This window comes from Nostoc sp., from assembly GCF_036918015.1.
Taxonomy (GTDB): domain Bacteria; phylum Cyanobacteriota; class Cyanobacteriia; order Cyanobacteriales; family Nostocaceae; genus Nostoc.
Genome location: NZ_JBALEO010000063.1, coordinates 57,672 through 115,342 on the forward strand (window position 1 = coordinate 57,672; position 57,671 = coordinate 115,342).

Annotated in this window: 53 protein-coding genes and 2 pseudogenes (2 of these 55 cut by a window edge); 14 read left to right on the forward strand and 41 right to left on the reverse strand. The window is 44.5% G+C overall.

All coding sequences use genetic code 11. From position 1 onward, the window contains the following. The 5 genes from V7K61_RS15275 to V7K61_RS15295 all read right to left on the reverse strand — a co-directional run. Nucleotides 1-1,006: the 5' portion of an FAD-binding oxidoreductase gene (locus V7K61_RS15275; protein WP_335054289.1), read on the reverse strand. 542 nt of this gene lie to the left of the window's left edge; the window shows 1,006 of its 1,548 coding nt (coding positions 1-1,006); it begins with the start codon at nucleotides 1,004-1,006; the stop codon falls past the left edge of the window. A 332-nt stretch (nucleotides 1,007-1,338) separates the two neighbouring features. Beyond that, entirely contained in the window at nucleotides 1,339-1,767 is a 429-nt protein-coding gene (locus tag V7K61_RS15280; protein ID WP_335054291.1) for a hypothetical protein, read from the reverse strand. A 264-nt stretch (nucleotides 1,768-2,031) separates the two neighbouring features. Continuing rightward, the gene (locus tag V7K61_RS15285) at nucleotides 2,032-4,050 is read right to left on the reverse strand and encodes a pentapeptide repeat-containing protein (RefSeq protein ID WP_335054293.1); all 2,019 of its coding nucleotides are present in this window, start codon (nucleotides 4,048-4,050) and stop codon (nucleotides 2,032-2,034) included. A gap of 75 nt (nucleotides 4,051-4,125) precedes the next feature. Next, the gene (locus V7K61_RS15290; RefSeq protein WP_335054295.1) at nucleotides 4,126-4,392 is read right to left on the reverse strand and encodes a hypothetical protein; all 267 of its coding nucleotides are present in this window, start codon (nucleotides 4,390-4,392) and stop codon (nucleotides 4,126-4,128) included. Nucleotides 4,393-4,470: 78 nt separating this feature from the next. Then, nucleotides 4,471-4,731: a hypothetical protein gene (locus tag V7K61_RS15295; protein WP_335054297.1), complete on the reverse strand. Its 261-nt coding sequence runs from the start codon at nucleotides 4,729-4,731 to the stop codon at nucleotides 4,471-4,473. A 137-nt stretch (nucleotides 4,732-4,868) separates the two neighbouring features. Here V7K61_RS15295 and V7K61_RS15300 point away from each other — a divergent pair, with 137 nt between their 5' ends. The 5 genes from V7K61_RS15300 to V7K61_RS15320 all read left to right on the forward strand — a co-directional run bounded on the left by V7K61_RS15300 (nucleotide 4,869) and on the right by V7K61_RS15320 (nucleotide 11,281). Further along, nucleotides 4,869-5,054 carry a hypothetical protein gene (locus tag V7K61_RS15300; protein ID WP_094347746.1) on the forward strand — a complete coding sequence of 62 codons (186 nt, stop codon included), beginning with the start codon at nucleotides 4,869-4,871 and terminating at the stop codon, nucleotides 5,052-5,054. Nucleotides 5,055-5,421: 367 nt separating this feature from the next. Further along, entirely contained in the window at nucleotides 5,422-7,299 is a 1,878-nt protein-coding gene (locus V7K61_RS15305) for an NAD(P)H-quinone oxidoreductase subunit F (protein ID WP_335054299.1), read from the forward strand. A gap of 94 nt (nucleotides 7,300-7,393) precedes the next feature. Beyond that, nucleotides 7,394-8,107: a carbonic anhydrase gene (locus V7K61_RS15310; RefSeq protein WP_335054301.1), complete on the forward strand. Its 714-nt coding sequence runs from the start codon at nucleotides 7,394-7,396 to the stop codon at nucleotides 8,105-8,107. A gap of 199 nt (nucleotides 8,108-8,306) precedes the next feature. Beyond that, nucleotides 8,307-9,803: an NADH-quinone oxidoreductase subunit M gene (locus V7K61_RS15315; RefSeq protein WP_335054303.1), complete on the forward strand. Its 1,497-nt coding sequence runs from the start codon at nucleotides 8,307-8,309 to the stop codon at nucleotides 9,801-9,803. 170 nt (nucleotides 9,804-9,973) lie between these two features. After that, nucleotides 9,974-11,281: a CO2 hydration protein gene (locus V7K61_RS15320; protein WP_335054305.1), complete on the forward strand. Its 1,308-nt coding sequence runs from the start codon at nucleotides 9,974-9,976 to the stop codon at nucleotides 11,279-11,281. Nucleotides 11,282-11,664: 383 nt separating this feature from the next. On the opposite strand, the gene V7K61_RS15325 is transcribed toward V7K61_RS15320, so the two are convergent. The 9 genes from V7K61_RS15325 to V7K61_RS15365 all read right to left on the reverse strand — a co-directional run bounded on the left by V7K61_RS15325 (nucleotide 11,665) and on the right by V7K61_RS15365 (nucleotide 20,700). Beyond that, the gene (locus V7K61_RS15325) at nucleotides 11,665-12,882 is read right to left on the reverse strand and encodes a glutathione S-transferase family protein (protein WP_335054307.1); all 1,218 of its coding nucleotides are present in this window, start codon (nucleotides 12,880-12,882) and stop codon (nucleotides 11,665-11,667) included. Nucleotides 12,883-12,949: 67 nt separating this feature from the next. Next, nucleotides 12,950-14,035 carry an ABC transporter substrate-binding protein gene (locus V7K61_RS15330; RefSeq protein WP_335054309.1) on the reverse strand — a complete coding sequence of 362 codons (1,086 nt, stop codon included), beginning with the start codon at nucleotides 14,033-14,035 and terminating at the stop codon, nucleotides 12,950-12,952. Between the two features lie 468 nt (nucleotides 14,036-14,503). Beyond that, entirely contained in the window at nucleotides 14,504-15,724 is a 1,221-nt protein-coding gene (gene chrA, locus V7K61_RS15335) for a chromate efflux transporter (RefSeq protein WP_335054311.1), read from the reverse strand. Next, complete coding sequence (locus tag V7K61_RS15340) at nucleotides 15,721-16,161, reverse strand: beta-lactamase hydrolase domain-containing protein (protein ID WP_335054313.1); 441 nt, start codon at nucleotides 16,159-16,161, stop codon at nucleotides 15,721-15,723. Before V7K61_RS15340 ends, chrA begins: the two co-directional genes overlap by 4 nt. A 159-nt stretch (nucleotides 16,162-16,320) precedes the next feature. Then, nucleotides 16,321-17,535, reverse strand: coding sequence for an RNA-guided endonuclease InsQ/TnpB family protein (locus tag V7K61_RS15345; RefSeq protein ID WP_335054315.1), 1,215 nt, complete (start codon nucleotides 17,533-17,535; stop codon nucleotides 16,321-16,323). Nucleotides 17,536-17,784: 249 nt separating this feature from the next. Next, entirely contained in the window at nucleotides 17,785-18,225 is a 441-nt protein-coding gene (locus V7K61_RS15350; RefSeq protein ID WP_335054317.1) for a hypothetical protein, read from the reverse strand. Between the two features lie 84 nt (nucleotides 18,226-18,309). Beyond that, nucleotides 18,310-19,164, reverse strand: a complete 855-nt coding sequence (locus tag V7K61_RS15355) for a DUF72 domain-containing protein (RefSeq protein WP_335054319.1) — start codon at nucleotides 19,162-19,164, stop codon at nucleotides 18,310-18,312. 244 nt (nucleotides 19,165-19,408) lie between these two features. Further along, a complete protein-coding gene (locus V7K61_RS15360) occupies nucleotides 19,409-20,056 on the reverse strand; it encodes a pentapeptide repeat-containing protein (RefSeq protein ID WP_292819947.1) in 648 nt (215 codons plus the stop codon). Between the two features lie 149 nt (nucleotides 20,057-20,205). Beyond that, a complete protein-coding gene (locus V7K61_RS15365) occupies nucleotides 20,206-20,700 on the reverse strand; it encodes a hypothetical protein (protein ID WP_094347731.1) in 495 nt (164 codons plus the stop codon). Nucleotides 20,701-21,295: 595 nt separating this feature from the next. Here V7K61_RS15365 and aroF point away from each other — a divergent pair. Further along, nucleotides 21,296-22,165 carry a 3-deoxy-7-phosphoheptulonate synthase gene (gene aroF, locus V7K61_RS15370; protein WP_335054320.1) on the forward strand — a complete coding sequence of 290 codons (870 nt, stop codon included), beginning with the start codon at nucleotides 21,296-21,298 and terminating at the stop codon, nucleotides 22,163-22,165. A 312-nt stretch (nucleotides 22,166-22,477) separates the two neighbouring features. Then, nucleotides 22,478-22,834, forward strand: a complete 357-nt coding sequence (locus V7K61_RS15375; RefSeq protein ID WP_335054322.1) for a hypothetical protein — start codon at nucleotides 22,478-22,480, stop codon at nucleotides 22,832-22,834. A gap of 93 nt (nucleotides 22,835-22,927) precedes the next feature. Here V7K61_RS15375 and V7K61_RS15380 read toward each other — a convergent pair whose 3' ends face one another. From V7K61_RS15380 to V7K61_RS15400, 4 genes and pseudogenes are all read right to left on the reverse strand, one after another. Next, nucleotides 22,928-23,536 carry a sterol desaturase family protein gene (locus tag V7K61_RS15380; RefSeq protein ID WP_335054324.1) on the reverse strand — a complete coding sequence of 203 codons (609 nt, stop codon included), beginning with the start codon at nucleotides 23,534-23,536 and terminating at the stop codon, nucleotides 22,928-22,930. A gap of 586 nt (nucleotides 23,537-24,122) precedes the next feature. Further along, nucleotides 24,123-24,509 carry a response regulator gene (locus V7K61_RS15385; RefSeq protein ID WP_335054326.1) on the reverse strand — a complete coding sequence of 129 codons (387 nt, stop codon included), beginning with the start codon at nucleotides 24,507-24,509 and terminating at the stop codon, nucleotides 24,123-24,125. After that, nucleotides 24,481-24,789, reverse strand: a complete 309-nt coding sequence (locus tag V7K61_RS15390; RefSeq protein ID WP_335054328.1) for a hypothetical protein — start codon at nucleotides 24,787-24,789, stop codon at nucleotides 24,481-24,483. Before V7K61_RS15390 ends, V7K61_RS15385 begins: the two co-directional genes overlap by 29 nt. Nucleotides 24,790-24,982: 193 nt before the next feature. After that, nucleotides 24,983-26,551: pseudogene (locus V7K61_RS15400) on the reverse strand (response regulator); the annotation flags it as partial. A 559-nt stretch (nucleotides 26,552-27,110) separates the two neighbouring features. On the opposite strand from V7K61_RS15400, the gene V7K61_RS15405 reads away from it, so the two are divergent. After that, nucleotides 27,111-27,515 (forward strand): NIL domain-containing protein, encoded by a 405-nt coding sequence (locus V7K61_RS15405; RefSeq protein WP_322731914.1) that lies wholly within the window; start codon nucleotides 27,111-27,113, stop codon nucleotides 27,513-27,515. A 30-nt stretch (nucleotides 27,516-27,545) separates the two neighbouring features. Here V7K61_RS15405 and V7K61_RS15410 read toward each other — a convergent pair whose 3' ends face one another. Then, entirely contained in the window at nucleotides 27,546-28,613 is a 1,068-nt protein-coding gene (locus V7K61_RS15410) for a DUF3616 domain-containing protein (protein ID WP_335054331.1), read from the reverse strand. 273 nt (nucleotides 28,614-28,886) lie between these two features. On the opposite strand from V7K61_RS15410, the gene V7K61_RS15415 reads away from it, so the two are divergent. Further along, the gene (locus V7K61_RS15415; RefSeq protein WP_335054333.1) at nucleotides 28,887-29,870 is read left to right on the forward strand and encodes a CHAD domain-containing protein; all 984 of its coding nucleotides are present in this window, start codon (nucleotides 28,887-28,889) and stop codon (nucleotides 29,868-29,870) included. Between the two features lie 94 nt (nucleotides 29,871-29,964). Next, nucleotides 29,965-30,183 (forward strand): hypothetical protein, encoded by a 219-nt coding sequence (locus tag V7K61_RS15420; RefSeq protein ID WP_335054335.1) that lies wholly within the window; start codon nucleotides 29,965-29,967, stop codon nucleotides 30,181-30,183. Between the two features lie 123 nt (nucleotides 30,184-30,306). Here the strand turns inward: V7K61_RS15420 and V7K61_RS15425 are convergent. Continuing rightward, nucleotides 30,307-30,420: pseudogene (locus V7K61_RS15425) on the reverse strand (AI-2E family transporter); the annotation flags it as partial. Between V7K61_RS15425 and V7K61_RS15430 the strand changes: the two are divergent. Both V7K61_RS15430 and V7K61_RS15435 read left to right on the forward strand, forming a co-directional pair. After that, on the forward strand, nucleotides 30,419-31,435 hold the full coding sequence (locus V7K61_RS15430; protein ID WP_094347720.1) for a FecCD family ABC transporter permease: 1,017 nt from the start codon (nucleotides 30,419-30,421) through the stop codon (nucleotides 31,433-31,435). The pseudogene V7K61_RS15425 and the gene V7K61_RS15430 overlap by 2 nt on opposite strands. Before the next feature lie 193 nt (nucleotides 31,436-31,628). Beyond that, the gene (locus tag V7K61_RS15435; protein ID WP_335054337.1) at nucleotides 31,629-33,026 is read left to right on the forward strand and encodes an ATP-binding protein; all 1,398 of its coding nucleotides are present in this window, start codon (nucleotides 31,629-31,631) and stop codon (nucleotides 33,024-33,026) included. A 673-nt stretch (nucleotides 33,027-33,699) separates the two neighbouring features. On the opposite strand, the gene V7K61_RS15440 is transcribed toward V7K61_RS15435, so the two are convergent. Together V7K61_RS15440 and V7K61_RS15445 are read right to left on the reverse strand one after the other, a co-directional pair. Then, nucleotides 33,700-35,157, reverse strand: coding sequence for an alpha-amylase (locus V7K61_RS15440; RefSeq protein WP_335054339.1), 1,458 nt, complete (start codon nucleotides 35,155-35,157; stop codon nucleotides 33,700-33,702). A gap of 136 nt (nucleotides 35,158-35,293) precedes the next feature. After that, on the reverse strand, nucleotides 35,294-36,142 hold the full coding sequence (locus V7K61_RS15445; protein ID WP_335054341.1) for an alpha/beta hydrolase: 849 nt from the start codon (nucleotides 36,140-36,142) through the stop codon (nucleotides 35,294-35,296). A 537-nt stretch (nucleotides 36,143-36,679) separates the two neighbouring features. On the opposite strand from V7K61_RS15445, the gene V7K61_RS15450 reads away from it, so the two are divergent. Continuing rightward, on the forward strand, nucleotides 36,680-38,749 hold the full coding sequence (locus V7K61_RS15450; RefSeq protein ID WP_335054343.1) for a vWA domain-containing protein: 2,070 nt from the start codon (nucleotides 36,680-36,682) through the stop codon (nucleotides 38,747-38,749). A 289-nt stretch (nucleotides 38,750-39,038) separates the two neighbouring features. Here V7K61_RS15450 and V7K61_RS15455 read toward each other — a convergent pair whose 3' ends face one another. The 8 genes from V7K61_RS15455 to V7K61_RS15485 form a co-directional block, all read right to left on the reverse strand. Next, on the reverse strand, nucleotides 39,039-39,860 hold the full coding sequence (locus tag V7K61_RS15455; RefSeq protein ID WP_335054345.1) for an ABC transporter ATP-binding protein: 822 nt from the start codon (nucleotides 39,858-39,860) through the stop codon (nucleotides 39,039-39,041). 294 nt (nucleotides 39,861-40,154) lie between these two features. Continuing rightward, on the reverse strand, nucleotides 40,155-40,286 hold the full coding sequence (locus V7K61_RS34130) for a PEP-CTERM sorting domain-containing protein (RefSeq protein ID WP_442936317.1): 132 nt from the start codon (nucleotides 40,284-40,286) through the stop codon (nucleotides 40,155-40,157). A gap of 390 nt (nucleotides 40,287-40,676) precedes the next feature. After that, nucleotides 40,677-41,720, reverse strand: a complete 1,044-nt coding sequence (locus tag V7K61_RS15460; RefSeq protein WP_335054347.1) for an alpha/beta fold hydrolase — start codon at nucleotides 41,718-41,720, stop codon at nucleotides 40,677-40,679. Nucleotides 41,721-41,776: 56 nt separating this feature from the next. Continuing rightward, nucleotides 41,777-42,196: an NAD(P)H-dependent flavin oxidoreductase gene (locus V7K61_RS15465; protein WP_335054349.1), complete on the reverse strand. Its 420-nt coding sequence runs from the start codon at nucleotides 42,194-42,196 to the stop codon at nucleotides 41,777-41,779. Further along, nucleotides 42,114-42,548 (reverse strand): VOC family protein, encoded by a 435-nt coding sequence (locus tag V7K61_RS15470; protein WP_335054351.1) that lies wholly within the window; start codon nucleotides 42,546-42,548, stop codon nucleotides 42,114-42,116. The genes V7K61_RS15465 and V7K61_RS15470 overlap by 83 nt, the downstream gene beginning before the upstream one ends. Before the next feature lie 219 nt (nucleotides 42,549-42,767). Beyond that, the gene (locus V7K61_RS15475) at nucleotides 42,768-44,462 is read right to left on the reverse strand and encodes a GMC family oxidoreductase (protein ID WP_335054353.1); all 1,695 of its coding nucleotides are present in this window, start codon (nucleotides 44,460-44,462) and stop codon (nucleotides 42,768-42,770) included. Nucleotides 44,463-44,715: 253 nt separating this feature from the next. Further along, nucleotides 44,716-46,062: an epoxide hydrolase family protein gene (locus V7K61_RS15480; protein ID WP_335054355.1), complete on the reverse strand. Its 1,347-nt coding sequence runs from the start codon at nucleotides 46,060-46,062 to the stop codon at nucleotides 44,716-44,718. A 264-nt stretch (nucleotides 46,063-46,326) separates the two neighbouring features. Further along, nucleotides 46,327-47,268: an aldo/keto reductase gene (locus V7K61_RS15485; RefSeq protein ID WP_335054357.1), complete on the reverse strand. Its 942-nt coding sequence runs from the start codon at nucleotides 47,266-47,268 to the stop codon at nucleotides 46,327-46,329. Between the two features lie 72 nt (nucleotides 47,269-47,340). Here V7K61_RS15485 and V7K61_RS15490 point away from each other — a divergent pair, with 72 nt between their 5' ends. Further along, on the forward strand, nucleotides 47,341-47,586 hold the full coding sequence (locus tag V7K61_RS15490; protein ID WP_335054359.1) for a hypothetical protein: 246 nt from the start codon (nucleotides 47,341-47,343) through the stop codon (nucleotides 47,584-47,586). 127 nt (nucleotides 47,587-47,713) lie between these two features. Here the strand turns inward: V7K61_RS15490 and V7K61_RS15495 are convergent, their stop codons facing one another. From V7K61_RS15495 to V7K61_RS15545, 11 genes are all read right to left on the reverse strand, one after another. Further along, the gene (locus tag V7K61_RS15495) at nucleotides 47,714-48,061 is read right to left on the reverse strand and encodes an NIPSNAP family protein (protein WP_335054361.1); all 348 of its coding nucleotides are present in this window, start codon (nucleotides 48,059-48,061) and stop codon (nucleotides 47,714-47,716) included. Nucleotides 48,062-48,143: 82 nt separating this feature from the next. After that, the gene (locus V7K61_RS15500) at nucleotides 48,144-48,854 is read right to left on the reverse strand and encodes an SDR family NAD(P)-dependent oxidoreductase (RefSeq protein WP_335054363.1); all 711 of its coding nucleotides are present in this window, start codon (nucleotides 48,852-48,854) and stop codon (nucleotides 48,144-48,146) included. A 55-nt stretch (nucleotides 48,855-48,909) separates the two neighbouring features. Beyond that, the gene (locus V7K61_RS15505) at nucleotides 48,910-49,686 is read right to left on the reverse strand and encodes an SDR family NAD(P)-dependent oxidoreductase (protein ID WP_190959282.1); all 777 of its coding nucleotides are present in this window, start codon (nucleotides 49,684-49,686) and stop codon (nucleotides 48,910-48,912) included. A gap of 179 nt (nucleotides 49,687-49,865) precedes the next feature. Continuing rightward, nucleotides 49,866-50,378 carry a YybH family protein gene (locus tag V7K61_RS15510; protein ID WP_335054369.1) on the reverse strand — a complete coding sequence of 171 codons (513 nt, stop codon included), beginning with the start codon at nucleotides 50,376-50,378 and terminating at the stop codon, nucleotides 49,866-49,868. Nucleotides 50,379-50,505: 127 nt separating this feature from the next. Continuing rightward, nucleotides 50,506-51,357 (reverse strand): alpha/beta fold hydrolase, encoded by an 852-nt coding sequence (locus V7K61_RS15515; protein WP_335054371.1) that lies wholly within the window; start codon nucleotides 51,355-51,357, stop codon nucleotides 50,506-50,508. 88 nt (nucleotides 51,358-51,445) lie between these two features. Continuing rightward, nucleotides 51,446-52,225 carry a hypothetical protein gene (locus V7K61_RS15520; RefSeq protein ID WP_335054373.1) on the reverse strand — a complete coding sequence of 260 codons (780 nt, stop codon included), beginning with the start codon at nucleotides 52,223-52,225 and terminating at the stop codon, nucleotides 51,446-51,448. Beyond that, a complete protein-coding gene (locus V7K61_RS15525) occupies nucleotides 52,218-52,370 on the reverse strand; it encodes a hypothetical protein (protein WP_335054375.1) in 153 nt (50 codons plus the stop codon). The genes V7K61_RS15520 and V7K61_RS15525 overlap by 8 nt, the downstream gene beginning before the upstream one ends. Further along, the gene (locus tag V7K61_RS15530) at nucleotides 52,339-53,196 is read right to left on the reverse strand and encodes an SDR family NAD(P)-dependent oxidoreductase (protein ID WP_335054377.1); all 858 of its coding nucleotides are present in this window, start codon (nucleotides 53,194-53,196) and stop codon (nucleotides 52,339-52,341) included. The genes V7K61_RS15525 and V7K61_RS15530 overlap by 32 nt, the downstream gene beginning before the upstream one ends. A 154-nt stretch (nucleotides 53,197-53,350) precedes the next feature. Continuing rightward, nucleotides 53,351-53,920 carry a DsbA family protein gene (locus V7K61_RS15535; RefSeq protein WP_335054379.1) on the reverse strand — a complete coding sequence of 190 codons (570 nt, stop codon included), beginning with the start codon at nucleotides 53,918-53,920 and terminating at the stop codon, nucleotides 53,351-53,353. Between the two features lie 218 nt (nucleotides 53,921-54,138). Then, the gene (locus V7K61_RS15540) at nucleotides 54,139-54,768 is read right to left on the reverse strand and encodes a response regulator transcription factor (RefSeq protein ID WP_335054381.1); all 630 of its coding nucleotides are present in this window, start codon (nucleotides 54,766-54,768) and stop codon (nucleotides 54,139-54,141) included. After that, nucleotides 54,765-57,671 carry the end of an AAA family ATPase gene (locus V7K61_RS15545; RefSeq protein ID WP_335054383.1) on the reverse strand. 3,102 nt of this gene lie beyond the right edge of the window, so 2,907 of the gene's 6,009 nt are visible here — the last part of the coding sequence; its start codon lies off the right edge, out of view — the gene reads right to left on this strand; it ends in the stop codon at nucleotides 54,765-54,767. The genes V7K61_RS15540 and V7K61_RS15545 overlap by 4 nt, the downstream gene beginning before the upstream one ends.

Below are 57,671 nucleotides of genomic sequence, written 5' to 3' on the forward strand. Positions count from 1 at the left end.
CAAAACTCAAGGGAGATTGATTACCACTGCTATCTCCAGCTGGTAGAATGCGATTCCAAGGGGTTTTTAAGGGACTTTGGCGATAGGTGGGAAAGAAACCAAATAGTGCCCGTTGAAATTTCAGGTTGCTCAACTCCACTCCTTGATATTCTGGTAAAAGACGCAGATATTCCTCAAATAGAGCTTCTAAGCTCAAACGTTGGGGTTCTGCATCCATGTAGGTAAATAAGTAAGTCGTTCTGCCATCTCTGGCTGGAAAAGCTTCCCAGAAGTATTGACATTGATTCTGCAATGATGTGAATGATAATAATAAATCGCCTGAGTTATTTTCTGGAAAACCTTGGGCGCAACTTCCCACAACTAAGCACAGCGCATCTGGTTTTTTGCCTTGGCGTGCTTGTTGGGTGATTGGTGAAAAATGTCCCATCGCGTCGATTAATAACCGAGTTTTGAATTGGTTATTTACTATCACCCCGTCGGGATGAACTACTGCTTCGCTAAAAGGTGTGTTTTCTAACAACTTTCCTTCTGCGGCGAGAAATCGGGTTTTCAAGGTAGCTAGTAGATAAACTGGATCTACGCCGATATTCAAGACATCCTCTACCCAAACTTCTGTACCGCCAGCAAAACTAACTCGCGCTGGGTTATATTGAGTGGCGATCGCACTCTCTAATTCTTCCTCAGTCAGCAAGTTTAATTCCACAAATACATCTAATTCTTTGCGAGAAATATTCCACTCTTGTTCCCTCCCCCGCAAAATACCCCGTTCCAGCAATGCTACCCGCAATCCCTTCACCGCTAAGGCGCAACCAATTAAAATGCCCAATGTGCCACCGCAGATAATTACATCGAAGTCAGTATCGCCTAAAGGCTGTTGACTTTCTTTAACTAACGTTGGTATAGGTGCGGTGTTTTCTCGCCCAGATGTGAGAATGCGATCGCTTTGGCGCAATCCTCCTAAAACATCGCCGGGTAATTGGGAAAGAATTTCTTCAGTTAAAGACATTTTGGAAAAATTTAACTCTACATTCCAAAACTACCTGAGAATGAAGAAAGTAGATACGATATTATTTATGGAGAGCTACGAGCGCCTTGCACTCTTTCTTCTATTCTTTAATGTCTGGTTTCTCGGAATCCGGTGAATCAGGTAATATCATGTCCGCATAATTAGTTATGCTAACCGCAGTCATTGCACCCCACCCCTTAATCCCCTCCCCGCTTGCGGGGAGGGGAGACAAAGCGTAGCTTTGGCGGGGGTGGGGTTCTTCGGGTTTAATAAGCAATCAAGCGGACATGATATAACTGATTTATTTCAAGGGTTGGGACAGATGGAGTAAATCAGTTTACTTTTTTCAAAGTACCAGTAATTACTGAACCTGGATCAGTTTGGATAAGAAAGATTTCTTTGCCTCCATCAACAATAATACCGCTTAAAGAACCATCACCATATATCAACACCGTACAATCTTGTTTAACACTATAGAGTCCTGATACTGCCTTGTTTGTAGATATAGTACCGTCAGTGCTCTGAGCAACTGTTCCTTGAAAACTTCCCGTTCCATTAAACTTGTAGAAACCAACTTCAGCTAAAGGCGTTGCTGCAAACGTCCCATTGAAATTAATTCCATACCTACCTTTTATAGTTGCATTATTACAAGAAGGCGCAGCTTGGGCGTTCACCTTTTGAGAGATAGCGTCTGAAATGGTCAATGCTGACACAGTACCAATTATTAACGTCGTAAAAAAGCCTTGGATTTGAAAGTTCATTAGATTCATGTAATCAAGACACCTTTGCATAAATATTGACATAAGACTTATGCACTGTACAAATTAATCACGTCTGTATACTTTTGAGGAATATCTCATCTCATGTCCGCATAATTAGTTATGATTTCCACAGTCATTGCACCCCACCCCCAGCCCCTCCCCGCTTGCGGGGAGGGGAGACAAAGCGTAGCTTTGGCGGGGGTGGGGTTCTTCGGGTTTAGTAAGTAATCAAGCGGACATGATATCACCTACGATCGCGTTAAATTATCCCAAACCGAATAGTTTAGAAATGGCAGGCAATAATTTATTAGTCGCTTCAACTAGAGAAGCAACAGCAGGTAAGCCGGTAAATATCCCTTTCAACATGGTAATGGCTGTTTTTGCCGTCTTTTGCTTGGTGGATTCTTGAGGATTTTTACCCGCTTCTGCCAAACTGTTCACCTGTTCTAGGGCTTCGGTTTTGTCTTCTTCTGACAAATATGTGGATTGTACGATCGCATCTTGCAACTGCGACAATAATTCTTTAATTCCTGGTTTCTCGGCATCGGTTGCATCAGGTAACTGATTGAGGGCAATACTCACGTTACCGCTAATGGTTCCTAGATTAGCAATAGAATTATTGCCAGCGATACCGCTAACATTACTGCTGCCTTGAATATTGATGCCGCTGATATCTGACATATTTGTATCTCCTTGAGTATAAAATTTCGGCTGCTTGAGAGCAGTATCTACCATATTTTCTAAACTAATAATGCGTTTATCTTTTTCTACCAGCAATAATTGCTGACTCTGCGATAAGGCTTTGAGTTGATTATAATCATCAAAATATTCTGCACTGAGTTGAGATTTATCGCTACCTGCGGCGGTTTTGGCTCTGAGCAAGATTTTATCATTGCCGCGCTTCTCCATTGCCACGATTTCTAACTCGGCTTTGGGATGGTTTTCGGCAAGGTTTTTGAAGGCGATCGCAACAGCGCGGGGGTCAACGCCTTGATTATGGTAAAGGTCGAGGGTGTCAAAAATTGGCTTGATAAAGTTGGCAAAATCCCCGTCTGCAAATACCTCTTGTTTATTATCAGGTTTGCGGAGCGGGTCGGGGTCTTCTTTGGTGGGTAAGCGCATGAAGACATATTCACACTTCACCCCATGCAATTTAGTCGTATTTGTAATCCCCCAATCTTCAATATAAGCTCCGGTGAGTGTTGCACCTGTTAAATCTGTGCCGTCTAGTTGCGTTTGCTTTAGCTTTGTTCTTGACAAATCGGCATCTTGCAAATTGGCTTCACTGAGATCAGCGCCAATAAAACTGGTATCAGCTAGATTTGCTGATTGTAAGTTGATACCTCGCAAGTTTTCACGGTAAAAATTCTTATCCTGTCCCTGTCCTGTAATCAGCAGTTGACGTACTTGTAAGTTTTGAAGATAAGTTGAGCCAGGACGAACACGGTCAAGCATTTTGGCTTGATACCAACGGCTACAGATAAGAATAGTGTTTCGCAAATCTGTACTTTTGAGTGTGGCTTGGGTGAAATCAGCATTGGTTAAGTTAGCGCCACGAAAACTTGTACCTCCTGTTGCAGCAAAGGCAACAGCAATATTGCGAATTAAGGAGTGTTTTTGATCTCCTTTCATGGCTCGCCAGCTGATGTAGATACTAAATAACGTTCCGGCTCCGGCTATGACTCCGACTATGGCTCTGGCTCTAACTATGGCTCCGGCTATGGCTGCGGCTGCGGCTGCGGCTAAGGCTCCGGCTCCGGCTCCGGCTATGGCTCCGATTATGACTCCGGCTGCGGCTGCGGCTCCGGCTCCGGCTCCGATTATGACTCCGGCTCCGGCTGCGGCTGCGGCTCCAGATCCGGCTAGGCTTCCGGCTATGGCTACGGCAAACACTACGGTGAGGTCTACGGCTAAGACTCCTAAACCAGCTGCTACTCCTTGGCAAATTGTGACGAAGAAAAAGGCAATTAATACGATTAGGGCAGCCCAGCCGCCAATTTGAAACTCTAAGCTAGAAGTATCAAATATTCGTGACACCAATAACCCGTTGACAACCCATAACAATCCTGAAAGTCCCGACAAAAGACACGAGACAAGGACTAGGAAAATTGCCCAGCGGCGTTGCAGTCCAGCTTTGGCATGACTGAAGTTTGCCCCTGCCAGGTTAGCACCACTAAAGTTTGCCCCTCGAATGTCGGCATAGCTAAAGTTTGTACCCGCAAGGTCTTGTCTGCCTTTGAAGTTGCGTCCTCGGAGATTTTTACCGGAGAAGTCTTCAGCCATGTTGCACTTTACGGAGGTGAGCAAATTTTACTACACGCTCACGCCTGTAAATTCAGGAATGGTTAGATATATTTGTTAGTTGAGCTTCAAAGGTGCAACTTCGAGGATAAAAGGCGCAACTTCGAGCTTCAGAAGGTCAACATTGAGCCTCAGAAGGTCAACGTCGAGCCTCAGAAGGTCAACGTCGAGCCTCAGAAGGTCAACGTCGAGCCTCAGAAGGTCAACATTGAGCCTCAGAAGGTCAACGTCGAGCCTTAGAAGGTCAACGTCGAGCCTCAGAAGGTCAACGTCGAGCCTTTGATACTCAACGTCGAGCCTCAGAAGGTCAACGTTGAGTATCAAAGGCTCATTTTTGCACTTACTTTTATATTAAAACTCGATGTGCGACTTAATATTTTGACCTCTCTCCAAACCTCTTTCCTAAAAGGAGAGAGGCTTTGATTTTTGCTCCCCTTCCCTTGTAGGGAAGGGGTTGGGGGTTAGGTTTGCGTCTAAGTTGGCAGCTAGAGAACCGTGAGATACTGCGCCGATGAAATTTGCAAGGCGATCGCTACTTTGGGTGGGTACGTTAGATGCTGATAATTTTTGGGTACGTGCAAGTTGTTGAACATACTGCAACACGTCTTTTAGGTGTTGTGGCAGTTGTTCAATAGCGTCAAAGATAGCTTGTTTCGTTGTCATGGCGATCGCTCAATGTCGCTTTCAGGTTATTAATATTTTATGTGCTAAAGTGCGGTTCGCTCACGCCCAGAAACTTTAACCGAGTCTATTATGTGGATATAGGCACTGCATAACAACTTGGATTACAGGAAATACTGATGGAACGCTCGAAAATAATTGCTATTCTTACAGGTGCGATTTCGATCATTTTAGCGATCGCTTACCTCATCGTAGTCCAACTCCTGGACTACCGAGACATGAAACCCGCCCCCATCAGCCAAGTTGATTCACCACCTGCTATTACTATCTCTCACTGGCAGGTTGACAAAATCACCCAAATATAAATTATCTTGAGTCGATTTGTAGAGACGCAATCAATTGCGTCTCTTGTCATTTATATGAATTGATAAAACTAATGATAACTATTGATTCATCCCTCATTCGATGGATAGATAAGAATAAATACCTATTATTACTTGCTGAAATAGTTGATTATATAAGAAATAATTAGAGTTATTATCTTAAATTTATTTAATTAACTAATTCCATTTTGACAGATATAACGGTAAGCTGTTTCTAACAAAATTAAATAAACATAAATTTGCATTATCTGCGGCAGCTACGCCCGTCGTAGACATCGTTGGGTTAACAGGGATCAACGCCAGTTGATTTAAAACCCCAAATTTTTGATACAAATTTAGAGGTAAGTTAATGGCTCAGTTTCTACTAGAGACTGTTTGGCTAGTTCCGTGCTATGCCTTAATCGGTGGTTTGTTAGCCGTCCCTTGGTCGCCAGGGATCATTCGGAAAACGGGGCCAAGACCGGCGGGTTATGTAAATTTGGTGATGACATTTTTGGCGTTTGTACATAGTGCGATCGCTTTACAAGCAACTTGGAATTATCCAGCCCAAGAAGTATTTATTCCGTGGTTGTCTACGGCTGGTTTAGACTTAACCATTGCTTTGGATATATCCTCAGTCAGTGTCGGCGCTTTGGTTGTGATTACTGGCTTGAACTCGCTGGCGCAGATTTATGCGATCGGCTACATGGAAATGGATTGGGGTTGGGGACGCTTCTATTCTTTATTGGGATTATTTGAAGCCGGATTATGTGCCCTTGCTTTGTGTAATGATTTGTTCTTCAGCTATGTAATTTTGGAAGTCCTAACGCTGGGAACCTATCTACTAGTCGGCTTATGGTTTAGCCAGCCGTTGGTAGTTTCAGGTGCGAGAGATGCTTTCTTAACCAAGCGGGTGGGAGACTTATTCTTGCTAATGGGCGTGTTGGCATTATGGCCTTTAGCTGGAACTTGGAATTATCCAGAATTAGCTGAATGGGCGGCTACTGCTAACGTCAACCCGACAACTATGGCGCTGGTAAGTTTAGCTTTAATTGCTGGGCCGATGGGTAAATGTGCCCAATTTCCCCTGCATTTATGGCTAGATGAAGCGATGGAAGGCCCTGTTCCCAGTACGATTTTGCGGAACTCGGTAGTAGTAGCTAGTGGTGCATGGGTGCTGATTAAATTGCAACCTGTGTTAAGCATCTCGCCCATAGCTTCCTCGGCGATGGTTGCGATTGGTGCGGTGACAGCCGTTGGTGCTTCTTTAATTGCGATCGCTCAAATCGATCTCAAACGCTGCCAATCCTATTCTGTCAGCGCATACATGGGTTTAGTATTCATCGCTGTGGGAGTGCAAGAATACGAAGCGGCGCTATTGTTAGTACTCACTCACGCCATATCCGCAGCCTTATTGGTGATGAGTACTGGGGGAATTATTTGGAATAGCATCACCCAAGATGTTACCCAATTAGGCGGATTGTGGACGCGTCGCCCGATTTCTGCGATCGCTTTTATCGTCGGGACATTGGGATTAATTGGTTTTCCACCACTGGGTAGCTTTTGGGCGCTGGTGAAATTAACAGATGGGTTGTGGGAAACGCAACCTTGGTTAGTGGGAGTAGTAATCGCGGTAAATGCTTTAACAGCCGTGAGTTTAACCAGAGAATTCGCTTTAGTTTTTGGCGGTAAACCTACACAAATGAGTCAGCGATCGCCTGAAGCTCACTGGCCGATGATTTTGCCAACAATGATTTTACTTGGTGTCAGTCTACATCTTCCTTTAGTGTTGCAAAGCTTATCACTTTTACCCGATTGGGCAAGCCTAAATAAAGATGTTGCACTACTTTTAATTTGGTCGAGTATTTTCGGTTGCAGTATCACTGGCGTGATTTATTTAAGCAACATTCCTAAACCGATTCGTCTCCCTTGGCAAGGTTTGCAGGACTTGTTCGCATACGACTTTTACACCCCCAAACTCTATAAAATGACCATCATTTTTGGAGTTGCCAAAATTTCCCAACTTGCCGATATGATTGACCGCTTTGTAGTCGATGGCATCGTTAACTTCGTTGGTTTATTTTCGCTATTAGGTGGCGAAGGTCTTAAATACAGCAACTCTGGGCAAACCCAGTTTTATGCACTCACTGTTCTTTTAGGAGTGAGCTTTTTAGGAATGTGGGTAACTTGGCCATTTTGGGGAATACAGTTTTTAAATTTGGTTTTTCAAATCTCGACAATTGGATAGCAGTCAACACAGTTTAGATCAGCCCAAAACACTTGTAGAGACGGCGATTTATCGCGTCTCAAAGTTAACAGTTTAATATTGTGAGGAGAATTTCATGAGCATACAACATCCCCAACTCAATCTTTCCAGAAGAGGTTTATTGAAGTTTGGTGCAGGTGCGATCGGTACAGGTGTATTGACAGCCGGACTTGGCTCAAACTTGCTTGCAGCCGAAAAAAAACCAGTAGAAGAAGATATTACACCCGATAAGGCATTGCAAGAGCTATTAGATGGAAATGAAAGATTTTCTAAAAGAAAACGTCGTAATCCCGACCAAACATATTCACGTTTAGTCGAAGTTGCCAAAGGTCAAAAACCCTTCGCTTCTATTCTCGGTTGTGCAGATTCACGAGTCCCTTCAGAGATTGTTTTCGATCAAGGACTTGGAGATTTATTTGTCTGCCGGATAGCTGGTAATATTGCCACGACACAGCAAATTGGTAGCTTAGAATTTGGTAGCTTAGTATTAGGTTCCAAAGTCATCATGGTCGTGGGGCATGAAAGATGCGGTGCGGTAGAGGCCGCGATTAAAGGTGCTGAAGTGCCAGGGCGAATTGGAAGTTTACTTGAAGCGATTAAACCAAGTGTAGAAAGCTCAAAAGATAAATCAGGAGATAAGTTAGAAAATGCTTGTAAAGCAAATATTTTGGCGCAAGTTGAAAAATTAAAATCATCGACAGTTTTATCTGAGTTAATCAAGGCAGAAAAACTGAAAATAGTCGGTGGTTATTACGATTTAGATACTGGAGAAATTAGTATAGTAAGTTAGATTTTTTGTCCTTTGTCATTAGTCATTGACTAAGAATATAGCGTTTCCTAATCATACAAGGTACATCTTAGCCCCCTCCTCGCTTGCGGGGAGGGGGTTGGGGGTGGGGTTCTTGTACCTCACTTAACCGAGAACCGCTATAAGTCATCAAGAACAAAAGACATAGGACAAATAACAAATAACAAAGGACAAAATTACCATGTTAAGTGTCTTAATTTGGCTCCCGATTTTCGCTGCTATTCTCATAGCAATATTACCTGTAAGTATACCTAAGCATCGCATTCGTTTAATAGCATTAATCTTTTCAGGGATAGTTTTCTTATGGAACCTGTTTATCCTGCTAAAATTTGATATCAGCAATCCAGGAATGCAATTTAAAGAGTATTTACCCTGGAATGAAACCCTTGGCTTGAGCTATCAAATAGGTGTTGATGGGCTTTCTATCTTGATGTTGGTGTTAAATAGCCTGCTTACCTGGATTGCTATTTACAGCAGTAGTAAAGAAACTGAACGTCCCCGGCTGTTCTACTCCATGATTTTATTAGTTAGTGGAGGAGTTGCAGGTGCTTTTCTAGCAGAGAATTTGCTGCTATTCTTCCTATTCTACGAACTAGAATTAATCCCCTTCTATTTACTAATTTCCATTTGGGGAGGGGCAAAACGGGGTTATGCTGGGATGAAATTCCTGATTTATACTGCTGTATCGGGAGCCTTAATTCTGGCAACATTCTTGGGTATGGTGTGGCTGAGTGGTTCTACCAATTTTGCTTTTGATGCCGTCTCTACAGAAAATCTGTCAACAGCAAAACAAATCCTTTTACTAGCAGGAATAGTTTTAGGTTTTGGGATTAAAATTCCCTTAATTCCCTTCCATACTTGGCTACCCGATGCTTACGTTGAGGCTTCAGCACCAATTGCCATTCTTCTCGGTGGCGTGTTAGCAAAGCTGGGGACTTATGGATTGCTGCGATTTGGGTTAGGTATGTTTCCCCATGCTTGGAGTATTATTGCACCGACTTTAGCAATTTGGGGAGCAATCAGCGCTATTTATGGGGCAGTAGTTGCGATCGCTCAAAAAGATATCAAGCGCATGGTAGCATACAGTTCCGTTGGTCACATGGGCTATATCTTGCTAGCTGGTGCTGCTAGTACTCCCTTAGCACTTGTGGGTGCAGTCGCCCAAATGTTCAGCCACGGTATCATCCTGGCGATTCTTTTCCACTTGGTGGGAGTCGTAGAAGCGAAAGTCGGTACACGTGAGTTAGATAAACTCAATGGTTTAATGAGTCCCATACGCGGTTTACCTCTAATTAGCGCCTTACTAGTTTTAAGTGGAATGGCTAGCGCAGGTATTCCCGGTTTAACAGGATTCATCGCCGAATTTATCGTCTTTCAAGGTAGTTTCTCTGTCTTTCCCATCCCGACAATTTTGTGTGTAGTCGCTAGTGGATTAACCGCAGTTTATTTTGTCATCCTCCTCAACCGTACCTGTTTTGGCAAACTCGATAACTTCGCCTACTATCCCAAAGTTCTTTGGTCTGAGAAAATCCCAGCTTTAATTTTGGCAGCCTTCATCATCTTTTTAGGAGTACAACCCACTTGGTTAGTGCGTTGGAGTGAATCCACAACTACAACAATGGTGGCTGCAATTCCTTCCTTAGAAAAAACCGTAATCTCTGAAGTCGCACTGAAATAGAAAATACATCAAAACACTTGTAGAGACGGCGATTTATCGCGTCTCAAAACCTATCCCCCCACACGCGAGAAATTGCGTCTCAAAAATTATCCCCCCACACGCGATAAATCACCTCTCAAAACCTATCCCCCAGACGCGATAAATCGCGTCTCTACCAATTTACGATTACCATGACAGCAATTAAAACAGCAATTAAATTACCCCCTTCAAAACACGAATTTGCCGAAGTAATTCACCGCTTAGAAGCAGGCGGTGCAATGTTACCCGACACTCCAGAAAATTTAATGCAAATCATCGGTTTGTATAAAGCTTATGCTGTACCGATGGATTTTTACTGGCGTGACCTACTTTACATTGCCGAACGCGAATTTTTAAACCCGTTACCATTCTTTAAATACTTCTTACCCAAAGAGTATTTAGAACTGCATAATCATTACGCTGGTGATGATGCCGATTTACGAATTTGGCGCGGCGAAGCTACTGCACATCCAGAACTTTTGGCATTTATTGAGAAAGGTGAAACTTTCAAAATGCCAAAGTTGTTGCATCACTTGTTCCACGATCGCATTAACATGGAATTTGCAGAAGCTTGTATGCGGGCGATGTTGTGGCACAGAGGGATGGGTGGACAATTTGACCCTTATCTAGATTCTGAAGAATACAAAGCCAACGCTGACCGAGCAATTAAAGCTTACTTCCAAGGGAACCCCGTGATGCTGGGACTTTACAAGCTGTTCCCCGATATGTTTTTGGAACAGTGCCGCCAGATGTCATACTACGCTAATCTAGGCTTATTCTGGGAAATCATGGCCCCAGTATTCTTTGAAATGTCAGACCGCTACGATGAAGGTACCATTAGCAGCGTTCCAGAGGCAATGAGCTTCATAGTTAATGGTATATTTGCGATCGCAGGTCGTCCTATTTATCATCACGTTTATATTCGTGGTGAATGCTACGAAATTGTCCCCAAATCTAAGGGTTTTATGTGGCTGTATGAAGCCGCATTACCTTATGTAGAAGCCGTTTTCTACCGCACCGCACCCTTTAGAGGAACAAAATCTTATAATGCTCAAGCGCGTCAAGTGCCAGAAGACCAGAAAGACTTTCACTATGGCATTCTTTACGCTGATGTATTTCCAGTCGGTACTGCTGGCATTCCCCCGACATTATTAATGCAAGATATGTTGCATTTTTTGCCACCATATCTTATTGATTACTACAAGCAACATTGCCGGGGTGAAGAAGATATGTTGATTCAGTTGGGAGTGAGTTTCCAACGGTCAATGTACTGTGTTACTTCTGCGGTAATTCAAGCTTTGCGAACTGCACTTTTATATCCTTTAGATGACCAAAATCCCAAGCATTTACAAGCTAATCGAGACTTTTTTGAAATGCAGCTAAATCGCTTTACCCGTGCTGACTACAATATTCGTGATGCTGCTCGTTTAGGAAGCATTCAAAGTCAAGATTATCGATAAGATATCTCCATCTAAAACCTTTGTAGAGACGTAGCAGTGATACGTCTCTACATTCTCAATACGGTTCGGTTAAGGCAAGAGACGCGATAAATCGCCGTCTCTACAATAATCAGTCCTTTGTAGAGACGGCGATTTATCGCGTCTTTACGATTAGCGGCGTGTAACCAAAAAACCTTATCCGAACCGTATTGTCTACATTCTTTTAACGTGAGTTCGATGAACCTCTCCCTCCCAACCTCCCTTTCCGTTTCGGAGAGGGAGGAGCAACGAAAATTTCAGCTTTTTGCTCCCCTCTCCGTGTCGGAGAGGGGCTGGAGGAGAGGTCAAATAAGACTTGTCGAACTCACGTTCTTTTATACCAGATTGATCTGGAAATGCGATCGCTAATAAAGAGATGCCAACACTTTATCAGCTGCTGCCCGGAATGCAGTTGCAGCACCAGCGCTCATATCCCGTGGCGCACAGATGCGATTTCTCACATAGGCCAGTGTGATGGCACCAATCGCAGCCGCAGTGGGGTCAGCATTGTCTTTACCACCCACGCGTCCCCACGGTAAGGCTGCACCATTACCATTGATGAGATAGTCAGCCAGCAATCTGAGATGAAAATCAACCGCTTCTTTAACGGCTGTTGTGTCGCCATTGACTGCTAATGCTTGCACCCCAGAGTTTTTCAGAATATCTCCTAAAGCAACTTCTCGGTTATCAGTCAACCTTTCAGCCGCTTCTGCCCGAAATTGGATTTCTTGGCTAATAGCTGGGTCAGGTGGCAAAGGATTACCGATTGGTGTCACGCCCCACCGACGACGCAAAAGTAAATTGTTGGTGGTATCATCCGATTTTACTCGGTGATAAGCGGGACGCTGTTTGAGTGCTTCAAACCAAGCGTTAATCCGAGGATAGCGGGGATTTCCCTTGAGTTGATATCCGCGATAAACGGGTAAGTTAGCCGCCAATCTATCTAAATGGGGACTATAAGTAATATCTACGACACTAAATGTTGACAAAAAGTAGGGGCCGGGATACTTGCCGAGAAGTTGCTCTACTTCGTCTAATTTCGCTTCAAAAGCCGCTTGTAAGCTTGCTAATTCATGCGGATCTTCTGGGGGTTGTCTGAGAAATTTGTAGGCGATATCTCTCACACCATTGGTTTCAGCATCCTCAAGCCACTGTCTTGCAATAGCATTTTCCTCTGGGTCTTCAGGCAGTAAGGTTGGCCCAAATCGTTCTTCTAAAGCTAACAGAATATCTTTGGATTCATAAACTAATTTGTCCTCAATTTTCGCCGCCGGGACAAGAGTTGTGGGAACTAAATCAGTATACCATTTAGGCTTGTTAGTCAAGTCGATAAACTCTGTTGCAAAGGGAATTTCTTTTTCTTCAAGAGCAAACCAAACCCGTTCGCAAAATGGACACCAAGAGTTGGTATCGCGGTAGAGCAGTACTGGCGGTTCTGTGTCTGGCGGCAATTTATGAAGACTGCTAGGGATGGGAGCGGTAGAAGGAGATTGCCCTGGTCTACGCACCCGTCGAGCCGGGGTATTTTTTTGGGCAATTTCTAACAGTTGTTCCCAATTAGATACTGTGTCTTGAATTGACATATTTCACCTTAGTTTAAGTTAACTTTATTTGAACAAATGAGTCAGGAGTTAGGAGTTATATCATTGACTATTTGCATTTATTAATCGCATTAGTAAAGCTTCCATCCCATAATGGTTTCACATCAACTTTCGTGGGAATGACGCCTGCACGATAAAAGGTGTCGGCGACATCTTGCTGGGAAGCGATCGCTTGTTGGGAAATCGGCAACACTTGCGTAGCTTGCCCCCGTAGGGATCGCCTTTGTTTTAAACCCTCTTTGGCATCTTTGAGTACAAAGGTTTCATCCACTCCAATTGCTTTTGCATAGTTCTTTGACCACGCCTCTATATTTGATGCTTGCCAATCTTGCGATTTCTGGATGCGGCAGAGGAAGTCTGCAATCGCAGCTTTTTTATTAGGATCGGCGATCGCACTCGGCGCTGCGACAATCGTAAAATTGCCTGAGAGAATGTTTTTTGCTGATTTTAGTACCTTGGCTCCATCTTTCTGGGCTTGCTGGATTGCGTAACCGTAGGTGGCCCAAGCATCTAAATCGCCTCTCCTGAATGCAGAGAGTCCGTCAGGAATAGTTAGTGGCACCGCATTCACATCTTTGAGTGTCAATCCCTCTTGTGCCAACATCTTAATTAGGAAGTAATGAGCTGTGGTTGCTTTGACATAGCCGACTTTCTTACCTTTGAGGTCAGTAAACTTCTTAGCATTGGAGTTTTTTGGCACGAGTACGACTTGACCCACTGTCGGCCCCTTAATGGAAGCAATGATTTTCACCGCCCCTTGGGATTGAACCGCAAAAATCGGTGGGATCTCGCTAGCACTACCGATGTCAATGGCGTTGGCGTTGATTGCCTGTACGATAAAGTTTCCCCCAGTAAATTCTGTGAACTCAGTTTTGTAGGGAAATTTATCTTGCCCAGCTAGCTTGAGTTGCAAATCCCAACCGCCTTTGTACTTAGAAGCACGTAGGGTTACGTTTGACAAGTTGGCAGCAATCGGATAAGCGGCTGTAGCATTTTCGGAATGGCTGGTAGTAGTGGCGATCGCTAAACCCAAAAAGGAACCTAGTGCAAACACGATCGAGAAATTGCGGCATAAACCTTTTTGCTTTTTAGACCGACTCCAATTTGGGATGAAATGCAATGGCTGGAACTTCATAAACTCAGTTTCTTAGCTCTTGAGCATAATAATTTAGATGGTTGAATAGAGATATAAAAATTGGCATGAAAAACTTATCTGTCACCGTTTAGAAGTCAAATTTAAAGTATGCACAGATGTGTGCTAAAACGCAAAGCAGCAAACTTTTTCTAGATAGCATACTTCAAGCTATAGACTGGTATGTTTACAGCTTTTAAATAGCTAACAATCTGAATTTTTCAACTTTTACAATAAACACCTGTAAATCTATAGATTTACCGGAGTTAATGGTGATTATCACATGAAAATAGTTTGAAAGCAAGATTTAATCTATCTATTTTTTGACTTACTTAAGCCGCCAAAATCAGAAAAATCTTTATAAATTCGAGTTATAGAGAGGATAGAAAAATGAAGTTAAAAAAGACACTTATTCATTTAAGTGTATAAAGTCAAGTTAAGAGCAGCTAGTAATCTAAAATACTTGCAATTTCATCGAGTGTAGCCCAAGAGTGAAGCACCCCATCCAATGAAAGCGCTACCAAAGACTAGCCATGCAGCATTAATGCGAAAGTGAATAGCTAAAATGGCTGAGACGATCGCGATCGCTAAACCGAGAAAATCTACAAATGGGGCTTGTGGTAATGTTAAAGTCGCTACCCCCAGTTGCACAGTAGTAACAACCATTAGCGCTACAGCACTAACATTGACAGCATCCAAAAATGCTCTAGTCCAAGAAGAGGCTCGTAAGCGTGGGATTAAGGGATTTAGGGCAGCAACGAAAACAAAAGAAGGTAGAAAAATTCCGATTGTGGCAACAATTGCGCCAGGTATGCCAGCAATCACATAACCGATAAACGTAGCAGTGGAAAGTACTGGCCCAGGGGTAAATTGACCAATTGCGATCGCATCTAATAACTGCTGTTGTGTCAGCCAGCCGTATTCTTGAACTAATCCCCCTTGCAGAAAAGCCACCAACAGGTAGCCACCACCAAATAAAACACTACCGACTTTGAGAAAAAACCAACCCAATTGCCATAAAGAAACGTTGGTTACAGTAGATGCAGTAGCTACCGATGTAGCAAGTACAGCGGATGCTTTCAAAGTCGCACCTGTGCTGAGACTAGCAATCAGAAAGTTGGCTTTATCTCCTGGTTTATCGTTTTTCTCGCCAGAATGTAACCAAACCATACCCAGCAATCCCCCAATTAACAGGGCAATTACTTCATTTAATTTCAATAATAATGTTAGCAATGCCACAGCGAAAGCGATTACTAGTAATTGGCGAGTTTTCACAGCCTTTTTGGCCAAGCCCCACAGGGCATTGATGATGATTGCTAAAACAGCCGGTTTAATGCCATAAAGTAAGGGAGCAATTTGCGGTAGAGTACCGTAGGCAACATAAACCCAAGCAAACCCACCAGTAATTAGAACCGCAGGTAAGACAAAACAGACGCCTGACACAATCAGCCCCAGCCATCCTGCATAGATGTATCCTATGTGGATAGCCATTTCTGTGGAATTTGGCCCAGGAATTAGGTTTGTTGCGCCCAGCAAATCTAGAAAATGCTCCCTTGTCAACCACTGACGCCGCTTAACCACTTCATCTTCAATCATGGCAATATGGGCAACCGGGCCCCCAAAGCCGATGACGCCCAACTTAAAAAACAGGTTGGCGAGTTCACCCAAACGACTTGGTGTTGAGTTAGTCATTTTTGCTTGGCAATATACTTTTCAAGTAAGAATTGCTTGAGGTGCGGTTGTTCTAAGTTTAAACCAAGCTCTTGGGCTTTCTGACTAATTTCCTCATAAGTCAGACCTTCACTAATAGCATTAGCAATCAAGGCAATACCACCAGCCCTTGCTCCAGCAGCACAGTGAATTAAAATTGGTTTGGGTAAGTTCTCAATCTCCTGAATTGCTAACTCTGTTTGCTCTTGATTTGCTTCTGAAGGCTTTAATGGGACATTAGCATATTGCAGTCCAGCCGCTTGAGCTTGCTGCTGTTCGTCACTGAGAAAACCTGCTTCATCAGGAGAACGCAGGTTCAGCACTGACTTAAATCCCTCTTGGGCTGCCTGTTTTAACTCCTCAGAAGTTAGTTGTCCGGCAGCGCTCAAGTCTTCACTAACTTTTTTAGTGTTGCTCATAATCTTTAACCACACTATTTAGATAGTTTTATCGTAGTTTATCTTATAGACCATTTATAGAGCAATTTTCATAGAGTACGTTATGGCTTTAGTCTAAAATGCAAATGCCAGTGCCACCAGATTGTCCAGTAATATCATGTCCAATTGACACTCTCAGGTCTAAAGACACTGAGATTCTTTAATCAAAGACATGACTTGCTCATCCAGGATTACTCCAGCATAAGTAGTGGCCGCATCTCCTAAAGCGTTGCTTGCGTCTAGCGCAAAGGTTCCGGTATGCCCTACCGTACCCAATCCCCGACTAAGGATAATTAAGGCTGCGTTTTCGTCTCTATCCATCACGCACCCGCACTTACAAACGTGCGTTCTAGTAGATAGTGTTTTCTTCACAACTTCGCCGCAGCTAGAGCATTCTTGGGTTGTGTATTGCGGATTAACCGCAACCGTGACACGTTTAAATACTTTACCAAAGTACTCAACCCAGACACGAAACTGATACCAAGATGCATCATTAATGGACTTAGCTAAACAATGATTTTTCACCATATTTTTAATCCTCAAATCTTCATAGGCTATCAAGTCGTTAGACTGAACTACGCACCGTGCTAATTTCACAGCATGGTCTTTACGTTGCCTACTTATTTTGAGGTGGCGTTTTCCTAAAACCTGTCTAGCTTTGCCTCTATTCTTTGAACCTTTCACCCTTCTCGAAACTCGACGTTGTAAACGCTTGAGAACTTTTTCACCAACACGAAGAAACTTAGGGTTGTCAACCATTGTTCCATCAGAATCGGTGTAGTATTCTTTCAATCCAACGTCTAAACCGATTGTGTTCCCAGTTGGTTCTATGTTTTCAGAACGGTCTACATCAATGCAAAACTGAACATACACACCATCCGCACGTTTTACCAATCTCACGCGTTTTATTTGATTAACTTGGTAGAAGTGCAAATCACGAGTACCTTTGAGTTTTAATCTCCCAATACCTTTTTTATCCGTGAAAGTTATGGATTTACGATTATCTGCAAGCTTCCATCCAGTCGATTTGTACTCAACAGAACGACAATCTTTCTGGAATTGAGGATATCTCTTTAAACCTGGAACACCCTTCTTGCAGTTGTCATAAAACCGAGAGATAGAAGACCATGCTCGTTCTGCGCTGGCTTGTCTAGCCATTGAATTGAGTTCATTAGCAAAAGGAAAGTTAGCCGCAAGTACAGCACAGTATTTCTGCAAATCGTTTTTACCTACGCCAATAAAATCCATCCATAGCCGAATACAGCTATTGCGAACAAACTTTGCAGTCCTAATTGCGTCATTTATTGCTGCGAACTGGGCTGATTTCCCGTAAGCTTTAAACTCAAAAACAAGCATCTTTCTTACCTCCTATCTTATACTACCGTAGTTGGCGTAAAAACAAGGTTAGAAAGATTGAATGCGGTTAAAACCACACGAGTCGCTTATATCTCAGCACTAAAATGACTGAGCTTTACGCTTACCGGCTAACTTGTAATTAGTATTCCCGCAGTCATAGCATCCCACTTAATCCCCTCACCACTTGCGGGGTGGGGTTCTTCGGGTTTAAGAACTAATCAAGTGGATATGATATTACTCCTAACTTCTTCAAATAGCTCTTTGCCGCAAATGTCGCCCATCAAACCCTTGCTTAATCCAATTCAGACATTCATATTCAGATTTGAATAACTTTGGAGCTGCAATATTATTCAATAATTCTGGTGGGTAATGGTCATAAAAATATTTGTCTCCTTCTTGAAAGATGATAATCAAATTGTTCCGATAAACATAGCGAGACTTAAAATTATCCCCCCGATGAACAAACTCGGAATTTTGATTGATATACTCTTTAGCAATATCAATGATGTTACTAACGCCACTTCCATAGATTCCTGCTGGATTTTCTGCTTTATGAAATTGGCTTCTGTGCCCAATTTCAGATAGCAATTTATACGAATAAATTTCGTAATTATCCGCCTTGCCAAAAACAAATGGAATGATGAGATATCCTTTATATGAGACTGATTTTTCATAAAGAAGACGACTCATCTCAACCTCCTTTGGTGGAACTGCTCTGAAAAAATTTTTCTTTAACAGAAAAGTATTACAACACCAATTATCTACTAAATACGATCACCATAAACTGAGTTGATTGGGAGGATGCTCAAGGTTATTCCAGGGTAAGGGTGGAACTGGTGTACTACTCTGTTCTAATAGCTGTTGGAAGTGACGGGCTGTGCTGGGCGATCGCGCTTCTATTGGACAATGGACAAAGAAATAAATTCGCACTCCCATCTGTAACCATTGCTGAATCTGCCTTACCCACTCTTCCATAAATGGCTGATTCACTGATAAATTTGGATGAGAAATAAACCGAATCAGAGTAAAAGGTGCTGTCACACTTAATTGCAACGGTAATTTAGGTTTGCGCCGTTCCGATTGTAATTGTGGGTCATCATCTCCAGTGTAAATGGGGCGCGAGTCTAACAGTACCCGTCCGACACCTAACTTTTCTAAAAGCGCTGTCAAATTACTAGCATGGGGTTCCTGGAACCAGTCGGGATGGCGAACTTCCACTGCTAGGGGTGCTTCTGTATGCGGCCAAGCTTCTAGAAAGTTGGTCAAATCGTCAAGTAATGCAGGTGCATAGCTGGGTGGTAACTGGGCAAAAATTGGGCCAAGATGCTTACCTAAGGGGCGCATCCCCTCCAGAAATTTCAAAGCAGCTGGAATATAAGGTTGTAACAACCCTTGATGGGTAATATCTCGCGGTAATTTTAGACAAAATTCAAAACCTGCTGGTGTTTCGGCAGCCCAACGGGTTACAGTTTCTTGGTTAGGTACGGCATAAAAAGTGGTGTTACCTTCTACAGTGGTGAAGCGACGACTGTAGAGATGGAGAAAATCGGCAGTGCGAGTACCTTGGGGATAGAGTTCTCCTACCCAACCTTTATATGCCCAAACAGCACAACCGATAAAAAATTTCACAATGCCTAAAAGCCTTGATGTATATATTCAATTTTACACGTAGGTTGTAGGGATTGGATCGCGTACTCATTGTCGTGTTTTAGGCAAGCAAACAGGCATATAGCAGTTTTCAATTGCATTGCATAGGAGTCATTTATGCACCAATACGTTTCAGTTAAGGGTTATTGGTGTGGATAATTAGTTTTTTAAGACGCGATAAATCGCGTCTCTACATGAGGGTTTTGGTGTTATGGCGCAACCTCCGTTATTGATAAATTGAACCATCAGGCATAATTGCCCCTGCTAAGTTAGTACCAACTAATTTAACTAGAAGACGCTCACCAGAACGAATCCGCGCTCCCGTCAAGTCGGCTCCTCGCAAGTCGGCCCCACTGAGATCCGCTCCAATCAAATTAGCAGCACGTAAATTTGCCTCTCTGAGATCGGCTAAAAGTAGATTTGCCCGAAATAAATTTGCTTCAGATAAATTTGCACCTCTAAGGTTGACTTTGTGCATAAAAGTATCGCTGAGATTAGCGCCGCTCAAATTGGCATAACTTAGATTTCTGCCAGATAAGTCTTTATTGCTCAAATTTGCCCGACTGTAGTCTTTGCCACTCAAGTCTGAGTTTTGCTTTGGTGGACGCTGGGTTGTTTGAGATGGTTTTTCCTGTTGAGGTGGCGGTGAGTTAAATGTGGCTTGAGGTTTGGTTTTTAGAGAACGCAACTTTTCACGAGCTTCATTTATAGCTTTCAGCTTGTCTTGCGCTTTCTGCTGTAAACGGAGATTGTCTTTGGGAATGCGATCGGGATGCCAAACAAAGACTAAATCTTTGTAAGCCTGGTTCACTTCTTCAAGTGTAGCCCCAGGCTCTAATTCCAAAACTCTATAGTACCGCTCCAGATCGCTCATACGATATTTTGGTGGACAATCAACTTAATTATGAGTGATGGAGTCATTTATCCGCTGCATCATTTGTTATGGATTATGGGGCTTTGAGGAGGCCGGGGGCAGGAGGCAGAAGTTTTTTAATTTTTAATTTTTAATTTTTAATTGATTTTTCATCTCCCCATCTCTCCATTTCTCCATCGAGCGATCGCTCTAAAATATGCTGCAACTGGAATCTGATAGACTTCAATATAAATCCAAACAATAATTGATAAATGTGATAGGAAGGTTAATATTGTCCAAATATATGGCATCCAGGTAATGGGTTCTTTCAGATTAGCAGGAAAATAGTAAGCTACTATGCCAATTAGAGTCGTGGGAAGAATTATAAAAACTGCTGCTGCTAATCCATAACCCCAACCTAATTCCACACCTTCCAACTGGCCTTCTGTCCAACTAAACCCATTCCAACGCCAAGTTAAAGGTGGTTGCCTAGAAGGCATCTTGATTTGCTGTTGCTCTAAGTTGACTGTAAAAATCTCTTGACAAAAGTCACAAGCCATAGCTTCCATCAATGGCATGTGAGAAATCTTACCTATTCGACAGACTGGGCAGGGGTAAGCTCCATAATAGTCGAAAGATTGGGTTAAGATTTTGGAACTGGGCATAATGAGACAGATGATCCTAAAAAATTGATCTGGTCAATGAGAACTTGGATAATAATGTATGGCGGAGTCTTAATCCCCAGATCCCCAGAGTTGTACTGAGTCTATCGCTTTTTTATAGTTTGTGCAGGTCTTGACAACGCCTACTTTTCCTGCTAATTTTACTTTACATAGGTATATTTCTTAAGTTTTCCAGCAAAAAGTCCGCAAATGCTTAACACAAATTCCTACTTTTATTTTTGGTTTAGGGTGGTTCACCGGGGGTGAATTAAGTTTCCTAATGGAAACCGCCCGGTGAACCGCAGAGCAAACTCTGCGGTTTTTGTTTTTTTAAGGAGAATTTCATTGTCATGACTTATTTAATTAGCTGGTTTTATGGCTTTTACTTTTGGCCCAGAATAAATTCCGGGTAAATAGCGTCATGCCAATGAATCAGAACGCGCCCGGAACTCTTGGTTTCGGGCTTTTTTGTTGTTATTTGAGAAGCGGAATAGAGGCACAAGGGAGAAATCAATTCAAAATTCAAAATCAAATAACTTCTGCCCCCTATCCCCTACCTCCTCTTTCCCAATACTTAATTTTTCAGGAGAATATAACCATGATTAATGCCAAACTTGCTGCACAATCCCATCTCAACCACCAGACAATCGTTAAAATCTCGAAAGAAGTCGCTTTCGGCGGTAAAGAACTGGTAATTATCGGCGGGCCTTGCACTGTTGAAAGCTTAGAACAAATGGAGATAGTTGCCCAAAAGCTATCTACTGCATCAGTACATGGGTTGCGTGGCGGTGTCTACAAACCCCGCACATCTCCCTACGCTTTTCAAGGTATGGGAGAGTCAGGATTAGAGATTTTAGCTAGGGTGCGATCGCATTACAATATGCCAGTTGTCACGGAGGTGATGTCAATTTCTCAAATTGAAGTAGTCGCCGCCCACGCTGATATGCTGCAAGTGGGTAGCCGCAATATGCAAAACTTTGATTTGCTCAAAGCTTTGGGACAAGCTGGTAAACCAATACTGCTCAAACGTGGTTTAGCAGCGACTATTGAAGAATTTGTCATGGCTGCTGAATATATCCTTTGCCACGGGAATCCTGATGTGGTGTTGTGCGAAAGAGGTATTCGCAGTTTCGACGATTACACCCGTAACGTTCTAGATTTAGGGGCAGTGGCAGCACTCAAGCAAATAACTCACTTGCCTGTGATTGTAGATCCTTCTCATGCCGTCGGCAAACGGGAGTTGGTCGCACCTGTGGCTAGGGCTGCGATCGCTTGCGGTGCAGATGGATTAATTATTGAATGTCACCCAGAACCAGAAAAATCTGTTTCTGATGCCCGTCAAGCACTTTCTTTAGAAGATATGGTGCATTTAGTTGCTAGTTTAAAGCCTGTAGCAACAGCCGTTGGGCGTAGTATATCGGATGTTGGGGCGGGTTTGGAACCTGCCCCGATTTTTTGGGCTGCTTAAATTTCACACAAGGCGATCGCTTCAATGTCTCAGCCAAAAGATTTATTTTGGGTTGATGGCAAACAGCGATCGCTTTCGTAAAATAAGCTTGTTACTTCAGCTATTCCATTTGTTCTCAAACGTATTTTGGCAACACAATCTTCTATATATAAATCTAAGTTATCGTTTTAACAAATAAGACTATTTGATTTTATTCTCTAAGTCGTTTTATCCTGAAATCAGTAGATATTTTAAATTTTACTAAATAGCTTAAAGAAGTTTTAGTATACGGATCTTTCAACTTTGATAATCTTAAAGAAGGACAATAACTAAATGCTAGATCAGCAGATTGATTGCCCCATGAAACCTAAGACAAGTGCAATGATTATGAAGCTTTTTCAAATCACTCTAGTGGTCTTAGTACTTTTGATCAACTTAGCAGTTGCTTTCCCCTCTTGGGCAGAAAGTACACTTGCTTTAACTAGCAATCCTAGCAACTTTCAAGTTGGGCAAAAAGTCATTTGGCTTTACAAGCCCCGCACTGATTCTAGCGATGTCCAAAGAATTCCCGCCGAAATAGTCAAGTTAAGTTCCAAGCAAGTGCAAATCAAGGTGTACAAACATAACAACGAATTTGTCAATCGTTGGGTGAATCCAAACAAGCTTGAAAATTCGGCAAAAATTAAATAGTCAGTAGTCATTTGTCCTTTGTCATTTGTGATTACAAAGGACAAATGACAGCCAACAGAAAAATATTTCACAAATTATTTAGGACTGCTATAGTTAAAACTCTCTTGTGTGGGTTTCGTTTTCATAATTAGGATCTTCAGTCCCAAGCAGTTTGTCCCAGAATGTAAAATACAAACCGTAGTGTACTTTATACTTGCGATGATGTATGGAATGATGCATAGAACCAATAAGCCACCTTCCAATCCAGTAATTTTTAGATGAGGAGGGAAATAGTTCAAATCCGAGATGGGTAAACACTGCCCATACTGTCATAGTTATCAGTGCGGCAACTAAGGTGACGAAATGCAGCGGAACTATAAAGCTTACACCTACAAAGAAAAGTGCTTGTACGATCGCTTCTGGTAAGTCGAAAGCAGAGGAACTCCAGGGCGTTGGCTCTCCTGAACGATGGTGTCCATAATGCATCCATCTAAAAATTCGAGGGTGGTGAAAGATCCGATGGATAAAATAAAAGTAAGTATCTTGAAGAATTAACACTGCAATAAAGCTAACTATTAAATACCACAGTCCGTATTTCCAGATGTCAGCGTATAACAGTGTTGCTCCCAAATTATACTCTGAGATCATAAACGCTCCAGAAATAGCAAAAACTACTGTGGAGATTACTGATAATTCAATATCCTTTTTAATGGAACAACTCATCAACGGTTTCAAACGCAAACTCTTGTTGGCGAGAGACTTCCCTAGAACTAAATAAAAGAGCAAGTATGCTCCCCCAGCAATCAGAAAATATCGGGCAAGAGTGATACCGAAGAAGAAAAAGCAATAATACCAAAATGAGTGGTTCGTCAATTAGACCCATCCGTAATATTAATTTTGTTAAATGAAAATGCTGATTATGTCCAATTGTTTTGGTCTTCATTACCAAAAATAACCAAATTAAGATTTAATTTGTTAATCGGCAAAATCCACTGCTTATTTTACAACATCAAGTAGTTCAATAAATATATATTAAATTTTGTTAATAAAATTTAAACTAAATTTATTGCGTATATATAAATATAAATTATTACTATTCCTAAAAAAACGTTATTGGTAAACCTAAATTGTAGTAAATAGCTAATTTTACAACCAAGTTACAATTTATTTAAGTCGTTCGTTTATATGATGTATTTCAACAACAATTGAATTGATTTTAACCCATTGTGTTCTTTAATACCTAAAAAACCCTTTAAATCATTTTTCTCTACCTCTACTTTTTATAAATTAATTTGCTATAGATTTTGTTCTACTTTTCTAAACTCCAGCCCAAGGCTACGGCTACTTCAGCAGCTAATGCTAGAGGATTGAATGGTTTAGCGATCGCACTAATCATTCCCATCTGGGCATAGCGACGGCGATCGGAAGCCTGGATTTTTGCAGTTAACAAAATTACTGGAATCGCTTTGGTTAATGGATTGGCTTGTAACTTTTCAAAGGTAGTGATACCATCCATCTCTGGCATCATCACATCTAGTAAAATTGCATCTGGTTGGTAAGTCTCAGCTTTAATTATGCCCTCTTGACCGGAACTTGCAGTCACTACTTTCCAGCCAGCGACTGTTTCCAAGCAAATCTTGGCAACTTCTTGAATATACTGCTCGTTATCAACCACTAGAATCTGCTTTGTTGTCATCACTGCTATCCTCTTGTTGGTTCAGGGAAATTCCCTGAAGTAACTTCATCACCCGTTGTTCAAATTGCTTGGTAGTCACACGCCGGTTGCTCAAAAATTCTGTATCTGGACTTTGTTGGCTATTTGTAGTTGGCTCGTAACTACTATGAATTACAGGAATGTTGGAAGAGTCATCTAAATCAGTGTTTTGGAAAGTCCTAAATAAAGGCAGAGTGACGTAAAAAGTGCTACCTTCACCCAATGCACTTTCAGCCCAGATGCGTCCGCCGTGTTGTTGCATAATGCTCTTGCAAATTGCCGAACCTAAAGCTGGCTTGTAAATTGAGAGATGAGTGAGGTAAGGAAGAATTTACTTCCCGATCTCCCCCTGCTTCCCCTGCTTCCCCTGCCCCTCTGCCCCTCTGCTCCCCTGCTCCCCTGCCCCTCTGCCCCCCTGCTCCCCTGCCCCTGTGCCCCCCTGCTCCCCTGCCTCCCTGCACGACGCGCTGCCGCAATTTCATCCGTTCTAAGCGATTGACGATCCGGGTTACTAGTTCTGGCCCCACAATGGGCTTACTTACAAAGTCATCAGCACCAACACTAAACACTTGATTTACCATCTCGGCATCGCTATGCACAGTGAGGAATAGAATGGGTAACTCACACCAGCGCGAATCGTTGCGTACTAATTGGCAAAGTTCTATACCATTTGTATAAGGTAATTCCACATCCAGAATCAGCATATCTGGCGTAACTACTTCCAAGATTTCCCAGAATTGACGCGGATCTTCAAGAGCGATCGCTTTTAGTCCCCAAGGACTAAGTAAGGTTTGTAAAAATGCCTGAATTTGCGGATCGTCATCCACAACCAATATTTTAGTTTCTGCATAGAAGTCATTTTGCAGCGGTTGTGTGACTGTTTCTAAAACCTGTGGGGTTGGTGATGAAGATATTGCTGCTACTTCGTTTCCGTCAATTTCTCGACGCAATAACTTTACCCAATTTTCGAGGTTGCTAATTTCAGATTGACTCAGGATTTGACCAGAACTCAGTAACAATTCGATATTGCGTGCCAATTTTGAGCCAACAGGCAAGCCAAAAGTACCTAAAGATCCCGCCAAGGTATGCGCCTCTTTGGCTGCAAGCGATCGCAAATCGAGATTTAAACTATTGTGATTTAAAGTTGCGATCGCTTCCTCAAGTACCCTCAGTTGTTCATCTACCCGCCCTTGAAATCGTTGCCAAATTTCCGCAACTGCGATTAATGTTTGCTGTTGTGATTTGAGGTTGGGAACCAAAGATTTTTCACGCTCTAATTCCCCCTTGCCCCCCTGCCCCCCTGCCCCTCTGCCCCTCTGCTCCTCTGCCCCCCTGCCCTTCTCCTCCTCTGCCAGTGGTTTCAGCCGATAGCCAATACCGTAAACTGTTTCAACCAAATCACTAGGCGCTCCTACAGCTTTGAGCTTGTGTCGTAACCCTTTGATATGGGTACGAACAGCTTCTTCTTGCGGAGTGTCTTCATAACACCAAAGATGTTCTAAAATCATGCCGCAGCTAAATACCCGGCGAATATTTCGCAAGAATAGTTCTAACAGAGCATACTCTTTGGGAGTAAGTGGCAGCAGATTTTCACCATACATCGCTTCACAGCTTGTAGGGTCTAGCCGCAACCCACCATACTCCAGCACAGGTTGCGAGGTTACGCCTTTACGACGCAACAGTGCCCGAACACGAGCAATTAACTCTTCTGGATCAAAGGGTTTAACTACGTAGTCATCTGCGCCTGCATCTAATCCGATCGCTTTCTCATGACTACTATCGCACCCTGTCAATAACAATATTGGCATTTGCAAACCACTAGACCGGATTTGACGACAAAGACTAATGCCATCCAGTTTGGGCAATACCACATCTAGGAGGATTAAATCATAATCGTAAGTTTGAATAAAATTCCAAGCAGCATCTCCATCAGTGGCAACTTCAACAGCATAGTTTTGGTTAGTTAAAACGGTGGTGAGTGAATATGCACTTAACTCGTCATCTTCGACAACTAAAATTTTCATATTAAAAGCTTTCCAAGTTAAAATGGATATCACAGATAACAAGTAATCAACTTAAATGAATGGGAAGTTTAATATAATCTCAATACTTATTTTTAATACATCTTCCAAAAGGTCTATATTTGCGTTTGAAAATCATTAATAAATATCAATATTGATTAATTTTAATTGGATTTTCTAGCTACCTGCTTAGGAGCAGATGGTATGGAGAAAAAACATTTTCTAGACACTAGCTTTATACTACCTTACTTACAAGTTTTTCTAGTACAGAGAGGCTCAGATCCCGAACTTTTTCAATAGGTTGGGGATCTTTTTGTTCGTAACTCCTGCACGAATTGCTATAGTTTAACGCCATAACACGAAATCCTGATCTTGTAGGGGCGTACAGATGTACGCCCCTACAGCCGATTTATGTGTTGCAAAGATTTTTGCAAATAGTGCTATGTATGTTGAGGTAGGAGCAGTGTCCTTCTCTTGCCTTGCTGGTTCGTGCAACTTACCGTAGCAAAGGACTGATAAAACTCTCAATACGCTACAACAGAAAAAAACCTCTGCTAAATCTGTGAAAAAACGAGTAACACTCACCTTCCCGAAACGTGCCGTGCAAATGCCAGTCACTTACGTACTGGCCAAAGAGTTCAACGTCGCCGCCAATATTATCCGCGCCCAAGTTGCCCCAAATCAAATTGGCAAACTGGTAGTGGAATTATCGGGAGACATCGATCAATTAGATGCGGCGATCGAGTGGATGCGATCGCGTAATGTTAATGTTTCTTCGACATTAGGCGAAATTGCGATCGACGAGGATGTATGTGTCCACTGTGGCTTGTGTACTGGGGTTTGTCCTACCGAAGCCCTCACCCTCCAACCAGAGACGTACAAGTTGACATTCACGCGATCGCGCTGTATCGTCTGCGAACAGTGTATTCCCAGCTGTCCCGTACAAGCAATTTCTACTAACATTTAACAATCTAAAATCCCAAATCCAAAATTGAAGTTAGCCCAACTTAAACACATCCGCGATTACCCCACCATCACCCACCAGCCTACTTTTTGCTGGAGAGTCGTAAACTACCAATAGCGAAGGTATACCAGCTACATCCTGAAACAGCGTCATTCCTTCAGCATGATCTTCCCGATTCCCATAGGGAATATCTTGCACAAAATCGGGATTGCTAAAGACATTTTCTCGCAAATTTACACCATTTACCCAGCGATAAACTTGCACAGGCCCATCTAAATCCATCGTTGGCCCAGCTAAAATCAACAAATCTTTGCCATCTACATACAAATCCCGAATTCCTAAACCATTCAACCAGATAAAATGCTTTTTATATAACTCCTTCACTTCCCCAATTTGCTTTAGTTTCATCAGTCCAGGGGTAGAATCTTCTAACTCTATTTCCAGCACCACAGCCCAACCCCGCAATACAGGGCCGCGCAAACCTAGAAAGACGCGGTTTTGATAAATACCTATTCCTTCAATATCAAAGCCATTATCCTTTCCAGGAATTGCTGCCTGAATAAACAAGCCTAAATGATCGTCATTTGCTAAAGCTGTCATCAGCACGTTACCCTGATTCGTCACCTCTAATTTAGCGGCATTCAATTGCACATCTGGCTTTTCGGGGTGTGGGCAAGATGCGAATAGCTTACCGTCTATTAGAGGAATCCGTCCTAAGAGGTAACGGTTAGGTTCTGATTCAATTTTTCCGAGCCTTTTCAAGTTTTTGGCATCTGTATTTTCAGGTTTGAATTTTTTGCGTTTGTAGCTGTGAGAACCAACAAACCATAAGTAATTATCAGTATAAGCCAGTCCTTCTATATCAATTTCTTGATCTTCTGGTGCAGGCAAATTAATAAATTCTGCTACACGAAATTGTTGATGCTCTGTAAAATTATCAGGATCAACCAAAGAGAGACGCTCAATAGTTGAGGTTTCATCTGACCCCAACCATAAATACTTCTGATGTGTTAGCAGCGCTGCTGATAAGTCTTCTCTATGTTCTTTAAAAGAATCTACGAAAGTCAATAAAACTTGATTTAGCAAATGTAACTTTGGCATTTTAAATTATATTGAGAGTTGCAAAAATGTTAGCCATGCTATTATAGTATGTGATTTCATGGCATAAATATAGGTGATATCAAATTGACGGGGTGAACTGCGATTTAAACCTTTGTATAGATATTGCATATTTATAGAAAAGTATGCAACTATCAATAGTCATAAGCATATCTGCTAATCCTCATTGCATAAAAAATATCAAAAGTAGATGTAAATTTTTAAATAATGTTGTTATTATGCAATAACCTCATGAGGTAATCATTCAGACCAATTATGAAATTAGCCACACAACCCACAGTAAAAACTCTCGGTGACTACGCCTACCAAGCGATTGAAAAACACTTTAAGAAAACCTTGAAGTGGGAAAAATCAGTGAAAAAAGATGAAGATCCAGAAGCGCTGCACCAAATGCGAGTGGGAATGCGCCGCCTACGGACAGCGGTAACTCGGTTTGGGATAGCGGTGGATGTATCGAAACCAATCAGCGATAAAAATATTGGTAAAATAGCCCGTCGTCTTGGTAATCTGCGAGATTTAGACGTACTCAAAGAAAGTTTGGAAAACAATTACAAACCAAACTTACCCCGCAAAGAGCAAGAATCTCTGCAAACAGCTTTTACAGCTTTGGCGAAACAACGTGAAGATGTAGAATCGAGTGTGCAGAAAACATTAAATGATGAATCTTACAAGTCTCTTAAAGATGCTTTAGAGAAGTGGTTAGAGAAACCCAGTTATCAACCTTTGGCATCTATCGCCATTCAGCAAGTGCTACCAGACTTACTGTTACCAGAAGTGAGTAACTTCTTTCTGCATCCGGGTTGGCTAGTTGGGACTGAAGTTGTAGAATCAGAAGTGAAAATCCAGAAAAACTGGAAAGCAAAAAAGATCGAAAAACAATTGGCAACAGAAGGTGAAAATCTTCATAGTTTGCGAAAAGAAGCTAAACGTATACGCTACCTAATGGAGTTATTTACTGACTTATATGGCGAGTCTTACGCAGCTTATATTACAGAAGTGAAAAATATCCAAGAAATTTTGGGTGCGATGCAAGATAGTGCCATTTTAACTGACTGGCTTACAGATATTTACAAGTCAGAAATTCAGACTGAGTTGCCTACTCTTACTAATTTGTTAACTGAAAATCGTTACCAGTCGTGGCAGCAATGGCAACCTTTGCAAGAACGGTATCTGAAAACTGAAACTAGACATAGTTTTCATTTAACAATACTGCACCCGCTTTCAGGAGTAATCAGTTAAAAGTTACTCTTGATTGAAAAAGGATTGCACTAACGAACAGATAAATAAAAAATAAATATTGCTCTGGGGAATTTGTACAATACGGGTCTTTTTGGTGGAACCCAAACCGGAAATTAGTCTAATAGTGCTTTCTAGTATTGCTCCCCGCTCAATTTGTCCGGGGAGCATCTTGGCTGAAAAAGACCCAGGTGCTTCTAACAACCCTACTCTAACAGAGCCATTCTTGATGGCTCTGTTACTAGTTCGTATATGGTTAATAGTAGTGCCGAGAATAGTTTTACTCCATGCTTTATCGCGGTTCTCAGTTGATTGAGGTACAAGAACCCCACCCCTCCCCGCAAGCGAGGAGGGGGCTATGGTGTACCTCATTTGATTAGGAAACGCCATAACCCATTCAAAATGTAATGTAAAGTGTTATATGCTCTTTTGCATTCCTCCACAAGAAGGTAGGGATAAGGGGTGATGTTATACAGGTAGATAAAATTAACTGAGTGACGAAGAAATTTTGGAAGCTCAGGCGGACTGTTTTGGAGAAAGGATCGCGAAATTTGACTAGACCATTTCAGACAATTTTTACTGAACACCGCGTATTTTGGGCTGTTTTACTCTTTGGTACAGCACTGGTGGTAACGCTAGCGCTGTCGCTTTCTCAAGGAGCAGTACCTTTAAATATGTCGGAATTTTGGCAAGCCATACTCCACAAAGGCGATCCGGTTAAACAGACAATTCTCTGGGATTTACGTCTCCCACGCATTACAGCTGCGATCGTTGTCGGCGCAGCTTTGGGAATGTCAGGGGCACTGCTGCAAGGAATGTTACGTAATAGTCTTGCCGATCCATTTATTTTGGGCATTTCAGCGGGTGCGGGACTACTGGTAATTCTGATGATTGTGTGCCACATATTCCCGATCGCAATTCCTTTAGCAGCATGGATAGGAGCAATTTTAACTGCCGCGATCGTTATTTTACTCGGTCGTTCGGGGTCGGGAATTTCTGTTGAGCGGTTGATTTTAGGCGGAGTGGCGGTGAGTTCTTTATTTGGTGCTGTACAAAGTACATTGCTGCTTTTAGCTGAAGATGGGCAAATTCAAATTGCGCTCAGTTTTCTGGTTGGTAGCCTCAATGGACGGGGTTGGCAAGAAATTGCTACGACTGGGCCTTATATCATCGTTGCATTGATCGGGGGATGCTTGCTGGCGCGATCGCTAAACATACTGGCTTTGGGAGATGATTTAGCTGTGAGTTTAGGGCTTTCGTTGACGCGATCGCGCCTATTAATTGGTGGTGTCGCCACTCTATTAGCCGCAGGTGCAGTCAGCATCAGTGGCTTGGTTGGATTTGTCGGTCTTGTTGTCCCTCACGGTGTCCGCCTGATTGTTGGTACAGATCATCGCTTTGTTTTACCACTTTCCGCCCTTGCAGGTGCATGGTTACTCACTTTTGCAGATTTACTCTCAAGACTAGGAGCAGTAGAACTACCAGTAGGTTCCGTCACTGCCTTGCTGGGTTCACCCCTGTTTATCTGGTTACTTTATCGTCGTTCTGCTGGGTTTAATAAATTTTGAGCGATCAGACCACCATCCATCCCCACCGTATATACGGATCGGGTTTTTTGCACATTCTGATAAACTGAGACAAAGCCTTCTTCAACTATTTAAGCCAAATTCTCCATAGAGAAACACAGCTCTATAACCCTACTTTCTTATCCCCCTGCCCCCCTGCCCCCCTGCCCCCCTGCCCCCTCAAGGAGGTTAATCAATGTTATGTGTTGAGGAATTAATCAACTTAGACCCATTTCAACAACTTCCCAAAGAGCGATTGCAGTGGGTTTGCGATCGCACTCAAACAGTTGAACTTTCTGCTGGAGAAGTGTTGTCCCATGAGGGAGACCCTGTATGTCGCTTATTTATCTTAGTCAAAGGTAAAATCTACATCACCCGCCGCAGTGAAGGAGTGGAAATTCCCATCGGGCAACACGAAGCCCCATCCTTTTTTGGTGAAATTCCAGTACTCACAGATGAACCTGCACCTGTGACAATGCGGGCATTTTCAAATTGCCACATCTATGAAATGAAGGGAGAAGACTTCCGTAAACTGCTGCATGAATGTCGTGATTTTGAGCGGATGGTCTTCCGAATTATGCAAAGTCGTGTCCGGGGGCTAGAGTCTTTCATTCGTGGGCGAGAAAAGATGGCAGCTTTAGGGACACTTGCCGCCGGTCTAGCTCATGAACTCAACAACCCAGCCGCAGCCCTGGTTCGGACTTTAAAAGAAATGCCAGCCGCCATCCTAGAGTTACAACGGATGAACTTAGTTTATGGGCAACGCAATGTTGACGAAGCCCATACTCAACACTGGTTGAGAGTACGCGACCTAGGCCATGAAGCGATTTTAAATAATCGCCTAGATCCGGTGACACTCAGCGATCGCGAAGACATATTGCTGGAATGGTTAGAAGACTATGGTGTAAACCAAGCATGGAAATTAGCAGAACCTTTAGCAGAAGGTGGTGTTGAGGTTGAAACCCTAGAGCAACTCATGGAACGTTGGCGCAACGACAATACGGAATTGCGAGAAATGGGATTGCACTGGCTAGCGCTTTCCTTTGAAGTCATGTCGATGATTAAACATGGTTTGCGAGGATCTGAGAGGATTTCCGAACTAGTGCAAGCGATGAAGTCTTATTCTTACCTCGATCAAGGCACTCAGCAAGAAGTAGATATACATCAAGGCTTAGAAGATACCTTGCGATTGTTTGTTCATAAACTCAAGTGCGGTGTCCAAGTGCAACGCAATTACGATCGAAGTCTTCCAAAAATCCTTGCCTATGGCAGCGAACTAAATCAAGTGTGGACAAACTTAATTGACAACGCCATTGATGCAATGGATGGTAAAGGACTGCTAGAAATTACAACACACCATTGCGATCGCTATGCCCATATTGACATCATCGATTCTGGCAGTGGAATTCCACCTGAAATTAAAACCCGCATTTTTGAACCTTTCTTCACCACCAAGTCAGTAGGGCATGGTTCAGGACTTGGTTTAGAAACCGTTCGCCGGATTGTAGAAAATCGCCATCACGGTACGCTTTCATTTGAGTCGCAGTCAGGCAGAACTTGTTTTACCATTTGCTTGCCCTTATCGAATAAATGAATCAATAAGCAATAGGATTAGAGATAAAAAATATGGGAATTAATGCTTCCCAAAATATAGCAGCAAGTGAATATTTTCATCTAAACCAATAACCCTTAATATCATGTCCGCATAATTAGTTATGCTAACTACAGTCATTACACCCCACCCCCAACCCCTCCCCGCAAGCGGGGAGGGGAGACAAAGCGTAGCTTTGACGGGGTGGGGTTCTTCGGGTTTAATAAGCAATCAAGCGGACATGATATAACCCAAGCGTATTAAGCTATAAATAAAATATTGGGGTAAAAGGAATTATTTATCTGACAATTCTGATCTTGTGGGCTGTTGTTCGGAGTTAATAAACTCAGTCTTAGGTGGTTTTCCTATTGTATTAGGAGGTTGTTTTTTTGTTTTGGGTTGTGGGTTATTATTCTCGCTCATCTTAATTTATCTCCTTAATAGCTTTAATTATTTAACTGTTTTAAGATTTCTTGCTTGGAGTTAGTCGAGCAAAAAAATTCAGTAAACGCAGTCAGTTTGTGTTTTGATGATTATGACTTCAAGCGATGTCATCTCAATTCCGTAATCCTGTTGAAAATTTTGCTCCCTTCTACGTTGAATACTATTGTCAAAGAGGTAGATAGGGGAAAAACTCCTTACTATCTACCTCTTTAACCTTAGTTTTCTACTCAAACTATTTTTGCAGCCAGACCGATATTGAACCACCAGGACATGGGAAATTTCCCCATCCGTCGTTATTGGTGTGAATGATATTGTTTATATGTCCCGTGGCATCATAAAATTGCTGATTGGGTCGGAACACATTCATCCACTTATTCCCTGGTGCGCTATTGGTCAGCACTACAGCCATTGCACCTGGATGATTACTATTACCCAAGCGCGTCCAACCGATAGTATTGGGATGGTCAAAGTAATCATGCTGGTCGCCAAAACCGTATTCGCTACGCGCCTTCAGGAACTTGTCAATCAAAAAACGGTGAGAGTAAAGGGTATTATCACGTCCTTTATCTTGATATTGTGCCCCGTAATAATCTGCATAGAAAACGCAAGGATAGCCTTCGCGACGCAGTAAGATTAGCGCATAGGCTAAGGGCTTAAACCAAGGTTCAACAGGCGACTCTAAAGATTGACAAGGTTGAGTATCATGGTTTTCGACAAAGGTAACAGCTAGGGCAGGTTGTTCTTTAACTAGGGTTCTATCAAAAATCGATCGCAGATCGAAACTACTACCCTGGCGACTAGCTTGGTGAAACTTGAAATGTAGGGGCACATCAAATAACGACAAACGCCCATCACTAGAGGCAATATAACCGTGTAAGGCATCGATATCTTGAGACCAGTACTCCCCAACGCTAAACAGTTCCCGCCCACCAAAATGAACTCGCAGGTGATTTAACCAATCACGGAAAAAAGTAGAACGGATATGTTTAACAGCGTCAATGCGAAAGCCATCTACACCTGTGGTGTCAACAAACCAACGCCCCCAATACATCAACTCACCGCGCACGAAGCCATTACCTGTATCCAGGTCATTCGCCATTAAATAATCGTAGTTGCCGTGTTCGTAGCTAACTTCCGTCTCAAAATGTTTATCTTTAAGGCGGTAGAGCTTGTCTGCCCTTTTGGTATCTGCGTTATATGATAATGAATCAAAGCACCACCAATACCATTTCATACTGGAGTATTTATCTCCACGACCAGAAAAATTGAACTTTGTATAAGCTGCAATTTCGTACCAATCGCTGACTGGACGGTTGCGGTCATTCCAATCCATTTCCTGGGCAAAGATGCGTTCTATTTCATCCCCACCATCTTTGTGATTGAAAACCACATCGGCATAGATTTGAATACCTGCATCCTGTGCTGTTTTAATAGCCTTTAAGTATTGCTCGCGTGTTCCATATTTTGTCCGAACAGTATTTTTTTGATCGAACTCACCCAAATCAAACAAATCGTAGACTGCGTATCCAACATCCCATGTTCCACCACTGCCCTTATAAGCTGGCGGCAGCCATAAGGCAGTGAAGCCTGCATTAGCTAGCTCATTGGCTGTTTTATCCAGCTTGTCCCATAATGTACCATCATTGGAAATGTACCAATGGTAATACTGCATTATTACACCGTTGGTCATGCGATCGCCTTTGTAGAATTTTTGATTTTACAGATTTCTGTCAGAAATCTCTGATGCTAGGATATGTTACTTTTGTCACACATCATAACTTCATCCGAATTTATTTAGGTTTCAATGATGACTTCACAAAGAGCAATTACGAATTACTGGGACGGGATAATTGCTGATTTGCCTTGACAAGGTTAGTAAACTCCTGCAAAGTTTGACGATACTTTTCTTCAGCTATCGAGAATAAATCGTTATGGTTTGCCTCTTCAACCCACAAAGAAAGTTTTGGGGAGATTGCAGCCTTAAACAACTTTTCTCCATGAGCAAAAGGAATTATGTTATCTGCTTTTCCATGAATCACCAATATCGGACATTTGACTTTTTTGATCTTTTCCAGATTGGGAAACTTGTCAAAAGGTAAAATCCGAAAAGGCACTATTACTTGAAAAGCGGAAATAAACGAACTTTCAATAATTAAACCAGCGACTGGTTTCTGCATTGCTAAATTGACCGCAGAACCACCGCCAACCGAACGCCCCAAAACTATAATTCTTTCAGGCGGGATTTTTAAATTTTGGGTCAAATAATTGTAAGCGCTATTGATATCTTCGTAGGCATGACTTTCTGTCGGCTTTCCTTGACTCGTACCATAACCGCGATAATCAAAAGCAAAGACACTAAAACCCCATGCGTGTAATTTTTCTAAAATCTGTTTGATATCTCCTAAATCTTCAGAATTACCATGAGAATAAAGAATAGTATATTTAGCTTGAGTGTTCAATAAGTATGTCGCTGAGATATTAGTATCTTTCCCACTTCTTAACTTCAGAATTGTTGGATCATCCTGATAGCTAGAAGGTTGAGACAGAAAAATCATGCTATCTGCCCGAAAATATACAAATGCGGCAAAAAATAGATAGATAAAGATTAAAGATTTAACCAGCCGTTGCCAAGTCAAATCACCAATTAGCAGTTTTATAACTTGCTGTTTATCCATTAGTTTTTATTTATCGGGTAAAACTTTATCGAACAGAATTCAGGAGTCAGGAGTCAGAATGGGCTAAACGCCCCGCTACCGCTAACAGCAATTAATTCTGTATGACTGGCGGATAGGGTAGCGTAAAGCCTTCTCTACGAGAGGCTCCGCCAACGGCATGGCTTCGCTTAGAGCGAGTTATCGTTCGCTTTTAGCGTCTCGTAGAGAGCGTCTTGATTCTGACTTCTGAATTCTTCTTCAATTCCAGGTTTCCCGATTTTTGATGTTTCCTAACTCTAATACAACTTCATCAAACTTCACGCCAACTTTGTCACTAATCAGTATCTGGAGTTAAGCAACTGAGTAATTTACTTAACTCAGATTATTGAGCCGATACCAATAAATACTGTGATATTCCCTAATGCGAGATGGGAATGATTAGTGTTGTATAAGTTACAGTTACCAAAACTGAAACGGTCATCAAATCCCAAGCTGCTCAGGACTATTCTAGGTAAATAGTCAAATGTGACAGAAAAAATTTAGTGTGAGGATTTAGCCATGTCTTACCCGATTCCGTCCAAAATGTGGCAGCGAGTCAGTATTGTAATATTGTTTTTATTGATACCGTCAGTCGGAATTGCGATTTTACGCCAGTCTGCTACGGTTGCAGTTCCAGCCGGTCAGACTCCTGCCAGTTCTACCCCAAAAACTTCCATTCTACCCAATCACCCTGACTACCAAGCACTCCAGGCATTGGTAAAACAGTATAGTTGTGTCGTTCCCGTCCAAAATTTTGGCACTCTTCCTGTAACCCGGACTGAGTTTGCTACAGTCTTGAATGCCTGTGTGAATCGCAGCAACGAGTTAATAGCGACTGATCCCAAGATAGTTACCCCAGCAGATATAAAAATTCTGCAACGCTTGCAGTCAGAATTTGCACCGGAGTTAGCAACCCTAAAAAGTCCGATAGAGGAATTGGAAACTCGTAGTCCCATCACTCCGAATCAGCCTACCAGAGAACGTATTCAAACTGAGTCTACCCGAAAGACTCAAGCCGTACCCACAGCCCCACTCCTTAGTATTCCATCTGGCTCATCTGTGCAGGATCAAGTTGCTAACCGTGCAAATATGCCTAAACTCCAACCTCGTGGCAGTATTGGCAGGGTTGCCCCGGAACCTCAAACAGATAGCAGATTCAATACAGAAAACTACAACCGGATTGAGGATAATCCCTTTCATCGCGTCGGTAACGATCCCCTTTCCACCTTTTCCATTGATGTAGATACAGCATCTTACAGCAACGTGCGACGGTTTATTACTCAAGGAGAATTACCACCCAAAGATGCAGTGCGAATTGAGGAATTAATCAATTATTTTACCTATAATTATCCCCAACCAAAAGGCGATCGCCCTTTTTCCGTCACCACTGAAGTTGCTGCTGCCCCCTGGAATCCTCAACACAAGCTGGTACAGGTAGGTTTGCAAGGTAAACGCTTAGAAAGCAAAACCTTACCACCCAGCAACTTAGTATTTCTGATTGATGTCTCCGGTTCTATGAATGACCCGAATAAATTACCTTTGGTGCAACAGTCGCTCAAATTGTTGGTGAATCAACTGCGTCCTGAAGATCGGGTAAGTTTAGTAGTTTATGCTGGGAATGCTGGATTGGTGTTACCTGCTACTCCTGGTAATCAAAAATCAACAATTCTGGCGGCGATTGACCGCTTAGAGGCTGGAGGCTCGACTGCTGGCGGTCAGGGTATTGAACTAGCTTACAAAATAGCCAAAGAAAGCTTCCTCAAGTCTGGTAATAACAGAGTCATTTTAGCTACCGATGGAGATTTTAACGTCGGGGTTTCCAGTGATGGCGACCTGACGCGATTAATTGAACAGAAGCGAGAGCAAGGAATTTTCCTGACGGTGTTGGGATTTGGCACCGGCAATTATAAGGATGGAAAAATGGAGCAACTGGCTGATAAGGGTAACGGCAACTACGCTTACATCGATACCCTATTGGAAGCCAAAAAGGTTTTAGTTAACGATCTCAGGGGAACTCTGTTTACCATTGCCAAGGATGTGAAAATTCAGGTGGAGTTTAATCCGGCGAAAGTTCAGGCATATCGCTTGATTGGTTACGAAAATCGTCTGCTGCAAAACCAGGATTTTAATGATGACAAGAAAGATGCAGGGGATATTGGGGCTGGTCATTCTGTGACAGCGCTTTATGAAATAATTCCCACTGGTACAAAAAGCGATGTGAAACTCCCAGAGATAGACCCTTTGCGGTATCAGCGTTCTGGTGAAACTGCCTCGGATGCTGCTGGTAATGAGTTGATGCAGGTGAAACTGCGCTATAAGTCGCCCCAGGACAGCACCAGTCAACTAATTACCCAAACCATCCAAGATGATGATTTGAGAACCGACCAGATACCCTCCACAAACCTGAGATTTGCTGCTGCGGTAGCGACCTTTGGGATGGTGTTGCGTGACTCTGAGTATAAGGGAGATGCTAGTTATGATTTGGTGATGAAATTGGCAACCCAAGGGAAGGGGGAAGACCAGGAGGGCTATCGGGGTGAGTTTATTCGCCTAGTGGAGCAATCTAGAGGGTTGATTACAAGAAAATGATTTTAGCTTATAACTGAGACGGGGAGTAGGGAGTAGTGTAGTTCAATTACTGGAAAACCGCTGTAATCTCTTGGCGAGATTCACAATCTACACCAAAATAGCGATCGCTCTCCACTGTATTAGATATCTGCAATAAATACAGCAATTTAATTTCAGAAGAGAGCATTGCATATCTGCGAGATGTTTTGCGATCGCTGCTAGTCAGAAAACTTATTCCCTACTCTGCAAGACAAGAAAGAATAAATGCTTAACTGAACTGTATTGTCCCATGTAAGGTTTTGATTTGCTTCTATTTTCTCCCCTTTCTTCCCACTGGTATGCACATCGGTGTACCGGAAACCGGGTCTGGGATAATCCGACATTCTAACCCAAACACCTCCCTTACCATCTTCTCAGTAATCACCAAATCAGGTTCGCCGACAGCAAAAATTTCACCTTCTTTCACTGCTACCAAATAATCAGCATAACGACAGGCATGATTCAAATCATGTAACACCATGACAATCGTTCGTTGCTGGTTTTGGTTCAAATCATACAATAAATCTAAAACTTCTATTTGGTGTGCCAAATCTAAAAAAGTAGTTGGTTCATCTAACAATAAAATATCCGTATCTTGAGCTAATGCCATTGCAATCCAAGCACGTTGCCGCTGTCCACCAGAAAGAGTATCTAACTCCCGTTTTGACAGGTGTTTAATCCCAGTAATTTCTAACGCTAGTTCTACTAATTTTTCATCTTCTTTTGTCCACTGCTGGAACCAATTTTGATAAGGAAATCTTCCACAAGCTACCAAATCTCGAACGGTTAATCCTTCTGGTGCAACGGGGCCTTGGGTAAGAATTCCTAATTTTTTAGCAACATCTTTTGTTGATAGCTGAAATACATCTGTTGTATCTAAATAAATTGTGCCAACACGAGGTTTTAATAATCTTGCTAAACCACGTAATAAAGTGGATTTTCCACAGCCATTTGCACCGACTAAAGCAGTTATTTTTCCTGGTGGTATATTTAAATCCAAATGCTTAATAATAGTTATATTATCATAACCCAAAGTCAAATTATTCGCTGACATTTGGTAATGTGGATTATCGCTCAATAATGACATTGACATAATTAAACTTAAGAGAATCTTTGATGATTTTGTAAGTATGTAATGTCATGTCTGCTTGATTACTAATAAAACCCAAAGAACCCCACCCCACTAAATCAGCAGTTTCCCCTCCCCGCAGGTAGATAGGGGATTAAAGGGAGCCAGCGCGGTCATAGAATGAGCAACTGGCGCGTAGGGTGCAATGACTATGGGAATCATAACTAATTACCTGGACATGACATATCGCACTATTCGCTTTTATTAATGCTACACCTAAAAAAGAATTTTTCTCTACTTAGTATTAAGTATACTGAATTAGGTCTTACTTTTTCGATTGTTAATCAATAAATAAATTGCTTTCTTTTTCTTCAGCCATATTCCCAACAATCCAGTAGTAACAACTATTCCTCCAATAGTTGATGGTTCAGGTACTGGTTTTACACTCACATTATCCAAGTATAAGAATCCATATTTATCCCAATCCCCAAACTTTAACTCTGTGGATGATGCATCTGCCGTAAAATTGAACTAGTGTCTTGTCATAGCTAGATTTACACCCGTTTCATCAATGAATACGAGGTTTTTGATATCTATCGTATCTAGCCAACGTCGAAATTCATAGCGCAATTTTTGTACTCGTTCTGTAGCTTGCTCACTTGCTACTAAAGTTTTTTTTCGCCTTAATTTTAAGCGTTTGAGAGTGCGGGATAAACTTGATATACTTACCTCTATACATGCGCGCTCTTTTATTACTTCTTGAATTTCTCGCCAATCATGTTGATAGTGCTATAAAGGACATCCAAGAATTAAATTACTCAATCCCTACATCAAAAACCGTCAATTTCGACGATGGCCTTTGCAAACTCCTGGGGCGCTTCTTGCGGCAGGTTGTGCCCGACCCCGCCCTTGACGATCCAGTGTGCGTAATTTGCCGGAGAATTTCTTTGCGTAGGTGCTGCTGTCGGGGTGTGGCGCACCGTTGGCATCACCTTCGAGAGTGATGGTGGGTATGGCGATCGCAGGGGCTGCGGCGAGTCGCTTCTCAAGATCGTCATACTTCGACTCGCCTTCAGCCAGACCGAGCCGCCAGCGATAGTTATGGATGACGATACCGACATGATCCGGGTTATTGAAAGCAGCCGCGCTACGCTCAAACGTCGCGTCATCGAAGTGCCATTGCGGCGAAGCAAGTTTCCAGATGAGCTTGTTAAAGTCATGCCAGTATTTTTCGTAGCCGGCGCGGCCCCGCTCCGTCGCGAAATAAAATTGATACCACCATTGGAGTTCGGCCTGCGGCGGCAGCGGTGTCTTGTTGGCTTCAGGGCTGCCGATCAAATAACCACTCACGGAGACGAGCGCCTTGCAGCGCTCCGGCCAGAGTGCCGCGATGATGTTGGCTGTTCGCGCGCCCCAATCATAACCAGCGAGGATCGCCTTCTTGATCTTGAGCGCATCCATCAACGCGATAATATCGACAGCGATCGCCGACTGCTGCCCATTGCGGAACGTCTCGCTCGAAAGAAAGCGCGTCGTGCCATAGCCCCGCAGATATGGGATGATCACCCAGTACCCCGCCGACGCCAACAAAGGAGCGACATCGACATAGCTGTGAATGTCGTAGGGCCATCCGTGCAGGAGGATTACTGGACGACCATTCGCGGGGCCAACCTCAGCGTATCCTACATTCAGCACACCGGCATCGATCTGCCTCAGTGAGCCGAACGATGTGTTTGTCCCCGACTTCAGCATGGACAGAACTGCTGGTTTTGTTTTGCTTGATTGTGCGATCGCAGAACCGAATATGCCGAGCTGTGTAGTAGCAATGGTAATAGCCGCAGTGCCCAAAAAGCGGCGGCGTTGATGGTTGATTTTCTCAGACATTTCTCTTTTTCCAATTGGATTTAACTCAACTTGCTTTAATTGAATCGGCTATCTGTTTATTTGAGTTGTAAAGAAGCAGTTACGGCAAGAAATTCTTGTATCATTTTTTCGATCAGTTCACCTGCCGGGAGAGCTTCGGCTAATGCTGCTCCCTGTCCTGCCCACATACTGGCAAAATCTGGACTTGATTTTTGAGCAGAAGTCTGATGCAAAACCCGCCCTATAGACATCTGAGCCGGGAATGGCAGCACTTTATCTCTGTTATTCTCCATTTCACGTATAAATCGATTTCGTATTGCTCTGGCGGGTTTGCCGGAAAATACTTCAGTAATAACCGTGTCTTCCTCCTTACACTTGAGTACAGCCTGCCTATAGACTTCTGGAATATTGTTCTCAGGGCAAGCGAGAAAGGCGGTTCCCATCTGTACCCCGCTTGCCCCAAGTGCAAATGCAGCAACGATTCCACGAGCATCCATGATTCCGCCCGCCGCAAGCGTTGTTGAAGGGGCCGCCGGCGTAGTGGAAGACCTCGCTCACGTTGACACCGCGAACGATTAAGTCTTCGCGAGCGGCGTCGAGGTCGTCCACGGCGAGGACTAGGCTGTGCGCCGAGCCAGAATTGTTCGGAGTGACTCCCTTGCCGAAGATGATGGAGGCTTCCGAGTTGTACGGTGTCATCTGCACGCCACGGAAGTCGCCATCCACCACGTCGATGTCGAGCCGCCAGCCGAGATTCTCGTAGAATGCTTTCGCGCGGTCAACATCGGAAACGATGAACACTACGACTTCAAGTTTCATGTTTGGACTGTTTACGCGATCGCTACTCATCTTGTTCTCCTTTAGGTTGATGGGTTTGATGTTCAGATTGGTTAGTTTTCATTCTTGGGCGATCGCATGATTGCGGGTTGGGCTGCCTCCAATCGAAGATTGAAGGAACTCACGAAGCGAGTAGAGCGTAATCTGACCATCGCTCAATTTAGACCGCTCAAGTTCTTTGAGTTAACACGCGACTTAGATGTGCGTCCGCCAATGAAAAGTGCGGTGGTTTTATTGCACGCCTGAGTCTGTCTTTACGGTGGTTTGCATCTGGTGTTCGAGATGTAAAATTTCCGCTGCCCGCTCCCCGACTATCACGCAGGGAGCCATCGTGTTACCGGTCGTTACTTGTGGCAGAATCGATCCATCAGCAATTCGGAGATTGTCGATTCCATACACTCTCAGGTTGCTATCGACCACCGACATGGCATCCTGTCCCATCTTCGCGGTGCAGGTTTCGTGCCAGAAACTCGTCGCAGCATCTCGAATAAAGCTTTCGAGTTCGGCCCCTTTCAAATTACCTGGCATCACTTCGCGCTTGACGAACGGACGAAGCGGAGCGGAATTACCGACTTCGCGGCAGAGTTCTATGCAGGCGATCGCGGTTTTGAGATCATCCGCGTCAGACAGAGTGTTTGCATCAATCAGAATCGGGTCGGATGGATTAGCTCCCGTTAGGCGCAGACTGCCTCGGCTTTTAGGATGGGCGATCGCCCCAAATAACGTCCAGCCTGCATCAGGCAGCCCAAACCGGGCGACATTCTCGGCACTGGATTTTGGCACTTCAGCCTGACAGACAAATAAATCTGGACTGTCAAGCCCGGACTGGCTGGTTGAGAAAAAGATTGCCTCAGACAAGTTGTTTCTTGGTTGGAGAGCGGTTTCATATTCCCAGACACAATCGAATGCAACATGGTCTTGAAAATTTTGCCCCACACCGGCAAGGTGCTGCACGACAGGAATTCCAAATCGCCGCAACTCAGCCTCATCGCCAATGCCAGATTGCATCAGCACCTTCGGCGTATGGATCGCACCGAGCGACAGCACGACTTCGACTGCCGCACCAATGCGATAGAGTGTGCCACGGTAAGAAATCTCCACGCCAGTGGCACGCTTACCCTGGAACGTCAGCCGCGTCACCAGTGCATGAGTGAGAACCGTCAGATTGGGTCGATCCATATAAGGGAAGACGTAGGAGCGGAAGATAGATTCGCGCTTGCCATTGCGGACTCGCACATCGCTGATAGCGGCGCCCTTCACTGCTTCCATCATGCGACCGTTCGGATTCTCGAAAGTAGGAATACCGACCGATCGCGCTCCTGCGATCGTTGCGGGTGCGATCGGGTTTGGATCTGGCGCGGGCTGCACAAAGACGGGTCCTCCCGTTCCCCGGTACATCGGGTCTGGCGCACCATGCCAATCTTCCAAGCGGCGATAAATCTTCAAGACGGATTCATAATTCCAGGCAGGATCGTTGGCAACGGATGCGAAGAAATCCCAATCATGCTTGTGTCCGCGTGCCCAAACCATGACGTTGATGCTTGATCCACCGCCGAGTACTTTGCCCATCGAGAACGGAATTGAACGATCGTTGACATGGGGATTCGGCTGTCCCTGGAAGCTCCAGTCGCGATCGCTTCCAAGATTCATAAACCATTGATTCGCGGCGACAACACTGGGTACATCATCGGTGCCGCCAGCTTCAAGTAGTAGAATGCTAACATCCGGGTTCTCAGCCAGTCTGCGGGCAACTACTGAGCCAGAAGATCCAGATCCGCAAACAATAAAATCGTACTGGTGTCTTAGTTCAGAGGTGAGCTTGTGCTGGTTGCTGCGGACGCGATCGGTGAAATTGTCATCATTACTGGTGCTACCCGGATCGTTGTCCCCTTCATGCTCAAATTCATTCTCAAAATTCGTTTTCATTGGGTCTACCTTGCTTTCAAAATCGAAATGATTCCGTTAGACCTGTCACTCGGCTCAAAATCGGTAGAGACACTTAAGTTCCGCCACTTTCGGTCAGCTTCAAACCGTGCGATGTCACTCTGCTCCACCGCATGAGCAGCATCACTTCCGAGCAGAAGCCGCAGTTGTTAAAGAGTAGCGACGATTATGATTAATTTCTTGGGACACGTGCCGATGTGCCGACCTCCTTGTAGTTACGTTCTTTCTAAAGCAGTCATTTTGACGCGCGCAGCGATCTGAACGCTGCCCAAAGTTCTTGAGTAAAAATCGTTGGCTGCTCCCACGCCGCGAAGTGTCCGCCCTTTTCCACTCGGTTATAGTGGATGAGTTTGGAATACGCCCGCTCTGTCCAACTTTGCGGGGCTGCATATATCTCATCAGGAAAGACGCTCACGGCAACCGGAATGGCGACGTGTTTAGGGTCGAAAAAGACAAACTTATTCTCCCAATACAGACGAGCCGAAGAGACAGCCGTGTTCGTCAACCAGTAAAGCGTGATGTTGTCGAGGATATCGTCTCGCGTCAGTCCCTCAGACTGTCCGTCAAAGACACGTGCGATGAGCGCATAGCTGCGTGCGTCGTGGTCGAGTATCCAGGCAGCCAGACCGATCGGTGAATCCGCAATGCCGTACAGCGTTTGCGGGCGGTTCGCCATCTCCTGAGCGTAGCCAAGTCCGTGCTTATAGAAAAAGTCGAGCTGATCCCACGCGTTCTTCTCTTCGGCTGAGAAACCGGATGGCGGTGGGTCGCCGAACTTGAGTGCTTTTGCAACATCGGCTGGAACAGTGGCAGGCATGTTGGTATGAATGCCGAGCAGTCCCGGAGGTGTCAGCAGGGCCATTTGCTCTGTGACTGCATTCCCCCAATCACCCCCTTGCGCCACAAATCGCGAGTAGCCAAGGCGCTGCATCAGCACAACCCAGGCGCGTGCGATACGGGCGGGGTCCCAGCCGGTCGTGGTCGGCTTGCCTGAAAAACCATAGCCTGGAAGCGAGGGAATCACGAGGTCGAAAGCGTCCGCTGCATTGCCGCCATGTGCCGTGGGGTTGACCAGTGGCTCGATAATCTTCAGTTGCTCGATGATCGATCCGGGCCAGCCGTGCGTGACGATGAGCGGCAAGGCGTTTTCCTGGTTCGATCGAACGTGAATGAAATGAATATCAAGTCCATCGATCGTGGTGATAAATTGCGGTAGAGTTTTCAGTTTCGCCTCAACCTTGCGCCAGTCGTAATCGGTTGCCCAATAGCGCGCGAGTTTCTGAGTCGTTGCGAGCTGCACACCCTGCGACTGATCGGCGACCGTCTCCTTTTCGGGCCATCGCGTTGCTATGATGCGACGGCGGAGGTCGTCGAGTGCCGCTTGCGGAACGTTGATGTGGAAAGGACGGATTGTAGTTGTGTCGGTGTGCAAGGTTTCAAGTTGAGTCATGGTGGTCTCCTTTGGTGTTACTTTGCTGTATTGGGCATTGGCAGAACCGAATCGACCTAGCTGTGTAGTCGCAATGGTCATGGCCGCAATGCCCAAAAATCGGCGGCGTTGATGGTTGATTTTTTCAGACATTGATCTTTGTCCAATTGGGTTTAACCCAACTTGCTGTAATTGAACCGGCTGTCTGTTTCAAATGTGGGTATTAGTGTTGGTCTAGCCAAGAAAAAGCGGTTAGGACTCGCGCCAAAATAAGTTACCCAGTTTTACCTTAGAAAAGAGGAAGAATGAAAGAGAAAATGTTGATTTAGCGTCTTTTCACCTTTTTCTATAACTTTTAAAACAGGTAAGTTATTTCTGCGCGGCTACTTAGCTTTATTTTCCGTCGATAACAACCGTTCACTTGGTCCGAGGAATGAATCCAGGCACGCCGGTATCGACCACTGCGTTGAAGCGGACTCTGGTCATGATGCGGTCGCTAATTTCCAGCATAGCCTCTTTGGGCAAGGTCGAGATATCAAAGCTCTCTCGTATATGGCGAGGGGATGTCGAGGTGGTCAGGAGAGCGGTACCGCGTTGTACAGCCCAGGCCAGCGCGACTTGCTCTGGGGTCCGGTGGACAAGCTCCGCAACGGCCGCGATTATCGGGTCTTCCGTAACTTTTGGCTCCATCGCATGACCCAGTGCGGCAAATGCGAGTAGGATAATACCCTGTTGCTGGCAAAACTTGAGGAGATCCCACTCGGGGAGATACGGATGGGATTCAACCTGCACCACGGCAGGCTTAATTCGCGCCACGGCAACGATCTCTTTCAGCCGCTCCAAACCAATATCCGATAAACCTATCGATTTACACCGACCGCCATCCACCAGGCGCTCCATCGCGTGCCATGTCTCCACCAACGTGACACCAGGATCGTAGATGATCTGGCCATGATCGTCCCTCGGTTCCTGTTCATCGCCCGGCTGAAAGGCAAACGGGGTGTGGATAAGATAGCAATCTACATAGTCGATTTGCAGTCGCCGGAGACTTGCCTCGAACGCAGGCTGGACCCGCTCTGGACGATGGTTGTTGTTCCATAGCTTTGTGGTGACGAAAACATCCTCCCGCCGGATTCCCCCTGCCTTGAACACCTCTTGCATCGCCTCGCCGACGACGGCTTCGTTGCGGTATCGCTCCGCGCAATCGAGATGCCGAAATCCCGCTTCCAATGCAGCCTTGGTCGCTTTCTTGGTCGCGAGAGGATCGGGGATGAGTGTTCCAAACCCGAGCGCCGGCATGGCGCCAGATCCATGAGTGAGAGGTATTGTCGTATAGCGAAGCGTGTCTTGGGGAACCATGTTTATACTCCTTGTTTTGACGTGACGAGATACAGGAACTCTTGGAAGGTGTTGCAACGAAGATCCGGACTAGTGACGGAGCAAGACTCAGGCGCCCCAGGACGAAGAGCGAATCACCTTGCAAAAGTTTCCTCGGTGAAAATGAGGCTCTTTGTCAGCGATGTCATCGCTCTTGACGTTGCCAAAAGTCGAATCTGGCTTGTGTTTGATGCCGTCGTAGAACGCCTGAATGATGTCTTCCTTGAACTTCGGCGCGCCAACGTGCTGTTAGGAATAGAGGCGGCTTCGGTGATCAAGGTTATGTTAATAACTCCATAAGATACTACCTAGATTGCGTTTACAAACTGATGTTGAATTAACTATGGTTACGTATTGTCTGTCCACATTACTCAGCTGTGATAGTGAGACGAGTTGTGGGTTTGAGTTCCGTCGCTCGCCCCACCGCTCACTTCACCGAGGAAAAGGCGGTCGGTGCCAGCAACTCGTTGCTGATTTTCTGCACGAGTGGACCGTCCTTCTCACTCTCCTTGCTGATCGCGATCCATTCGGGGTCGGTGAGGAATGCACTCCAGCGCTCCTCTCGCTCAGCCATGCTGTCCCAGGCAAGCATATAGGTAAGCTGCTGATTGCTCTCGCCGATTAGCGTTGTCCAGAATCCAGCTTGGCGGATGCCATGCTTTTCCCAAATCCGCAACGTGTGGTTCTGAAAGCGCGAAAGCAGTGCTGGTAGTCGTCCAGGCATGGACTGATAAATGCGTAATTCGTAGATCATTCCTTTATCGAGTTGAGTCATGATATGTGCTTCTTTAAAAGCTTTACGATCAAGCAATCGTGTTTGAGAGCGTCATAGCCATTTTTCTGAGCGCAAGGCGGCGTTAGTGACCCGCACTCTGACCACCATCAACGTGAAGGATTTCGCCCGTGACAAAGTTGGCTGATTCCAGGTAGAGGATTGCATCGACAATGTCAGAGATTTCGCCCATACGACCGAGCGGGTGCATGGCAGCGAGCTGTGCATAGGTCTCGGCAGGGTGCATTGGCGTCTTCATGTTACCCAGCGCGATCGCGTTCACCCGGATACCACGCTTGGCATACTCGATCGCCAGCGATTTGGTCGCAGCATTTAGTCCGCCCTTCGTCAGCGACGCGAGTACAGACGGTACGCCAGCGATGGGGTTGTCAACCAGGCTCGTCGAAATCTGCACGATATGACCGCTACCCTGCTTCTCCATCTCGGCGATCGCCAGTTGCGTCATGTGAAAGAAGCCAGTGACGTTAGTGCCCAGATATACCTCGTAGTCTGCCTCGGTGTATTGGGTAAATGGTTTGGCGATGAAGATACCAGCATTGTTGATGAGCGTGTCAATGCGCCCAAATCGGGTCACGCCTTCGATGATCGCACGCTCGGCAGTTTTTCGATCAGCGATGTCGCCTGACACCGCTAGGATTGCATCATCATCCGATGGCTGAATTGAGCGTGAGATTGCAACCACCCGATAATTGCGATCGCGGTACGCCTTGACAAGAGCTGCGCCAATGCCCTGCGACGCGCCGGTAATCACAGCGACTTTCTGTTCGATGCCCATAATAAAGCTCCTTTATGTGTTTGAGGGGTTGATGAAACAAAGAATGTCAAAAGATTTATGCACTGCGGAAAGTCGCTCCACCGATTGGAGAACCAACAATGCCACCATCAACAAAAAGTTCAACCGACTGGACATAGGATGAGTCGTCTGAGGCAAGAAAGAGGACTGCTTTGGCAATCTCGTCCGCTTCTCCCAAACGACCTAGTGGAGTCGCTGCTGCCCATTCTGCTGTCAGTTCGTCCGCCTTCTTAGGTGGAGTAGACCCACGGCTCCAGATGGGAGTTTTGATTGCTCCTGGTGCGACGACATTGACTCGAATGTTGCGGGGAGAAAGTTCAGATGCGATCGCTCTCGCCATGCCGCGAACACCCGCCTTGCTTGCTGCGTAGGCTGCCCTGCCAGGACTACCCAGCGAACCGATAACGGAACTGTTCAAGATAATTGAGGAGCCATCATTAAGCAGTGGCAGTGCGGCTTGGACTGTAAAGAAAACGCTGGTAAGATTGACGCGAATGATGTTCTCAAACACCGCTTCATCAGCGCTGCCTATGGGTGTAGCTCCAGCAATACCAGCGTTAGCGAAGATGATATCTAGACTGCCGAAGCGTTGACCAATTTTGCTGAAAAGGTCGGCACGGGCATTGGAGTCCGTCACGTCTGCACGATAGGCAACGGCTTTTAAACCCAGTTCTTTGACAGCAGCATCGAGCGTCTTCTGATCTCGACCCGTGATTGCGACTTCAGCCCCTTCGTGAATGAAGAGTCTAGCGGTGGCAAAGCCAATGCCACTGTTTCCCCCGGTAATCAGTGCCTTCTTACCTTCAAGCTTCATAACAATCTCCTTTGGAAAGTAAATGTGTGAATATTGCAAATTACCGTCCGGGAGTGCGTGTTTTCACCTCTCTGCACTCCACCCCGTCACAACAACTTTTGCACCTTCGTCGTCAAACGCTTGAGCCGTTGCCAGTCCACTTTGCAGTTTATGTTTATCGCATCAATCTGTTGTGGAGATCACGCCACAACTTTATCGTTTACAGCAAGTTGATACGCTTCTAGCAGTTTCACATTGTCGATCGATCCGTGATGATGAATCTGTCGCCACCCACCGTCATTTTCTGAGTACTGAAAACAGCGGCTCGTTCTGAATCTAAGTGGAATAATGCGATCTTTAGTTGTAAATTCACCGCGCTCTTCTCCAGCAAAGATGGCTGTCTTTCCACTGAAGTACTCTACAATATCCTCGAACTCAACCCAGACGTTTAACGATCCTGTGAAAAGTTTGGAGTAGAGATCGCGAATCGGTTCATAGCCTCGGAGCATTCCTCCCACCGGATTGTTTAGTTGAACCAGTGGACTGTTGAGCCAAATCTGAGTAAGTGTCTCAATCGAGTGCTGATTGAAGGCATAATAGAACGTTTCAAGTGCCGCACGCGCCCCTGCTTCTGATGGCTGAGTCGCTTCATTAAGCAAGTTACGAGCCGTTTTGCCATAGCCCGTGGTGAAATGGTTTACTATAAAGGTCATTGATTTTGCTCTCCGTTTTCTTATCCGGGCGTGGGATTTGTGACTTCAAGGGGCGATGGCTTTGCCCGCCGCAGGCATCGCTTACGGCTTTCTTGTGATGCAGATGTTCTATAATTCTTGCATTGCTTCAATTGTGGGAATTTTTTCTCGATAAGAACTGCAAAACTCGTCGGTTGAACTTTTCTGGATTCTCGATGAACATGAAATGTCCGCCGCCTTCAGCCGCTTCAAAGATTTCCAACTCAGAGTTAGGAATACTTTGATTAATCCAGGACTGCGATTGCCACGGAATAATACTTTTTCTGCCACCAATAATCAGGGTTGGCTGACGAATCCTGACAATTTGATCGCGCCAGTCTGTATGGAGATGGTTGTATAGCAGCGTCGCAGCGATCGCTCGCGGCAAGCGTTGGTTGCACTCGACAATCCACTCGAACTGTTCTTTTGACATCGCTGGCGTGACCATTGAAGTCAAGAGGTTTCGAGTAAATTTCTCAGCTTCACTATTCTCTAGAGCGTGTACTGCTGCATTGAGTTGTTCAGCAGTAAAAATTGCCCCAGATGCTGCTATTTCTTGAGCGTTCCAATGCGATCGCAACGTTCCCAGTGGCGATTGATCAACCAACACCAACCGATCAATTTCATCTAAGCCGAATAGGTCGAGATAGCTCCAGATAATGGCACATCCCATTGAATGACCTAGTAGATGCGGCTTTTCGAGTTGCAGAGTGCCGATCAATTCCTGAATATCTTTGGATAGGCGAGAGATTCGATAACCGAACGATACTTTTTCTGACTCACCGTGTCCTCGCAAATCGACCGCAATCGTATGATAATGTTCGGCAAAAACAGGAATTTGATATTTGAATTGTTCCGCAGACTGCGACCAACCGGGAAGCAGCACGATTGGTTTTCCTCTACCCGCACTGATGTAGCTCAATTGGGCGCCATCGGACGTTTTGAATGTTTTTCTTTGCATGTTGTCCTTGCCTGGCGTCAACAATCAGGCGCTTTGGCTCTAAATGTTTTAGTCGCGCCAATTAGATTCCAAAATAAGCTTTTCACTATCAAAGCGTTCCTGAGACTAATTCATTGCCTGAGGGTTGGAAATTAATGGCTGGTTCTAGCTCACTGAACTTGATGTCGCTGAGTTGGATCGATACAATAAGGGGTTCCTTGAGGGGTGACAAGTCAGGCTGCCGGATGTAAACCAGACGCTTGGTGGGTATGATAATCCCCGATACCTCTGTATGATCCCAAAGATAATGCACACTAGGTATGCCCCCGCTGATTTCCACATCGTAATCGTGCCGTCGGATTAACCCATATTTGTCGATGTAAAAGGTCTGCACTTTACTGTGCGTGGCGATGTAAGGCGGAAAGGTCACTTGCAGTCTTCGCCAGGTTTCGCCGTTTTCCTGCCAGGGTTCTATTTCTTCTACTTCATAACCCGGTAACGTGAAGGTGAACGGGCTGGTTAAATAATTCCACATCGCATAGCCAGCAAAATAAGCTAACTGAAGGTTTGTCCACGGGGTTTGCTGGGTGTGATCCTTAAAGGACGATCGCGGATGCAGTAGTTCTTCAATTACTGTGCCATCTGTGGCTTCAATTGCCACCCGTTCTGCTTCCAGTGAAGTATGTTGATTAGGAGCGCCAAAAGGGGTATGGGATGCCCATTCGCGTTGCAGATCAACAGTTACATCGATCTCATCCAACATTCCGGCTTTGCCTTTGATGTTCCAAAGTACCCCGCCATTCACCAAGTGTGCAGAAACCGCTTTAAACTGCTTCCACCGCTCCATACCGCCGTGTGCGTTGATGGTTAATGCTAGTAAGTCATTCATGTTCGTTTTCTAAATACAGGACAAAAGCTTGCGCTTTAATCTCGCTCGTTTCGGCACCGATGCGTCTCGCCATAAAGCGCTCAAACTCAGGATTAAATGTAGCGATCGCAGAGTCACGAGACGAGGTGATAGCGGGCTGCGGCATTTACCTGGTTGAAATTTGGGATCATGCTCTGCCGAGCAGCGTCGAAGGTTTTCCACTGGTTTGCATCAGGCAATGACGGCATGGTGACGGTCTCGCGGCGATCGAAGCCAACAAGGGCGGCATCCACCAGTTCATCAACTTCCATAGTAGGCGGTACCGCATTCATATCCCAACCCGCTCGCTCCCAGATTTCCGTCCGTGTTGATGCTGGTAGCACAGCCTGGACATAGACACCTTTAGGTCCAAGCTCAAGGTGGAGGCCCTGGGTGAGGAAGAGGACGAAGGCTTTGGTTGCACCATAGATGGTCATACCGAATTCCGGTGCTAGCCCGACCACCGAACTGATGTTGATGATTGTGCCATCGCCCGTCTTGGCGAACCGTGGGGCGACGGCACTCGTCAGCCGTGTCACCGCTGTGATGTTGAGGTTGATGATTTTAGCCACCTCGTCCGGGCTTTGATCTGCGAAACTGCTGGCAGTACTGACACCAGCATTGTTGATCAGGATACCAATGCGCGTGTCGATGCGTAGCCGCTCCTCCACCTGGGCGAGTTCGGCGCGGGCTGCCTCGATGTCGTAAACTATGAGGTATAGACCCTGAACTGAACCGGGCGCGGCTAATGTAACACCACTGCCGAAGATGATTGAAGCCTCCGAGCCAGGAGGGGTCAACTGCACCACTCGGAAGTCCTCACCGGTGACAAAATCGGCATCCAGCCGCCATCCCAACGTTTTATAGAAGTCCTTGGCTTGATCAACATTGGAGACGGGCAATACCACAACTTCAAGCTTCATGTTTTGACTGTTTAGGGAGTTGCTACTCATTTTGTTCTCCTTTAGGTTGATGGGTTTGATGTTCAGATTGGTTAGTTTTCATTCTTGGGCGATCGCAATGCGACCATCGCTCAATTCAGAACACTCAAGTTCTTTGAGCAAAAACGCAACTTAATCGTTCTGCTTTGAATTGTGTGATTGAGGATCAAAGCACTTCATTACTTGCAGCGATAATGGCTGCCATTAACTGCTCCATGTTCCAGTGAGCGCGATACCGAATTCCATTAATAAATAAAGCTGGTGCAGTTACTACTCCACTTTGGCGACCACTTTCGATATCTTGATTGATGCGGTCAACATGGACTTGTTTGGAGATATGCTGCAAAAATTGGCAGATGTCGAGACCTAAATCATTGGCATACTCAACGAGATAGCCGTTTCCCAATGCTTCTTGGTGGTTGAGCAGCATCTCGTGCATCTGCCAAAATTGACCTTGCGCTGCTGCTGCTTCCGCTGCTTCTGCTGCCTTTTGTGCTTGAGGATAGATTGAATGTTCGATAAAGTGACGAAACACTACACAAATTGAATTTTTCTCAGTCAGCCCGGAATTGAAATCTTGCACAATTGCCTGAATTAACTGATGCATTTCCCGGAACTGAAGACATTCGTAATTTCCATATTCCACGAGTATGATCGGGGCATTGAGCATCCCCTGATAGCGATCGCGTTGGGAAGGTGGAACAAAGAGTTGATTAAGATGACTATTTTGATTCATCACACACTCTACCAAGAAGGTTTTTCATAGCATCGAGGGATTGCCATGACTCCTGTCTGTGATTCCTCCCGACTCCGTTTTTTCTATGTCTTTAGCTTATGAAACTAATTCAGCTTTGTCGCCAACTCAGAGTTGAGTAATTGAAGGGATGAAACAACAGCTGCTTACTATCTCTAAAACTAATCCTCAACCGAACTTAAGTTCAGTTCTCATTGCTTTCACAACTTGGCAAGTCCCCGCTTCAGAGCGATAATTACCGCTTGAGTGCGATCGCTCACACCTAATTTGCTCAAAATTTTGTTGATGTGAAATTTGACGGTACTTTCAGTAATATTCAAAGCCGCAGCAATATCGTGATTACTCAAGCCAAGCACCATCTGACGAACAACCTCTTGTTCTCGATCGCTCAACTCTGGAATGTTCATCCGTTGCACTAGTTTAGCAGCGACTTCGGAAGGAATATACTGTTGTCCTCTGTGAACAATATGAATCGCATTCAGGAGTGCATCCGGTTCAGCGTCTTTGAGCAGATAGCCTTTGGCTCCGGCGCGTAATGCTCGATAAATATCTTCGTCCCCGTCATAAGTGGTCAGTACAATCATCCGGGCATGGGCGAATTCAGCACAGATGGCAACGATCGCATCAACGCCGCTTACCTGGGGCATCCGCAAGTCGATTAAGGTGACATCAGGCTGGAGTTGCCGATATTGAGCGATCGCTTCCTGTCCATTGCCAGCTTGACCTACCACCGTCATATCTGGCTCATTCTCAATCATCGCAGCTAGTCCTTGCCGGACGATTGAGTGATCGTCAACAATCAAAACGCGGATTGCTGTAGACGGACTCATGCTGATACCTCCCGATGTACAGATACGCTCGTTTCTGTTCCCTGCCCTAGTCGGCTCTCAATTGAGAGTTGTGCCCCAATGCGTTCCGCTCGTTCGGTAATCCCCAGTAAGCCAAACCCCCGATTTAGGGTTGTATGATTGGCTTCAAATCCTTGTCCATTGTCTTTAATTCGTAAGAAGAATTGCGTTGGTTCATAAACTAATTCAATCCGAATTTCATTTGCATTAGCATATCTAATTGAATTTGTAAATGCTTCCTGTGCAATTCTCAGCAGATTATTATCTGTTTCAGGCGGTAACGTATAGGGCGTGCCGATAATATCACAAATCAGGCTGGTTTCGGTTGAAGATTGCATTGTAGCTACAAATCGTTGCAGTGCTGTCCAGAGATTGCCGTCTTCTAAGGATTGGGGACGCAGTGCTGCAACGGAGCGTCGAGCTTCTGTCAGCCCGGTGCGAGCCAAATCTCGCACGGTATTAATATGTGTTTGAATTGCTTGGGGGTTGGTTGCCACTAATCGAGAAACGGTTCCCATGTGAACCAGAATCCCCGTAAAGGCTTGCGCGAGAGTGTCATGGATTTCGCGTGCCATGCGGTTGCGTTCCTCTAAAATTGAGGCTTCTTCGGCACGTTTGCGATCGCTGATATCTGTAATCAGACCATAGTATCCTTTGACTTGACCATTGTCATCGAAATCCGGGATGAGAGAATTACTGATATATTTCTTGCCAAACACACAGGGAATGTCTGCCTCATAGGTTGTGATTTGCCCTGCCAGTGCTTGATTGATGTACAGTTGTACAACTTGATAAGCCGCCTCACCCAAGTTTTCGCAAATATGCTTCCCCAGAATCTCACCTCGACTATGGTGAAACCAGTCTTCATAGGTGCGGTTGACAAACCGATAACGCTGACCGGCATCTACATAAGTGATACAAACAGGTAGAGCGTCCGTGATCACTCGTAATTCCTGTTCTCGCTCGCGCAGTTCTGCTTGGCTTTGCTGTAAAGCTGCCGTCCTTTCAGTTACCTGTTGCTCTAAGGTGCGGTTGTAATTGGCTAATAGTTGCTCTGCTTGTTTGCGCTCTGTAATATCTTGAAAGGTGGCGATCGCATAAACCACATTGCCCTGTTCGTCAAAGACTGGAGTTCCCCATGCCTCAACTGGAATGGTTGCGTTGTTTTGGTGAATTTCTACGTCGTCAACTCTGGTGCGTTCGCCACTCAACGCCCTGATGATTGGCAGTTGCTCAGTTGGATATATCCGATCCGTTCCTGCCACATAAAGTTGATAAACCTCTGCAATTTGCTCCGGTGCTACCAAAGGATCGATCTTTTTGCCCATTAACTGAATTCCCCGTTGATTAGCGTAGTAGGGGCGACCAGTCGCATCCACTATTCCAATTCCTACCGGAACCGCTTCTAGAAATTGAGCCATCTGACTTTCGCTAGTGCGTAGCTTTGAATAGAGTTTGGCATTTTCAATCGCAATTGCTGCCTGAGTAGATAGTAAACTTAGAAGTTGCGATCGCTCTGCTGTAAATGCTCCAGTTACTAATCGATTTTCCAGATACAGCACACCAACAAGTTTACTTTGATTCAACAACGGTAAACAAAGAAGTGATTTCGTTTGGTTCTGCTGAATATATGGCTCATTGATGAAATTACCTTCACGAGTTGCATCATTTAAGATCACAGATTCATGAGTCCGAATCACATAATGAATGATGGATTCGGGTAAGCGATTTACCATTGAAATCGATTGCAATACTTGTGTAGCACAAAGATTCGCATCACCATTGAGTTCACAAGCAGCTTCAATCGCCCATTCTCCTGCGTTTTCCAAAATCAAGCATCCAGTTTGTGCGCCAGCATTCTCAATTAATATCTGCATCAAAGAATTGAGTAACTGATCGAGTTCAATTTCACGAGAGATGGCTTGAGATGCTTTCATCACCGCCGCTAAGTCTAAAGCGATATCTGAGCTATTAGAAGTAGTTCCAGCAGTGGTATGAACTAGTGCGCCAGCCACATTCAGTGACTGAGAAAAAAACTGGCGATAGCGAGTCTCTAAATCTTTGGCTTTTGCAGTTGCTCCCCATCGCTCATAGCAGTAATGGGCTTCCTTCATATAGAGTTGAGCAAACCTTTCTCGACCACGAGCCAAGTAATGTTTTGCAGCTAACTCATAGCCTAAAGCTTCTTCTTGAAGGTACTCGTTTTCTTTAGCACCAAAAATTGCTTGTTCGTAAAACTCCTCTGCCTCAAAAAACTGACCGAAAACTCGTGCTTTCTCTGCCTCAACTAACTGAAACTTATGCAAAAAATTCATGGGGGCGTGGTGTGCCCATTTCTGCATTTTTTCCTGGTTGGCGTTAACGCGATTCAACCAAGCTGCTTTTTCAGAGTTTGAAGCATTTGCCAACAAGCTCAGAAATATTAGGGAGTCATAGAAATGAAATAGAGGTACAGAGATTATTGCTGTGGCTGCGCCTAAATACTGTTCTGCCAAAGTAGCCGTTTTTGCAGCTTGCTCATACTCTCCGAACAGATAGCATAAAATCAGCTTATTTAAGTAAAAGTAGTGAAGGCTAGTTCCATCTTTGACAGCGATCGCCCGTGATAGTGCTTGCTCTTCGTCATAGATACAACCCACTAAGCGACTTGGATTTTCAGATTGACCTCGCAGGTTAAGGATCGTTTGCTGCAACATTGCCAGCCAAGTGGCAGGAGTCTCTCGTCTAATTTGATTGGTGGCTTGACGATAAATCGCTGTTTGTTGTTCCAGTTCTGTGAGTTCTTGTCCTGCAAAAAAGGGGTAATAACATAGGCTGAATGCACAATAACTGGCAAATTCAAACTCTCCACTTTCTATACCGCTTTGATAAGCATCCGCTAAACT

Coding starts and splice junctions, on each gene's coding strand:
- V7K61_RS15475 (WP_335054353.1), bottom strand. CDS start 44,462: ATGAAAACGAATTTTGAGAATGAATTTGAGCATGAAGGGGACAACGAT.
- V7K61_RS15305 (WP_335054299.1), top strand. CDS start 5,422: ATGGCTCAGTTTCTACTAGAGACTGTTTGGCTAGTTCCGTGCTATGCC.
- V7K61_RS15540 (WP_335054381.1), bottom strand. CDS start 54,768: ATGAGTCCGTCTACAGCAATCCGCGTTTTGATTGTTGACGATCACTCA.
- V7K61_RS15505 (WP_190959282.1), bottom strand. CDS start 49,686: ATGAAGCTTGAAGGTAAGAAGGCACTGATTACCGGGGGAAACAGTGGC.
- V7K61_RS15440 (WP_335054339.1), bottom strand. CDS start 35,157: ATGACCAACGGTGTAATAATGCAGTATTACCATTGGTACATTTCCAAT.
- V7K61_RS15470 (WP_335054351.1), bottom strand. CDS start 42,548: ATGAGTAGCGATCGCGTAAACAGTCCAAACATGAAACTTGAAGTCGTA.
- V7K61_RS15310 (WP_335054301.1), top strand. CDS start 7,394: ATGAGCATACAACATCCCCAACTCAATCTTTCCAGAAGAGGTTTATTG.
- V7K61_RS15315 (WP_335054303.1), top strand. CDS start 8,307: ATGTTAAGTGTCTTAATTTGGCTCCCGATTTTCGCTGCTATTCTCATA.
- V7K61_RS15360 (WP_292819947.1), bottom strand. CDS start 20,056: ATGAGCGATCTGGAGCGGTACTATAGAGTTTTGGAATTAGAGCCTGGG.
- V7K61_RS15375 (WP_335054322.1), top strand. CDS start 22,478: ATGCTAGATCAGCAGATTGATTGCCCCATGAAACCTAAGACAAGTGCA.
- V7K61_RS15485 (WP_335054357.1), bottom strand. CDS start 47,268: ATGGTTCCCCAAGACACGCTTCGCTATACGACAATACCTCTCACTCAT.
- V7K61_RS15465 (WP_335054349.1), bottom strand. CDS start 42,196: ATGGATGCTCGTGGAATCGTTGCTGCATTTGCACTTGGGGCAAGCGGG.
- V7K61_RS15410 (WP_335054331.1), bottom strand. CDS start 28,613: ATGCCAAAGTTACATTTGCTAAATCAAGTTTTATTGACTTTCGTAGAT.
- V7K61_RS15350 (WP_335054317.1), bottom strand. CDS start 18,225: ATGAGTCGTCTTCTTTATGAAAAATCAGTCTCATATAAAGGATATCTC.
- V7K61_RS15340 (WP_335054313.1), bottom strand. CDS start 16,161: ATGAGCAACACTAAAAAAGTTAGTGAAGACTTGAGCGCTGCCGGACAA.
- V7K61_RS15345 (WP_335054315.1), bottom strand. CDS start 17,535: ATGCTTGTTTTTGAGTTTAAAGCTTACGGGAAATCAGCCCAGTTCGCA.
- V7K61_RS15495 (WP_335054361.1), bottom strand. CDS start 48,061: ATGACTCAACTCGATAAAGGAATGATCTACGAATTACGCATTTATCAG.
- V7K61_RS15385 (WP_335054326.1), bottom strand. CDS start 24,509: ATGACAACAAAGCAGATTCTAGTGGTTGATAACGAGCAGTATATTCAA.
- V7K61_RS15295 (WP_335054297.1), bottom strand. CDS start 4,731: ATGACAACGAAACAAGCTATCTTTGACGCTATTGAACAACTGCCACAA.
- V7K61_RS15300 (WP_094347746.1), top strand. CDS start 4,869: ATGGAACGCTCGAAAATAATTGCTATTCTTACAGGTGCGATTTCGATC.
- V7K61_RS15285 (WP_335054293.1), bottom strand. CDS start 4,050: ATGGCTGAAGACTTCTCCGGTAAAAATCTCCGAGGACGCAACTTCAAA.
- V7K61_RS15515 (WP_335054371.1), bottom strand. CDS start 51,357: ATGCAAAGAAAAACATTCAAAACGTCCGATGGCGCCCAATTGAGCTAC.
- V7K61_RS15330 (WP_335054309.1), bottom strand. CDS start 14,035: ATGAAGTTCCAGCCATTGCATTTCATCCCAAATTGGAGTCGGTCTAAA.
- V7K61_RS15390 (WP_335054328.1), bottom strand. CDS start 24,789: ATGCAACAACACGGCGGACGCATCTGGGCTGAAAGTGCATTGGGTGAA.
- V7K61_RS15445 (WP_335054341.1), bottom strand. CDS start 36,142: ATGGATAAACAGCAAGTTATAAAACTGCTAATTGGTGATTTGACTTGG.
- V7K61_RS15525 (WP_335054375.1), bottom strand. CDS start 52,370: ATGCCGCAGCCCGCTATCACCTCGTCTCGTGACTCTGCGATCGCTACA.
- V7K61_RS15510 (WP_335054369.1), bottom strand. CDS start 50,378: ATGACCTTTATAGTAAACCATTTCACCACGGGCTATGGCAAAACGGCT.
- V7K61_RS15325 (WP_335054307.1), bottom strand. CDS start 12,882: ATGTCAATTCAAGACACAGTATCTAATTGGGAACAACTGTTAGAAATT.
- V7K61_RS15380 (WP_335054324.1), bottom strand. CDS start 23,536: ATGAGTTGTTCCATTAAAAAGGATATTGAATTATCAGTAATCTCCACA.
- V7K61_RS15460 (WP_335054347.1), bottom strand. CDS start 41,720: ATGTCTGAGAAAATCAACCATCAACGCCGCCGCTTTTTGGGCACTGCG.
- V7K61_RS15500 (WP_335054363.1), bottom strand. CDS start 48,854: ATGGGCATCGAACAGAAAGTCGCTGTGATTACCGGCGCGTCGCAGGGC.
- chrA (WP_335054311.1), bottom strand. CDS start 15,724: ATGACTAACTCAACACCAAGTCGTTTGGGTGAACTCGCCAACCTGTTT.
- V7K61_RS15365 (WP_094347731.1), bottom strand. CDS start 20,700: ATGCCCAGTTCCAAAATCTTAACCCAATCTTTCGACTATTATGGAGCT.
- V7K61_RS15280 (WP_335054291.1), bottom strand. CDS start 1,767: ATGAACTTTCAAATCCAAGGCTTTTTTACGACGTTAATAATTGGTACT.
- V7K61_RS15535 (WP_335054379.1), bottom strand. CDS start 53,920: ATGAATCAAAATAGTCATCTTAATCAACTCTTTGTTCCACCTTCCCAA.
- aroF (WP_335054320.1), top strand. CDS start 21,296: ATGATTAATGCCAAACTTGCTGCACAATCCCATCTCAACCACCAGACA.
- V7K61_RS15320 (WP_335054305.1), top strand. CDS start 9,974: ATGACAGCAATTAAAACAGCAATTAAATTACCCCCTTCAAAACACGAA.
- V7K61_RS15415 (WP_335054333.1), top strand. CDS start 28,887: ATGAAATTAGCCACACAACCCACAGTAAAAACTCTCGGTGACTACGCC.
- V7K61_RS15480 (WP_335054355.1), bottom strand. CDS start 46,062: ATGTCTGAAAAAATCAACCATCAACGCCGCCGATTTTTGGGCATTGCG.
- V7K61_RS15530 (WP_335054377.1), bottom strand. CDS start 53,196: ATGAGTAGCAACTCCCTAAACAGTCAAAACATGAAGCTTGAAGTTGTG.
- V7K61_RS15455 (WP_335054345.1), bottom strand. CDS start 39,860: ATGTCAATGTCATTATTGAGCGATAATCCACATTACCAAATGTCAGCG.
- V7K61_RS15450 (WP_335054343.1), top strand. CDS start 36,680: ATGTCTTACCCGATTCCGTCCAAAATGTGGCAGCGAGTCAGTATTGTA.
- V7K61_RS15520 (WP_335054373.1), bottom strand. CDS start 52,225: ATGAATGACTTACTAGCATTAACCATCAACGCACACGGCGGTATGGAG.
- V7K61_RS15435 (WP_335054337.1), top strand. CDS start 31,629: ATGTTATGTGTTGAGGAATTAATCAACTTAGACCCATTTCAACAACTT.